The 57,671-nt window shown below is 72.0% G+C and carries 49 protein-coding genes and 1 riboswitch; of the genes, 33 read left to right on the forward strand and 16 right to left on the reverse strand.

Going from position 1 to position 57,671, the window contains the following annotated elements:
- Positions 1-141 precede the first annotated feature (141 nt).
- From ACZ49B_RS01835 to gcvT, 6 genes are all read right to left on the reverse strand, one after another.
- On the reverse strand, positions 142-642 hold the full coding sequence (locus ACZ49B_RS01835) for an AMIN-like domain-containing (lipo)protein (RefSeq protein ID WP_468299459.1): 501 nt from the start codon (positions 640-642) through the stop codon (positions 142-144).
- A gap of 116 nt (positions 643-758) precedes the next feature.
- Positions 759-1,199 carry an SsgA family sporulation/cell division regulator gene (locus tag ACZ49B_RS01840; RefSeq protein ID WP_468299461.1) on the reverse strand — a complete coding sequence of 147 codons (441 nt, stop codon included), beginning with the start codon at positions 1,197-1,199 and terminating at the stop codon, positions 759-761.
- 214 nt (positions 1,200-1,413) lie between these two features.
- Positions 1,414-2,796 (reverse strand): L-serine ammonia-lyase, encoded by a 1,383-nt coding sequence (locus ACZ49B_RS01845; RefSeq protein WP_468299463.1) that lies wholly within the window; start codon positions 2,794-2,796, stop codon positions 1,414-1,416.
- Between the two features lie 265 nt (positions 2,797-3,061).
- Entirely contained in the window at positions 3,062-4,318 is a 1,257-nt protein-coding gene (glyA, locus tag ACZ49B_RS01850; RefSeq protein ID WP_468299465.1) for a serine hydroxymethyltransferase, read from the reverse strand.
- A gap of 15 nt (positions 4,319-4,333) precedes the next feature.
- Positions 4,334-4,714, reverse strand: coding sequence for a glycine cleavage system protein GcvH (gene gcvH, locus ACZ49B_RS01855; protein WP_468299467.1), 381 nt, complete (start codon positions 4,712-4,714; stop codon positions 4,334-4,336).
- Between the two features lie 124 nt (positions 4,715-4,838).
- On the reverse strand, positions 4,839-5,954 hold the full coding sequence (gene gcvT / locus ACZ49B_RS01860; protein WP_468299469.1) for a glycine cleavage system aminomethyltransferase GcvT: 1,116 nt from the start codon (positions 5,952-5,954) through the stop codon (positions 4,839-4,841).
- A gap of 184 nt (positions 5,955-6,138) precedes the next feature.
- Positions 6,139-6,243: riboswitch (glycine riboswitch) on the reverse strand.
- A gap of 195 nt (positions 6,244-6,438) precedes the next feature.
- Here gcvT and ACZ49B_RS01865 point away from each other — a divergent pair.
- The 11 genes from ACZ49B_RS01865 (at position 6,439) to ACZ49B_RS01915 (ending at position 18,327) form a co-directional block, all read left to right on the forward strand.
- The gene (locus ACZ49B_RS01865; RefSeq protein ID WP_468299857.1) at positions 6,439-7,110 is read left to right on the forward strand and encodes an AAA family ATPase; all 672 of its coding nucleotides are present in this window, start codon (positions 6,439-6,441) and stop codon (positions 7,108-7,110) included.
- Between the two features lie 72 nt (positions 7,111-7,182).
- Positions 7,183-7,917 (forward strand): enhanced serine sensitivity protein SseB, encoded by a 735-nt coding sequence (locus ACZ49B_RS01870; RefSeq protein WP_468299471.1) that lies wholly within the window; start codon positions 7,183-7,185, stop codon positions 7,915-7,917.
- 61 nt (positions 7,918-7,978) lie between these two features.
- Positions 7,979-8,719: an enhanced serine sensitivity protein SseB C-terminal domain-containing protein gene (locus ACZ49B_RS01875; protein ID WP_266663507.1), complete on the forward strand. Its 741-nt coding sequence runs from the start codon at positions 7,979-7,981 to the stop codon at positions 8,717-8,719.
- A gap of 513 nt (positions 8,720-9,232) precedes the next feature.
- The gene (locus ACZ49B_RS01880; RefSeq protein WP_468299473.1) at positions 9,233-10,225 is read left to right on the forward strand and encodes an ABC transporter permease; all 993 of its coding nucleotides are present in this window, start codon (positions 9,233-9,235) and stop codon (positions 10,223-10,225) included.
- 41 nt (positions 10,226-10,266) lie between these two features.
- The gene (locus ACZ49B_RS01885; RefSeq protein ID WP_468299475.1) at positions 10,267-12,033 is read left to right on the forward strand and encodes an ABC transporter substrate-binding protein; all 1,767 of its coding nucleotides are present in this window, start codon (positions 10,267-10,269) and stop codon (positions 12,031-12,033) included.
- A gap of 141 nt (positions 12,034-12,174) precedes the next feature.
- The gene (locus tag ACZ49B_RS01890) at positions 12,175-13,176 is read left to right on the forward strand and encodes an ABC transporter permease (protein ID WP_030295105.1); all 1,002 of its coding nucleotides are present in this window, start codon (positions 12,175-12,177) and stop codon (positions 13,174-13,176) included.
- A 53-nt stretch (positions 13,177-13,229) separates the two neighbouring features.
- Positions 13,230-14,291 (forward strand): ABC transporter ATP-binding protein, encoded by a 1,062-nt coding sequence (locus ACZ49B_RS01895; protein WP_468299859.1) that lies wholly within the window; start codon positions 13,230-13,232, stop codon positions 14,289-14,291.
- A 5-nt stretch (positions 14,292-14,296) separates the two neighbouring features.
- Positions 14,297-15,367: an ABC transporter ATP-binding protein gene (locus tag ACZ49B_RS01900; protein ID WP_468299861.1), complete on the forward strand. Its 1,071-nt coding sequence runs from the start codon at positions 14,297-14,299 to the stop codon at positions 15,365-15,367.
- 181 nt (positions 15,368-15,548) lie between these two features.
- Positions 15,549-16,205 (forward strand): trimeric intracellular cation channel family protein, encoded by a 657-nt coding sequence (locus ACZ49B_RS01905; protein WP_053784774.1) that lies wholly within the window; start codon positions 15,549-15,551, stop codon positions 16,203-16,205.
- A gap of 58 nt (positions 16,206-16,263) precedes the next feature.
- The gene (locus ACZ49B_RS01910) at positions 16,264-17,115 is read left to right on the forward strand and encodes a thioesterase family protein (protein WP_468299478.1); all 852 of its coding nucleotides are present in this window, start codon (positions 16,264-16,266) and stop codon (positions 17,113-17,115) included.
- 48 nt (positions 17,116-17,163) lie between these two features.
- Positions 17,164-18,327, forward strand: a complete 1,164-nt coding sequence (locus ACZ49B_RS01915; protein ID WP_468299480.1) for a cysteine desulfurase family protein — start codon at positions 17,164-17,166, stop codon at positions 18,325-18,327.
- Positions 18,328-18,398: 71 nt separating this feature from the next.
- Here ACZ49B_RS01915 and ACZ49B_RS01920 read toward each other — a convergent pair whose 3' ends face one another.
- Positions 18,399-19,082 (reverse strand): N-acetylmuramoyl-L-alanine amidase, encoded by a 684-nt coding sequence (locus ACZ49B_RS01920; RefSeq protein ID WP_468299481.1) that lies wholly within the window; start codon positions 19,080-19,082, stop codon positions 18,399-18,401.
- Between the two features lie 69 nt (positions 19,083-19,151).
- Here ACZ49B_RS01920 and mnmA point away from each other — a divergent pair, with 69 nt between their 5' ends.
- Positions 19,152-20,288, forward strand: coding sequence for a tRNA 2-thiouridine(34) synthase MnmA (gene mnmA, locus ACZ49B_RS01925; RefSeq protein ID WP_468299483.1), 1,137 nt, complete (start codon positions 19,152-19,154; stop codon positions 20,286-20,288).
- A 22-nt stretch (positions 20,289-20,310) separates the two neighbouring features.
- On the opposite strand, the gene ACZ49B_RS01930 is transcribed toward mnmA, so the two are convergent.
- Complete coding sequence (locus ACZ49B_RS01930; protein ID WP_468299485.1) at positions 20,311-21,234, reverse strand: NADP-dependent oxidoreductase; 924 nt, start codon at positions 21,232-21,234, stop codon at positions 20,311-20,313.
- Positions 21,235-21,366: 132 nt separating this feature from the next.
- Between ACZ49B_RS01930 and ACZ49B_RS01935 the strand changes: the two genes are divergently transcribed.
- The 11 genes from ACZ49B_RS01935 (at position 21,367) to gatB (ending at position 34,123) form a co-directional block, all read left to right on the forward strand.
- A complete protein-coding gene (locus ACZ49B_RS01935) occupies positions 21,367-22,356 on the forward strand; it encodes a GlxA family transcriptional regulator (protein WP_468299487.1) in 990 nt (329 codons plus the stop codon).
- 88 nt (positions 22,357-22,444) lie between these two features.
- Positions 22,445-22,789, forward strand: a complete 345-nt coding sequence (locus ACZ49B_RS01940; protein WP_468299489.1) for a DUF1330 domain-containing protein — start codon at positions 22,445-22,447, stop codon at positions 22,787-22,789.
- A 1-nt stretch (position 22,790) separates the two neighbouring features.
- Positions 22,791-23,744: a hypothetical protein gene (locus ACZ49B_RS01945; RefSeq protein WP_468299491.1), complete on the forward strand. Its 954-nt coding sequence runs from the start codon at positions 22,791-22,793 to the stop codon at positions 23,742-23,744.
- 42 nt (positions 23,745-23,786) lie between these two features.
- Positions 23,787-24,476: an SDR family oxidoreductase gene (locus ACZ49B_RS01950; protein ID WP_468299493.1), complete on the forward strand. Its 690-nt coding sequence runs from the start codon at positions 23,787-23,789 to the stop codon at positions 24,474-24,476.
- Positions 24,473-25,456 carry a methionine synthase gene (locus ACZ49B_RS01955; RefSeq protein WP_468299495.1) on the forward strand — a complete coding sequence of 328 codons (984 nt, stop codon included), beginning with the start codon at positions 24,473-24,475 and terminating at the stop codon, positions 25,454-25,456. Before ACZ49B_RS01950 ends, ACZ49B_RS01955 begins: the two co-directional genes overlap by 4 nt.
- Before the next feature lie 31 nt (positions 25,457-25,487).
- Positions 25,488-27,701: an NAD-dependent DNA ligase LigA gene (ligA, locus tag ACZ49B_RS01960; protein WP_468299497.1), complete on the forward strand. Its 2,214-nt coding sequence runs from the start codon at positions 25,488-25,490 to the stop codon at positions 27,699-27,701.
- Between the two features lie 396 nt (positions 27,702-28,097).
- Positions 28,098-30,284: a putative bifunctional diguanylate cyclase/phosphodiesterase gene (locus ACZ49B_RS01965; RefSeq protein ID WP_468299499.1), complete on the forward strand. Its 2,187-nt coding sequence runs from the start codon at positions 28,098-28,100 to the stop codon at positions 30,282-30,284.
- A 277-nt stretch (positions 30,285-30,561) separates the two neighbouring features.
- On the forward strand, positions 30,562-30,858 hold the full coding sequence (gatC, locus tag ACZ49B_RS01970; protein WP_030030671.1) for an Asp-tRNA(Asn)/Glu-tRNA(Gln) amidotransferase subunit GatC: 297 nt from the start codon (positions 30,562-30,564) through the stop codon (positions 30,856-30,858).
- Positions 30,859-30,863: 5 nt separating this feature from the next.
- On the forward strand, positions 30,864-32,357 hold the full coding sequence (gene gatA, locus ACZ49B_RS01975) for an Asp-tRNA(Asn)/Glu-tRNA(Gln) amidotransferase subunit GatA (protein WP_468299502.1): 1,494 nt from the start codon (positions 30,864-30,866) through the stop codon (positions 32,355-32,357).
- A complete protein-coding gene (locus ACZ49B_RS01980; protein ID WP_468299504.1) occupies positions 32,354-32,599 on the forward strand; it encodes a hypothetical protein in 246 nt (81 codons plus the stop codon). The genes gatA and ACZ49B_RS01980 overlap by 4 nt, the downstream gene beginning before the upstream one ends.
- A 15-nt stretch (positions 32,600-32,614) precedes the next feature.
- Complete coding sequence (gene gatB / locus ACZ49B_RS01985; RefSeq protein ID WP_468299506.1) at positions 32,615-34,123, forward strand: Asp-tRNA(Asn)/Glu-tRNA(Gln) amidotransferase subunit GatB; 1,509 nt, start codon at positions 32,615-32,617, stop codon at positions 34,121-34,123.
- Positions 34,124-34,194: 71 nt separating this feature from the next.
- Here the strand turns inward: gatB and ACZ49B_RS01990 are convergent, their stop codons facing one another.
- The 3 genes from ACZ49B_RS01990 to ACZ49B_RS02000 all read right to left on the reverse strand — a co-directional run bounded on the left by ACZ49B_RS01990 (position 34,195) and on the right by ACZ49B_RS02000 (position 38,847).
- Entirely contained in the window at positions 34,195-36,021 is a 1,827-nt protein-coding gene (locus ACZ49B_RS01990) for a protein kinase domain-containing protein (RefSeq protein WP_468299508.1), read from the reverse strand.
- Positions 36,022-36,094: 73 nt separating this feature from the next.
- Positions 36,095-36,685: a GNAT family N-acetyltransferase gene (locus ACZ49B_RS01995; protein WP_468299510.1), complete on the reverse strand. Its 591-nt coding sequence runs from the start codon at positions 36,683-36,685 to the stop codon at positions 36,095-36,097.
- Positions 36,682-38,847 carry a penicillin acylase family protein gene (locus ACZ49B_RS02000; RefSeq protein WP_468299512.1) on the reverse strand — a complete coding sequence of 722 codons (2,166 nt, stop codon included), beginning with the start codon at positions 38,845-38,847 and terminating at the stop codon, positions 36,682-36,684. Before ACZ49B_RS02000 ends, ACZ49B_RS01995 begins: the two co-directional genes overlap by 4 nt.
- 60 nt (positions 38,848-38,907) lie before the next feature.
- Between ACZ49B_RS02000 and ACZ49B_RS02005 the strand changes: the two genes are divergently transcribed.
- Positions 38,908-39,642, forward strand: a complete 735-nt coding sequence (locus tag ACZ49B_RS02005; protein ID WP_468299514.1) for a siderophore-interacting protein — start codon at positions 38,908-38,910, stop codon at positions 39,640-39,642.
- Between the two features lie 82 nt (positions 39,643-39,724).
- On the opposite strand, the gene ACZ49B_RS02010 is transcribed toward ACZ49B_RS02005, so the two are convergent.
- Both ACZ49B_RS02010 and ACZ49B_RS02015 read right to left on the reverse strand, forming a co-directional pair.
- Complete coding sequence (locus ACZ49B_RS02010; protein ID WP_468299516.1) at positions 39,725-40,225, reverse strand: DinB family protein; 501 nt, start codon at positions 40,223-40,225, stop codon at positions 39,725-39,727.
- A gap of 64 nt (positions 40,226-40,289) precedes the next feature.
- Positions 40,290-41,087 (reverse strand): GNAT family N-acetyltransferase, encoded by a 798-nt coding sequence (locus ACZ49B_RS02015; protein ID WP_468299863.1) that lies wholly within the window; start codon positions 41,085-41,087, stop codon positions 40,290-40,292.
- Positions 41,088-41,147: 60 nt separating this feature from the next.
- Between ACZ49B_RS02015 and ACZ49B_RS02020 the strand changes: the two genes are divergently transcribed.
- The 6 genes from ACZ49B_RS02020 (at position 41,148) to ACZ49B_RS02045 (ending at position 48,761) form a co-directional block, all read left to right on the forward strand.
- Positions 41,148-41,537, forward strand: a complete 390-nt coding sequence (locus tag ACZ49B_RS02020; RefSeq protein WP_468299518.1) for a cupin domain-containing protein — start codon at positions 41,148-41,150, stop codon at positions 41,535-41,537.
- A gap of 201 nt (positions 41,538-41,738) precedes the next feature.
- Positions 41,739-43,988 (forward strand): MMPL family transporter, encoded by a 2,250-nt coding sequence (locus ACZ49B_RS02025; RefSeq protein ID WP_468299520.1) that lies wholly within the window; start codon positions 41,739-41,741, stop codon positions 43,986-43,988.
- A 39-nt stretch (positions 43,989-44,027) separates the two neighbouring features.
- Complete coding sequence (locus ACZ49B_RS02030; RefSeq protein WP_468299522.1) at positions 44,028-44,582, forward strand: GNAT family N-acetyltransferase; 555 nt, start codon at positions 44,028-44,030, stop codon at positions 44,580-44,582.
- A 103-nt stretch (positions 44,583-44,685) separates the two neighbouring features.
- On the forward strand, positions 44,686-45,270 hold the full coding sequence (locus ACZ49B_RS02035; protein WP_468299524.1) for a hypothetical protein: 585 nt from the start codon (positions 44,686-44,688) through the stop codon (positions 45,268-45,270).
- 168 nt (positions 45,271-45,438) lie between these two features.
- Entirely contained in the window at positions 45,439-45,627 is a 189-nt protein-coding gene (locus ACZ49B_RS02040; protein WP_468299526.1) for a hypothetical protein, read from the forward strand.
- An 80-nt stretch (positions 45,628-45,707) separates the two neighbouring features.
- Entirely contained in the window at positions 45,708-48,761 is a 3,054-nt protein-coding gene (locus tag ACZ49B_RS02045) for a helix-turn-helix transcriptional regulator (protein ID WP_468299528.1), read from the forward strand.
- On the opposite strand, the gene ACZ49B_RS02050 is transcribed toward ACZ49B_RS02045, so the two are convergent.
- The 3 genes from ACZ49B_RS02050 to ACZ49B_RS02060 all read right to left on the reverse strand — a co-directional run bounded on the left by ACZ49B_RS02050 (position 48,727) and on the right by ACZ49B_RS02060 (position 51,337).
- Positions 48,727-48,903, reverse strand: coding sequence for a DUF6191 domain-containing protein (locus ACZ49B_RS02050; RefSeq protein ID WP_468299530.1), 177 nt, complete (start codon positions 48,901-48,903; stop codon positions 48,727-48,729). The genes ACZ49B_RS02045 and ACZ49B_RS02050 overlap by 35 nt on opposite strands.
- Before the next feature lie 42 nt (positions 48,904-48,945).
- Entirely contained in the window at positions 48,946-50,172 is a 1,227-nt protein-coding gene (locus ACZ49B_RS02055) for a PQQ-dependent sugar dehydrogenase (RefSeq protein WP_468299532.1), read from the reverse strand.
- A 157-nt stretch (positions 50,173-50,329) separates the two neighbouring features.
- Positions 50,330-51,337, reverse strand: a complete 1,008-nt coding sequence (locus ACZ49B_RS02060; protein WP_468299534.1) for an aldo/keto reductase — start codon at positions 51,335-51,337, stop codon at positions 50,330-50,332.
- A gap of 79 nt (positions 51,338-51,416) precedes the next feature.
- Here ACZ49B_RS02060 and ACZ49B_RS02065 point away from each other — a divergent pair, with 79 nt between their 5' ends.
- The 3 genes from ACZ49B_RS02065 to ACZ49B_RS02075 all read left to right on the forward strand — a co-directional run bounded on the left by ACZ49B_RS02065 (position 51,417) and on the right by ACZ49B_RS02075 (position 57,662).
- Complete coding sequence (locus ACZ49B_RS02065) at positions 51,417-52,364, forward strand: 2-hydroxyacid dehydrogenase (protein WP_468299536.1); 948 nt, start codon at positions 51,417-51,419, stop codon at positions 52,362-52,364.
- 351 nt (positions 52,365-52,715) lie between these two features.
- Positions 52,716-55,571, forward strand: a complete 2,856-nt coding sequence (locus ACZ49B_RS02070) for a putative bifunctional diguanylate cyclase/phosphodiesterase (RefSeq protein ID WP_468299865.1) — start codon at positions 52,716-52,718, stop codon at positions 55,569-55,571.
- A 204-nt stretch (positions 55,572-55,775) separates the two neighbouring features.
- Positions 55,776-57,662: an acetolactate synthase large subunit gene (locus ACZ49B_RS02075; protein WP_468299538.1), complete on the forward strand. Its 1,887-nt coding sequence runs from the start codon at positions 55,776-55,778 to the stop codon at positions 57,660-57,662.
- Positions 57,663-57,671: the final 9 nt, after the last annotated feature.

Consider the following 57,671-nt stretch of genomic DNA (forward strand, 5'->3'; position numbering starts at 1 on the left):
TAAGGCCGCCCCCGGGCTGGAACGTGTGCACGGAGGACGGGTTCGCCGACGGCGGTCCGGCCCGGATGAGGCTCCCCCCGGTGACTGGCTCCGGGGGGGGGGGTGGGCGGGCCCCCCCGCCCCCCCCCCCACCCCCCGCCTTCACCGGCACACGTTGCGGTGCGCGACGTCCAGCACGAACCGCTCGGGCCCGTGCAGCTCGAAGGAGGTGAAGGAGGGCTTGCTGTGGAAGGCGGCGCCGAAGGTGACGTACCCCTCGAAGTCGCCGGTCATCGCGAGGCCCTTGAGCTGGGGCAGGTAGATCTTGACGAGCTTCGGCCCGTGGTACGTGCTGTCGCCCGCGCGGTCGTGCGCGTCGGCGGGATGCAGGCGGATCTGCAGGAAGTACTTCCCCGCCAGCGGGACGGGCTTACCGGATCCGTCCTGGACCAGCTTCGGCACGCGGGTGACGGTGACCCCGGGGACGTGCCCCCGCAGGTCGATGACGATGCGGTCGTACGTGCAGTGCCCGCCCCAGCGGGCGTTCACGACGAGCGGCGTGGGCCGGACGACGGCCGAGGCCGGCGCGGCGAGGGTGATCCCGGCGGTGAGCAGCGCACCTGTGGCAACGGCCACGAGCTGCCGGCGGCGGAGGTGGTTCATGACGTCCCCCTGATTCTTCAGAGGCGGGGACCGGTGTCACTGCTGAGGACACTCCCGGCAGGCTCATGGTTGCACCCGAACCACCTGAAAACCAAAGTAATGGGACGGATGCGTGGTTACCCGGGCAGAAGGGTGCTCAGCTGGGCGTCGAGGTCGTAGTACCGCTGCTCCTCGCCCCGCGGCACCAGCGCGACCAGCCGCCGGCACAGCGTGCGCACGTCCTTCGCCCGGGCGGACACCACGCAGCTCCGCTCGCCGTTCGTGAAGGCGAGGAACACCCGCGGCTCCCTGCCCTGCCAGAGCGGCCACACTTGGACGTCCCCCTCGCCCGTCGCGCAGGTCTCCCCGTCGAGCAGCAGGTCCCGGGAGAACACCCAGCGCGCCACGTGCATCCCGGCGCCCCGGAAGTCGAGGGCCAGCTCGTAGGGCGGTCGCAGCGGTACGTGAAGGCCCCGAGCAGCGGCAGGGGCGCGGGCGAGGCCTCCAGCCGGAGCGGGAGGACGTGGTGCTCGATACCGTCCGTGCCGTCCATGCGCTCCACCTCTCTGTCGGCTCACCGGGGGGAATCCGCCCTCTCGGGCAAGCTAGCCCACCTCCCGGCCGCCCCCGCGGGCCGAAGGTCCCGACCCGGAGGGTCGCTGGGCCCGTCTTGTCACAGGAACGCGGAGCGTCGTTGGACGAGACGCCCGCACCGGCCCCTCCTGTGGTGGGGGCCGACGCGGAGGGGCCCGGCGCATCGCGCCGGGCCCCTCACTCGTCATGCGTGCCGGATCAGCACTCGATGACGTTGACCGCCAGTCCGCCGCGGGCGGTTTCCTTGTACTTGACCTTCATGTCGGCGCCGGTCTCCTTCATGGTCTTGATGACCTTGTCGAGGGAGACCTTGTGGGTGCCGTCGCCGCGCATCGCCATCTTCGCCGCCGTGACCGCCTTGACCGCCGCCATGCCGTTGCGCTCGATGCACGGGATCTGGACGAGGCCGCCGACCGGGTCGCAGGTCAGGCCCAGGTTGTGCTCCATGCCGATCTCGGCCGCGTTCTCGACCTGCTCCGGGGTGCAGCCCAGGACCTCGGCGAGGGCGCCGGCCGCCATCGAGCAGGCCGAGCCGACCTCGCCCTGGCAGCCGACCTCGGCGCCGGAGATCGAGGCGTTCTCCTTGAAGAGCAGGCCTATCGCACCGGCCGCCAGGAGGAAGCGGACCACGCCCTCCTCGTCGGCGCCGGGCACGAAGTTCACGTAGTAGTGCAGGACCGCCGGGATGATGCCCGCGGCGCCGTTCGTCGGAGCGGTGACCACCCGGCCGCCCGCGGCGTTCTCCTCGTTCACGGCCATCGCGTAGAGGGTGATCCACTCCATCGACAGCGCCAGCGGGTCGCCCTCGGAGCGGAGCTTGCGGGCGGTGGTCGCCGCCCGGCGCCGGACCTTCAGGCCGCCCGGCAGGATGCCCTCGCGCGACATGCCGCGCGAGACGCACGCCTGCATGACGCGCCAGATCTCGAGGAGACCCTCGCGGATCTCCTCCTCCGTGCGCCAGGCCTTCTCGTTCTCCAGCATCATCGCGGAGATCGACAGCCCGCTCTCCCGGGCCATGCGCAGCATCTCGTCGCCGCTGCGGAAGGGGTACTTCAGCTCGGTGTCGTCGAGCTTGATCCGGTCCTCGCCGACCGCGTCCTCGTCCACCACGAAGCCGCCGCCGACCGAGTAGTACGTCTTCTCCAGCAGCGGGGTGCCCGCGGCGTCGTACGCGAAGAGCGTCATGCCGTTCGCGTGGTACGGCAGGGACCGGCGGCGGTGCAGGATCAGCTGGCTCGGCTCGTCGAACGCGATCTCGTGCGCGCTCCCGATCTCGGTGCCGAGAAGGCGCAGGCGGCCGCTCCGGCGGATGCGCTCCACCTCGTCGTCGGCCGTCTCCACGTTCACCGAACGGGGGGAGTGGCCCTCCAGGCCCAGGAGCACCGCCTTGGGCGTGCCGTGGCCGTGGCCGGTCGCGCCGAGCGAGCCGAACAGCTCGGCACGCACCGAGGCGGTCTCGGCGAGTACGCCGTCCTTCTTCAGCCGCGCCACGAACATGCGGGCGGCCCGCATCGGACCGACCGTGTGCGAGCTGGACGGACCGATGCCGATCGAGAAGAGATCGAAAACGGAGATGGCCACGTTGGCGGACTCCCGGATCATCCCCATGGTGGTGGGGAGCGGACCGTCCAGTCGCTCTCGCAGGGTAGCGAGGGCGGCCGACGGAGGGGCGGACTTTGCAGGGGTTGTAGGCAAAGGGCACCTCGTGGGCGCCCTTGCCCGGTTAATCAGCGTACGTCAGTTCGTGAGGGGGGTCGGTTACGGCGGCCTGTACGGCGGCTTTCGCGGTCTCGACGTACAAGGGGCCCGGCCCTGTGCGGAACAAGGCCGGGCCCCGAGCCGATGCCTAGAGCGTCGGGTACAGCGGGAACTTCGCCGCGAGCGCGGAGACGCGCGCCTTGAGGGCCTCGCTGTCGTACGCCGGCTTCAGCGCCTGCGCGATGATCTCGGCGACCTCGGTGAAGGCCTCGGCGTCGAAACCGCGGGTGGCGAGGGCCGGCGTACCGATCCGCAGACCCGAGGTGACCATCGGCGGCCGCGGGTCGTTCGGGATGGCGTTGCGGTTGACCGTGATGCCGACCTCGTGGAGGCGGTCCTCGGCCTGCTGCCCGTCCAGCTCGGAGTTGCGCAGGTCGACCAGGACCAGGTGCACGTCGGTGCCGCCGGTGAGGACGTCCACGCCCACGGCCTTGACGTCCTCCTGGACCAGGCGCTCGGCGAGGATCTTCGCGCCCTCGAGGGTGCGCTCCTGGCGCTCCTTGAACTCGGGCGAGGCCGCCACCTTGAAGGAGACCGCCTTGGCCGCGATCACGTGCTCCAGCGGGCCGCCCTGCTGACCCGGGAAGACCGCGGAGTTGATCTTCTTGGCCAGCTCCTGCGTCGACAGGATGACACCGCCGCGCGGACCGCCGAGGGTCTTGTGCGTGGTGGTGGTGACGACGTGGGCGTGCGGCACCGGGTTCGGGTGCAGGCCCGCGGCCACCAGGCCGGCGAAGTGCGCCATGTCGACCATCAGGTACGCGCCGACCTCGTCCGCGATGCGGCGGAAGGCGGCGAAGTCCAGCTGGCGGGGGTAGGCGGACCAGCCGGCGACGATCAGCTGCGGCTTGGACTCCTTGGCGAGGCGCTCGACCTCGGCCATGTCGACCTCGCCGGTCTCGTCGACGTGGTACGGGACCACGTTGTAGAGCTTGCCGGAGAAGTTGATCTTCATGCCGTGGGTCAGGTGACCGCCGTGGGCCAGGTTCAGACCCATGATCGTGTCGCCCGGCTTCAGCAGCGCGAACATCGCGGCGGCGTTCGCCTGCGCACCCGAGTGCGGCTGGACGTTCGCGGCCTCGGCGCCGAACAGCGCCTTGATGCGGTCGATCGCGATCTGCTCGACCACGTCGACGTGCTCGCAGCCGCCGTAGTAACGGCGGCCGGGGTAGCCCTCGGCGTACTTGTTGGTCAGGACCGAACCCTGGGCCTCCATGACGGCGACCGGAGCGAAGTTCTCCGACGCGATCATTTCCAGGGTGGACTGCTGGCGGGCGAGCTCGGCGTCGACGGCGGCGGCGACGTCCGGGTCGAGCTCGTGGAGGGGGGTGTTCAGAACAGACATCAGGATCCCCTGTGGTCAGTTACCGGCGGTGAGCTTGGCGTACTCCTCGGCGGAGAGCAGGTCGGCCGGCTCCTCCGCGATGCGCACCTTGAACAGCCAGCCGCCCTCGAACGGGGCGGTGTTCACGAGCGCCGGGTCGTCCACGACGTCCTGGTTGGCCTCGACGACCTCACCGGTGACGGGGGAGTAGAGGTCGCTGACGGACTTGGTCGACTCCAGCTCACCGCAGGTCTCGCCCGCGGTCACCGTCTCGCCGACCTCGGGGAGCTGGGCGTAGACGACGTCACCGAGCGCGTTGGCCGCGAACTCCGTGATGCCGACCGTCGCGACGCCGTCCTCGGCGGTCGACAGCCACTCGTGCTCCTTGCTGTAACGCAGCTGCTGGGGGTTGCTCATGACCTGATTCTCCTGGATGCGGGGGAGTGGATACGAACAGTGGTCTTGCGGACTGAGACGGCCGGTACGGCGCCCGTGCGACGCGCGTACGGCGTCCGTAGGGAGCCGGTAGGGGGTACGGGTGTTACTTCTGCCGCTTGTAGAACGGCAGGGCCACGACCTCGTACGGCTCATGCGTACCGCGAATGTCCACGCCGACGCCGGAGGTGCCGGGCGCGGCGTGCGCCGCGTCCACGTACGCCATCGCGATCGGCTTGCCCAGCGTCGGGGACGGGGCGCCCGAGGTGACCTCGCCGACGACCTGCCCGTCGGCCACGACGGGGAAGCCGGCGCGCGGGACGCGGCGGCCCTCGGCGATCAGGCCGACCAGCTTGCGCGGCGGGTTCGTGGCGGCCCGCTCGGCGGCGGCCTCCAGGGCGGCGCGGCCCACGAACTCGCCCTCCTTCTCGAACTTCACGACCCGGCCCAGCCCCGCGTCGAAGGGGGTGAGGGAGGTGGTCAGCTCGTGCCCGTACAGCGGCATGCCCGCCTCCAGGCGCAGGGTGTCGCGGCAGGACAGGCCGGCCGGGACCAGGCCGACGCCCTCGCCCGCCTTGGTCAGCGCCTGCCACAGCTCCACGGCGTGCTCGGGGGCGACGAACAGCTCGAAGCCGTCCTCGCCCGTGTAGCCCGTACGTGCGATCAGCGCGGGCACGCCCGCGACCGTGCCCGGCAGGCCGGCGTAGTACTTCAGGCCGTCCAGGTCGGCGTCGGTGAGGGAGCCGAGGATGCCGGGGGACTCCGGGCCCTGGACGGCGATCAGCGCGTACGCGTCGCGGTCGTCGCGGACCTCGGTGTCGAAGCCGGCGGCGCGCTCGGTCAGGGCGTCCAGGACGACCTGGGCGTTGGAGGCGTTCGCGACGACCATGTACTCGGTCTCGCCCAGGCGGTAGACGATCAGGTCGTCGACGATCCCGCCGTCCTCCTGGCAGATGTGCGTGTAGCGGGCGCGGCCGACGCCGACGGTGGAGATGTTGCCGACCAGCGCGTAGTCCAGGGCCTTGACGGCCTCCGGGCCGGTCAGCGTGATCTCGCCCATGTGGGACAGGTCGAACAGGCCGGCCCTGGTGCGGACGGCGTTGTGCTCGTCGCGCTCACTGGCGTACCGCAGGGGCATGTCCCAGCCCGCGAAATCGGTCATGGTGGCACCGAGCGATCGGTGCAGCGCATCGAGGGCGGTCAGGCGGGGGGCAGTGCTCATGGGTGTGGCTCCCGGGTCCCAGGGCATGACATGACGAGGACGATCCTCCCCATCTGTCATCGGAACCTGAGAGGTTCGCCGAGAGTTCCCGGTCGGACCCGGGGAACGTCGACTTGCACCTTGGGTGGAGCGCACGCGGATGCCGTCGTGAGGGACGGCGGCGCGGCTCGCTTTTCAGATCTGCCTCATCCACGCGGTACGGGGCCTGAGAGATTCAAGGGAGGAACTTGCTCCTTCGGCGCCCGGGCGCGGCCTCAACGGCCTGCCGGGACTCTCCCGCGCGGATTCAAGCGGCCGGTATGCAGTTGGTCCAGATGGCGCACATCATTGCACGCCGTCCGGGCGATCGGACGGTCGGGCCCGAAAGAACGTACGGACCGGTGAGGCGGCCGGGAAGCGCGGGCCGGAACCGGGCGGTGCCGGATTACCGTCTCTTTACACTCAGTGGGCATGAGGGGCCCGGCGGGCCCGATGGGGGGAGGCGATCACTGTGCGGAGATTCGGAGTGCTGGCGGCGACCGGGACGGGAGCCGTGGAGGGAGTGCCGGCGGCGCGGCGGGCGTGCTCCGTCGGCGGTCCCGTACGGGACCTGCGCGGCCGGGGGCCGCAGGGACCGCAGTGGCTCGGCTTCGCCGAAGGCGACATCGTCGTGGTGTCCGGCCTGCCGGGCGGCGGCAAGAGCACGCTGATCAAGCGGGCCGCGGAGGGCGGCGGCATCGACTCCCAGGACGTGCGCGAGCGCTGGGAGCGGCGGATGCCGCGGGCGCTGCCGTACGCGGTGTACCGGCCGCTGGTCCGCTGCGCGCACTACTGGGGCCTGTGGCGGACGCTGCGCTCCGGGGCCTCGGCGGTGGTCCACGACTGCGGGACGCAGAGCTGGGTGCGGAGCCTGCTGGCCGCGGCCGCCCGGCGGCGGGGCCGGGGGCTGCACCTGCTGCTGCTGGACACCACCCCCGAGGAGGCCCTGTCCGGGCAGGCGGCGCGGGGGCGCGGGGTGTCGGCGTACGCCTTCGCCCGCCATCGCGGCGCGGTGGCCCGGCTGCTGCGCGAAGCGGAATCGGGCCGCCTCCCCGCGGGCTGCACGTCGGCGGTCCTCCTGGACCGCGGCTCGGCCGCGTCCGTGACCCGCATAGCGTTCCGGCGGGAGTCGGCGTAGCCCCCGGAAGGGGGCGGGGCCCGAGCCGTTAACCTCGGGCCGACAGCGTGGGGCGAATCAGCGGAGGCGTACATGCAGGGCGGCGGCTGGCCGGACAACGAGCTGGAACAGGTGCTCGGGGCGGCGCTCGGGCAGGCGGACGCCGGGGCCCGGATCGTCGAGGTGCTCGGGCGGAGCCTGCTCTGGGTGCCCCTGCCCGGCGGCGGCGGCCCGGACGGGGCCGGCCTCACGCTGCCCACCATGGAGATCGCCGGGGCGGCGTACGTCCCCGTCTACAGCTCCGAGGCCCAGTTCCGCGCCTGCGCCGGACCCGCCATGGACTTCGCCGTCGCCCCGGCCGTCGAGTTCGCCCGCGGTCTGCCCCCGCAGCTCGGCATCGCCGTGAACCCCGAGGGGGCCGTCGGCGTCCCGCTGCCCCCGCCCGCCGTCGCGGAGCTCTGCCGCATCGGCCGCAGCCCCCTCGACGGCCCCGCCACCGGCGGCCGCGTCCGGCTCTACGAGCCCGACTGGCAGGAAGACCCGGTGGACTTCCTGACCGCCGCCGCCGAGGAGTTCCGCGCCACCGGCGTGGTCGCCGCCGCCCACCGCTGCCTCGCCAGCGTCGAGGGCGGGGAGCCGGAGCTCTACATCGGTGTCCGGCTGCTGGGATGGGAGCCCGACATGCGGAACGCCCCGATGGACGCCCTCGGCCGGGCCCTGACCCGGGTACCGCCGCCCTGGCCCGTGCAGTTGATCCTCCTGGACGCCGTGCAGGACCCGGTGGTCGACTTCATCGTTACGCGCGTACGCCCCTTCTACCTGCCATAGGGCCGCTTAAGCTGGGTGCGGATACGGGTGGGACGACGGGCAGACGAAGAAGGAGTACCGGGTGAGTGCGTCAGGCACGGCCGCGGCCGGGCAGCTCGAGCACATGATGCGCCAGGTGACTCCCGGGCGCTACGAGAGCTATGAGTCGCTTCTGCACGCCCTCGCCGAGGGCCGCCTGTGGATGCTGCTCTGGCAGGGGCAGCCGGGCTCCCCGGACGCCCAGTACGGCGGCATGGAGGTCGAGGGCCTCGGGTACGCGCCGTGCGTGACCTCCCCCCAGGAGCTGGCCGCCAGCGGCTGGAACCGGGGCTACGAGGTGGTCACCGGCCGGGACATCGCCCGCGCCCTCTACCCGGACCGCTGGGGCCTGTGGCTCAACCCGCACGCCCAGGGCGGCGGCCTCGGCATCCCCTGGGCCGACCTGCGCCGGATCGCCACCGGTCTCGACCGGATGCCGGCCGGCCCGCTGCGGCTGTCCGAGCCGGCCCTGGAGCTCCCGCAGTTCTACGGGCTGCTGACCCAGCACGCGCACCGCACCCCCGCCGTCCGCTCGCTGCGCCGCGCCTGGGTGCAGCCGTCGCTGGGCTCGCCGTACCTCGCGGTCGGGCTCGACCTGTACGACGCCTCCGCGCCCGCGCTGGAATCCGTACGGGAGATGATGCGCCAGTCGGTCGGCGCGGTCCCCGAGGGCGTGCCGGTGTGCACGGTGGCGCTGGCGGACGAGCACGATCCCGTCGCGATGTGGCTGCGGGCCCAGAGCCGGCCCTTCTACGACCGCGAGGGCCAGGCCCCCGCGTACTGACCCGGGGGCGGATCCCCCTCGTCCGGGTCTGCCCGGTCATTGAGACAGTCGTATCGAACCGTTCGAAGGCCGCAGGGAACCACCGTTCCCTGCGGCCTTCGGCTTGTCCGGATTTCACCCCTGTTGTGGAGCCAAAAGACATGCTCCTACCGTGAGTTGGGCGCCATGTCCGATTGGGTACCGAACGGACGGTCTTGATCCGCTCAGGCGAGAGCGAAGTCCGGATAACGGGAACTCGACCCTCACATCACGGTTGCGCATCCATTCATCTGCGGGTCTGGCGGCTGATCGCAGCGCCGATGAAGACTCCCCACCCAAGAGCCGGTCAGTCCTTCAAAGCCCGGTTCCGTACGTGAATTTTGCTTGTGGCTTTGCACGGCACTTCCTGCAGTTCTTGCACCTCAGCACGCGTCCTGCGTGTCACCACGCACTCCGAGCGCCACTCCGCACCAACGCCGCCACAGCGGCGGGCATGGGCCGGCAACCCGTCGGCCGAGAGGGGTCCCCACCACGATGACGGCACCACTGCATGACACGAGCGCGGAATCACCCGCACCCGTGTCCGTAGCCGACGTCCCTGCCAAGGCCATCGAAGGCCGCTCGCCCGGCCGCATCGCCTGGATGCGGCTCAAGCGCGACAAGGTCGCGCTGACCGGCGGCGTGGTCGTGATCTTCCTGATCCTGGTGGCGGTCTTCGCACCGCAGATCGTGAGCCTGCTGGGCCACCCGCCCAACGAGTTCCACGAGGACTTGATCGACCCGGACCTGGGCACACCGCTCGGATCCTTCGGCGGGATGAGCTCCGACTTCCTGCTCGGCGTCGAACCCACCAACGGCCGCGACGTGTTCAGCCGGATCGTCTACGGCGCCCGCATCTCCCTGGTCGTCGCGTTCCTGTCGGCCTTCGTGTCGGTCACCATAGGCAGCCTGCTCGGCGCGCTCGCCGGGTTCCTCGGCGGCTGGGTCGACGGCCTCATCAGCCGCCTGATGGACCTGCTGCTGGCCTTCCCGCAGCTGCTGTTCACCATCGCCCTGGTCTCCGTCGTCCCCAACTCCCTCTGGGGGTTCGAGGGTTCGGGCGTCCGGATGGGCGTACTGATCGTCGTCATCGGCTTCTTCGGCTGGCCGTACATCGGCCGTATCGTCCGGGGCCAGACGATCTCCCTGCGGGAGCGCGAGTACGTCGAGGCCGCCCGCAGCCTCGGGGCCGGCCGCGGCTACATCCTGATCAAGGAGCTGCTGCCCAACCTGGTCGCGCCGATCCTCGTCTACTCGACGCTGCTCATCCCGACCAACATCCTGACGGAGGCGGCCCTCAGCTTCCTCGGTGCCGGCGTCAAGCCGCCCACCGCCTCCTGGGGAAAGATGCTCTCCGACGCCATCCCCATCTACCAGGACGACCCCGCGTACATGGTGGTCCCGGGTATCACGATCTTCATCACCGTCCTGGCGTTCAACCTCTTCGGGGACGGGCTGCGTGACGCACTCGACCCCAAGGGCAGCTGAACCGCTTCATCGATTCACCCACCTATGGAGGTTGGACCAACGTGATCCGCAGAAAGCAGGCATTCGCGATCACCGCCGTGATCGCCGCCCTGTCCCTGACCGCCGCGTGCGGTGGCAGTGACGGCGACAAGAAGACCGAGGGCAAGGGCGGCGCTGGCGCTGCCTTCAACGCCGCGACCACCGCCATGGTGAACCCCTCGGACGCCAAGGGCGGCGAGCTCAAGCTCTGGTCGCCGCAGGACGTCGACTACCTCGACCCGGCGCGTGCCTACTACGGCTTCGTGTGGGACATCCAGCGCCTCTACGTGCGCCAGCTGCTCGCGTACGACAGCAAGCCGGGCAAGGACGGCAGCAAGATCGTCCCGGACCTCGCCGAGGCCCTGCCGGTCCTGAGCAACGAGGGCAAGACGTACACCCTCAAGATCAAGGACGGCGTGAAGTTCGAGGACGGTACGCCGATCACCTCGAAGGACTTCAAGTACGGCATCGAGCGCGTCTTCGCGCAGGACGTGCTGTCCGGCGGTCCCACGTACCTGATCGACCTGCTCGACCAGGGCCAGAAGTACCCCGGCCCGTACAAGGACACCGACCCCAACAAGATGGGTCTGAAGTCCGTCGAGACGCCGGACGACAAGACGATCGTCTTCAACCTGGCGAGCGCCAACTCCGACTTCAGCTACCTGCTGGCCATGCCGTCCTCCTCGCCGGTCCCGGCGGCCAAGGACACGGGCGCCACGTACACCAACAAGCCGGTCTCCACCGGCCCGTACAAGGTCGAGAGCTTCACCGCGAGCAAGGGCGCGACCTTCGTCCGCAACGAGAACTGGGACCCGAAGACCGACACGATCCGCAAGGGTCTGCCGGACAAGGTCTCGTTCACGGTGACCACCAACCCGGACGACATGGACGCGCGTCTGCTGTCGGGCGACATCGACCTCGCCATCGACGGCACGGGCATGCAGCAGGCCGGCAAGAACAAGGTCCTCAAGGACGAGAACCTGAAGAAGAACGCGGACAACCCGTTCACGGGCTACATCCGCTACTTCGCCTTCCCGACCACGGTCGCGCCGTTCGACAACATCGAGTGCCGCAAGGCCGTCATCTACGCGGCCGACCCGAAGTCCCTGCAGACCGCCCGCGGCGGCCCGACCAGCGGTGACCTCGGCGCGAACATGCTGCCGCCCGGCATCCCCGGCTCCGACAAGAGCTACGACCCGTACAACCTGACCAAGGGCGAGCCGCAGGAGGCCAAGGCCAAGGAGGCCCTCAAGGCCTGTGGCAAGCCGGACGGGTTCGAGACCACCATCGCGGTGCGCAACAACCGCGCTCCCGAGGTGAAGACCGCCGAGTCCCTGCAGGCGTCGCTCGCCAAGGTCGGCATCAAGGTCACCATCGACCAGTACGACGGCAAGCTCTCCTCCTCCACGATCGGTTCGCCCGAGAACGTGAAGAAGAAGAACTACGGCATCATCGTGATGGGCTGGGGCGCCGACTACAACTCCGGCTCGGGCTTCCTGCAGCCGCTGGTCGACGGCAAGTTCATCCAGCCGAACGCCAACAACAACTACACGATGATCAACGACCCGGAGATCAACGAGCTCTTCAAGACGGCTGCGGCCGCCGCGACTCCGGAAGCCGCCGCTCCGTTCTACACGGACATCAACAAGAAGGTCATGGAGAAGGCGCTCTACCTTCCCATCAACTTCGACAAGGCCTTCGTCTACCACAACCCGCGTCTGACGAACGTCTACTTCAACGACTCCATGGGCAAGATCGACCTGGCCACCGTCGGCATCGCCGCCAAGTAGTCGAGTCGTCGAGTCGTCACGTAACAACAGGCAAGTGCCTTCACCGCACATGCGCTAGTCCGAAGGGCAGGTGAAGGCCGCAGGCGGCGGCTGTCGTTCCCACGAGGGACGGCAGCCGCCCGCCCCGGGCGGCCGACTGCAGTGCTCGTCTACCTCATACGGCGGCTGTTCAACGTCGTCGCCACGCTGCTGGTGGTCTCCGTGGTCACCTTCGGCATCTTCTTCGCGGTCCCCAAGCTCACAGGCAGCGATCCGGCCCTGATGTACGCCGGCCGCGAGACCAACGAGACCGCCCTGGCGGGCATCCGCGTGAAGATGGGCTTCGACAAGCCCATCTCCGAGCAGTACCTGACCTTCGTCAAGGGCATCTTCGCCGGCCGTGACTACGACGGCGGCACGGATGTCACCCACTGCGCCGCCCCGTGCTTCGGCTACTCCTTCAAGACCGAGGCTCCCGTCTGGGAGACCATGGTCGACCGCATGCCGGTCACCCTCTCGCTCGCCCTCGGCGCGGCGGTCATCTGGGTGATCGCCGGTGTGGCGACCGGTGTCATCTCGGCGCTCAAACGCCGGACGGCCATCGACCGCACCGTGATGGTCGGCGCCCTCGCCGGCGTCTCCCTGCCGATCTTCTTCACCGGCATGGTGGCTCCCGCGATCTTCGTCTACAGCCTCGGCTGGCTGGACGTGTCCAACTACAAACCGTTCACCGAGGATCCGGTGGCCTGGCTCAACTCCCTGATCCTGCCCTGGATCACCCTGGCCTTCCTCTTCGCCGCCACCTACGCCCGCATCACCCGCGCCACGATGCTCGAGGTCCTCGGCGAGGACTACATCCGCACCGCCCGCGCCAAGGGGCTCAAGGAGGGCGTGGTCATCCGCAAGCACGCCCTGCGCTCCACCCTCACCCCGATCGTCACGATGTTCGGCCTGGACCTCGGCGGACTCCTCGGCGGCGCGGTGCTCACCGAGACGACCTTCAACTTCCAGGGTCTGGGGACGGCGGCCGTGGCCGCCATCGGCCAGGGCGACCTGCCCGTGATCATGGGCGTCACCCTGCTCGCCGCGCTCTTCGTGGTGATGGCCAACCTGATCGTGGACCTGCTGTACGCCGTCATCGACCCGCGCGTGAGGCTGACGTGACCGAGAACCCCACCACCGCCTCCGGCGAGAGCACCTCCGGCGGGCCCGCGTTCATCCCCGAGCAGGCCGGGCCCCCCAAGGACGGCGCGTTCCTCTCCGTACGCGACCTCAAGGTGCACTTCCCGACCGACGACGGCCTGGTCAAGTCCGTCGACGGGCTCTCCTTCGACCTCGAGCGCGGCAAGACGCTCGGCATCGTCGGCGAGTCCGGCTCCGGCAAGTCGGTGACCTCGCTGGCCATCATGGGCCTGCACCGCACCGGCAACGCCCGCAGCCGCCCGGACATCTCGGGCCAGGTCGTGCTCGACGGCGAGGACCTCGTACGCGCCGATGCGGACCACGTGCGCAAGCTGCGCGGCCGCAAGATGGCGATGGTCTTCCAGGACCCGCTGTCCGCGATGCACCCGTACTACTCGGTCGGCAAGCAGATCATCGAGGCGTACCGGACCCACCAGAACGTCGACAAGAAGACCGCCCGCACCCGCGCGGTCGAGATGCTCGACCGGGTCGGCATCCCGGAGCCCCACCGGCGCGTGGACGCGTACCCGCACGAGTTCTCCGGCGGTATGCGCCAGCGCGCGATGATCGCGATGGCGCTGGTCAACAACCCCGAACTGCTCATCGCGGACGAGCCGACCACCGCCCTGGACGTCACCGTCCAGGCGCAGATCCTCGACCTGATCCGCGACCTGCAGAAGGAGTTCGGCTCCGCGGTCATCATGATCACGCACGACCTCGGCGTGGTCGCCGAGATGGCCGACGAGATCCTCGTGATGTACGGCGGCCGGTGCGTCGAGCGGGGCACCGCCGAGAAGGTCTTCTACGAACCCCGCCACCCCTATACCTGGGGCCTGCTCGGCTCCATGCCGCGCATCGACCGCGAGCAGACCGAGCGCCTGATCCCGGTCAAGGGTTCGCCGCCCAGCCTCATCAACATCCCGAGCGGCTGCGCCTTCAACCCGCGCTGCCCGTACGCCGACATCCCCAAGGGCGGCATCACCCGCACCCAGCGGCCCGAGCTCACCGAGGACGACAGCCGGCACTGGTCCGCCTGCCACATGTCGCAGGAAGAGCGGACCCGGATCTGGACCGAAGAGATTGCGCCGAAGCTGTGACCGACATGAAGAAGACGGCGGACGCCTCCGAGGAACCGCTGCTGAAGGTGACCGGCCTGGTCAAGCACTTCCCCATCAACAAGGGGCTGCTGCGCCGGCAGGTCGGGGCCGTCAAGGCCGTGGACGGCATCGACTTCGACGTCCGGCGCGGTGAGACGCTCGGCGTCGTCGGCGAGTCCGGCTGCGGCAAGTCGACGATGGGCCGCCTGATCACGCGCCTGCTGGAGCCCACGGGCGGCACGGTCGAGTTCGAGGGGCGCGACATCACGCACCTCGGGGTCTCCGCGATGCGTCCGATGCGCCGCGACGTGCAGATGATCTTCCAGGACCCGTACGGTTCGCTGAACCCGCGGCACACGGTCGGCACGATCGTCAGCGCCCCCTTCAAGCTGCAGGGCGTGCAGCCGGAGGGCGGCCTGAAGGCGGAGGTGCAGCGCCTGCTGTCCCTGGTGGGCCTCAACCCGGAGCACTACAACCGCTACCCGCACGAGTTCTCGGGTGGTCAGCGCCAGCGCATCGGCATCGCCCGCGCGCTGGCCCTCAAGCCGAAGCTGGTCGTCGCGGACGAGCCGGTCTCGGCGCTGGACGTGTCGATCCAGGCCCAGGTGGTCAACCTGCTGGACGACCTCCAGGAGGAGCTCGGCCTGACGTACGTGATCATCGCGCACGACCTGTCGGTCATCCGGCACGTGTCGGACCGCATCGCGGTGATGTACCTCGGCAAGATCGTTGAGCTGACCGACCGCAAGTCGCTGTACGAGAACCCGATGCACCCGTACACCAAGGCGCTGCTGTCGGCCGTGCCGGTGCCGGACCCGCGCCGGCGCGGCGCGAAGAGCGGGCGCATCCTGCTCAAGGGCGACGTGCCCTCGCCGATCTCGCCCCCCTCCGGCTGCCGCTTCCACACGCGGTGCTGGAAGGCCACGCAGATCTGCACGACGCAGGAGCCGCCGATGCTGGCGCTGGCCACGGGCCACCAGGTCGCCTGCCACCACCCGGAGAACGCCGCCGACCAGGCCCCGGGCGACCCGGCCCTGCCGGGCGCGGCCGATGCGGTGGTGACGGTCTCGGAGTAACCGGGCCCACCTCGTCCGGTGTCCCGGGCTCCGCGTAGCGGTCGGAGCCCGGGACTTCGGCATGTCCGAGGCCGCCCGGGGGTGCCGGGGCGGCAGCCCCGGGCCGGGTTGGCAGACACCGGCCGGGGTGGCGGGCCCGGCCCGTCGAACCGCCGGCCGGGGCGAACGGCACAATGGGGCAGTGCTCCACGATCTCTTCCCGCCCGGGATCCAGCATGCCCTGGACCTCGCCGGCATCTTCGTCTTCGCCACCGCGGGCGCCCTGCTCGCCGTACGCAAGAACTTCGACGTCTTCGGCATCTGCGTCCTCGCGCTGGTCACCGCCCTCGGCGGCGGCCTCTTCCGCGACCTCGTCATCGGCGCCGTCCCGCCGGCCGCCTTCGGCGAGCTCAGCTTCTTCGTCACGCCGCTGATCGCCGCCGCGCTCGTTTTCTTCCTCCACCCCGAGGTCCAGCGGATCAACGCCGCCATCAACGTCTTCGACGCGGCCGGGCTCGGCCTGTTCTGCGTGACCGGCACCACCAAGGCCTACGAGTTCGGGCTCGGGCTCACCGCGTCCGCGGCGCTCGGCCTGGCCACGGCCGTCGGCGGCGGCGTCCTGCGCGACGTCCTGGCGGGGGAGGTGCCCCGGCTGCTGCGCGACCGCGAGATGTACGCCGTGCCGGCCACCGTCGGCGCCACGATGGTGGCTGTCTTCATCGCCTTCGACGTCCTGAACGCCGTGACGACCGCCCTCGCGATCGTCACCACCTTCGTGCTCCGGCTCCTCGCCATGCGCTACCACTGGCGGGCTCCGCTGGCCTGGAACCGCCGCTCCTCGGTGGCCGAAGAGCCGTAACCAGCATGTAGCAAAGGAAAGCTACCGCTTAGTAGCTTCGCCTTGTACTGTCGGGTCCATGGCATACGCAGCGGCCCAGGCAACCATCGGCGACAGCGAGTTCGACCGCGACACCACCGTCACCGCCCGTGCGGGCGAGCCCGGGGTGTACGACGCGGAGCTCTCCGCCGGGTGGACGATCATCACCGCCGTCAACGGCGGCTATCTGCTGGCCCTGGTCGGCCGGGCGCTGTCGGCGGCCCTGCCGCACCCGGACCCCTTCACCGTCTCCGCGCACTACCTGACCTCGTCGGTCCCCGGCCCCGCGGTGATCCGCACCGAGGTCGTCCGGGTGGGACGCACCCTCTCCACCGGCCAGGCCTCCCTCTTCCAGTACGACGAGAACGGCGCCGAGGTCGAGCGGATCCGGGTCGTCGCCTCGTACGGCGACCTCGCCTCCCTGCCGGACGACGTCCGCACCACGGCCGTCCCGCCGGTGATCCCGCCCTACGCGGACTGCCTCGGCCCGGAGGCCGGCCCGGCCCCGATCCCCGGCAGCAATGCGATCGTGGACCGGCTCCGGCTGCGGCTGGACCCGGCGACGGCGGGCTGGGCGCTCGGCGCGCCGTCGGGGAAGGGCGAGATGCGGGCCTGGTTCGAGCTGGCCGACGGTCGCGACGCGGACCCGCTCTCGATGCTGCTCGCGGTGGACGCGCTGCCGCCGACCTGCTTCGACCTCGGCCTGATGGGCTGGAGCCCGACCATCGAACTCACCACCCACATCCGCCACCGCCCGGCCCCGGGCCCGCTGCGGATCTCCATCACGACCCGGAACCTGGCCGGCGGCTTCCTGGAAGAGGACGCCGAGGTCTGGGACTCCGCGGACCGCCTGGTGGCCCAGTCCCGCCAGCTGGCCCGCGCCCCCCGCTGACCCCGCGGGGTCCGGCCCCGTGGGGCGGACTCGTAGAATCGGGGGATCATGGCCTACCTCGACCACGCCGCCACCACTCCGATGCTCCCGGAGGCCGCTGCGGCGATGACCGCGCAGTTCGCCGCCACGGGTAACGCGTCCTCCCTCCACGCCGCCGGCCGCCGCGCCCGCCGTACCGTCGAGGAGGCCCGCGAGGCCCTCGCGGAGGCACTCGGCGCCCGCCCGAGCGAGGTGGTCTTCACCGCGGGCGGCACGGAGGCCGACAACCTCGCCGTCAAGGGCCTCTACTGGGCCCGCCGGGACCAGGACCCCGCCCGGACCCGGGTGCTCGCCAGCCCCGTCGAGCACCACGCCGTCCTCGACGCCGTCCACTGGCTCGGCGAACACGAGGGCGCCCGGGTCGAGTACCTCCCCGTCGACCGCTACGGCCGCGTGCACCCCGAGGCCCTCAGGGAAGCCATCGCACGCAACCCCGACGACGTGGCCCTGGCCACCGTCATGTGGGCCAACAACGAGATCGGCACCGTCATGCCGGTCCGCGAACTGGCCGCCGTGGCCCGCGAGTTCGGGATCCCCCTGCACTCCGACGCCGTCCAGGCCTTCGGTCAGCTCGACGTCCGCTTCGGCGACAGCGGCCTCGCCGCGATGACCGTCAGCGGCCACAAGGTCGGTGGCCCGTACGGCATCGGCGCGCTGCTGCTCGGTCGCGACCAGAGCCCCGTACCCGTCCTGCACGGCGGCGGCCAGGAGCGGCACGTACGCTCCGGGACCCTCGACGTGCCCGCCGTGGCCGCCTTCGCGGTGGCCGCCGTGATCGCTGCCGAGCGGCGCGAGCGGTTCGCCGCCGAGATCGGCGCGCTGCGCGACGAACTGGTCGCCGCCGTGCTCCGGGAAGTGCCCGACGCCGTCCTCGGCGGAGACCCGGACGACCGGCTCCCGGCCAACGCGCACTTCAGCTTCCCCGGCTGCGAGGGCGACTCCCTGCTGCTCCTGCTGGACGCCCAGGGCATCGAGTGCTCCACCGGCTCCGCCTGCACCGCCGGCGTGGCCCAGCCCAGCCACGTCCTGCTCGCCACCGGAACCGACCCGCAGCTGGCCCGCGGCACCCTGCGCTTCTCCCTCGGCCACACCTCCACCAAGGAGGACGTCGCGGCCGTCGCCGCCGCCATCGGCCCGGCCGTCGAGCGCGCCCGTACGGCGGGCCTCAGCTAGGCCGTCCCTTTCGGATCACGCCGCGGGCCTGACCGGCGTGATCCGAAAGAGACGGCCGAGTCCACAGCTGGTCAGCCCGAGGCCTGGGCGGGCGCCGCCGCGAGCTCCGAGCGGACCAGGCCCAGGTACCGGTTCCAGTCCCAGTGGCGGCCCGGATCCGTGTGGTCGGTGCCCCGGACCTCGGAGTGGGCCACCAGGTGCCTACGGTCCACCGGTATGCCGTACCTGCGGCATATGTCGGCAGCCAGCCGGGCCGAGGCCACGTACATCGCCTCGGTGAAGTCCTGCGGCCGGTCCACGAAGCCCTCGTGCTCGATGCCCACGCTGCGCTCGTTCATCGAGCGGTTGCCCGAGTGGAAAGCGACGTCCATCTCGCGCACCATCTGCTCGATGCGGCCGTCCTGGCCGACTATGTAGTGCGCCGACGCTCTGTGGAACGGGTTCTTGAAGGCGTCCACCGAGGACGCGAAGCCGCCCTGCGTGACATGCACGACAATCCGGTCCACCCGGTAGTCCTCGGGCCGGTCCGCCATCCGCCAGTTCGCCGGCGAGGCCGACGTCCAGCCCGCGCCCACGTGGTCCACCTCGCCCTCCTTGCGGGGCTTGCCCACCCCCGGCAGCAGCCACCAGGCACGCCGCAGCTCGTCCTGCCCGGCGATCGCCGCCACCGTGAACACCCCGAGCCCCCCGAACAGCACCGCCCGGCGGGTCCTGCGCGGCGCCGCCTTCGGTGCAGCTTCGACCTTGCTCCCCATGTGATCCACCCCCCGCAGCTGATAACGCGCTGTGACCCCGGGCGGTTCCCCCGTACTCTGGACGGTGCTATGACTGAGAACCTGCCGCGCACCGCCCGCCCCCTTCGCGTCTTGGCCGCCATGTCCGGCGGCGTGGACTCCGCCGTCGCCGCCGCCCGCGCGGTCGAAGCCGGGCACGACGTGACCGGCGTCCACCTCGCGCTCTCCGCGAACCCGCAGTCCTTCCGGACCGGCGCCCGCGGCTGCTGCACCATCGAGGACTCCCGCGACGCCCGCCGCGCCGCCGACGTCATCGGCATCCCGTTCTACGTCTGGGACCTCGCCGAGCGCTTCCGCGAGGACGTCGTCGAGGACTTCGTCTCCGAGTACGAGGCCGGGCGCACCCCGAACCCCTGCCTGCGCTGCAACGAGAAGATCAAGTTCGCGGCGCTGCTCGACAAGGCCCTCGCCCTCGGCTTCGACGCCGTCTGCACCGGCCACTACGCCACCGTCGTGGTGCACGAGGACGGCTCCCGCGAGCTGCACCGCGCCTCCGACATGGCCAAGGACCAGTCGTACGTCCTCGGCGTCCTCGACGAGAAGCAGCTCGCCCACGCGCTCTTCCCGCTCGGCGACACCCTCACGACGAAGGACGAGATCCGGGCGGAGGCGGAGGAGCGCGGCCTGGCCGTCGCGAAGAAGCCCGACAGCCACGACATCTGCTTCATCGCCGACGGCGACACCCAGGGCTTCCTCGCGAACCGCCTCGGCAAGGCCGAGGGCGACATCGTCGACGAGGCGACGGGCGAGAAGGTCGGCACCCACGACGGCGCCTTCGGCTTCACCATCGGCCAGCGCAAGGGCCTGCGGATCGGCCACCCCGCCCCCGACGGCAAGCCGCGCTACGTCCTCGACATCTCGCCGGTGAACAACACCGTCACCGTCGGCCCCGCCGAGGCCCTCGACGTCAGCGCCCTGACCGCGATCCGCCCCCGCTGGTGCGGCTCCACGGCCGCCGCGCCGGGCACGTACACCGCGCAGCTGCGCGCCCACGGCGGCGAGACCGAGGTCTTCGCGGAGATGGTGGACGGCGAGCTGCAGGTGCGCTTCGCGGAGCCGGTCCGCGGCGTGGCCCCCGGCCAGGCGATCGTGCTCTACGACGGCACCCGCGTGGTCGGCTCCGCCACCATCGCGACGACCACCCGGGCCACGGCCGCGGCCCTGTGAGCGCCCTTGAGGTCCGGCTCGTCTAGCCGACCGTCAGGACGATCTTCCCCGTGGTCCGGCCCAGCTCGCCGATCTCGTGGGCCTTCGCGGCCTGCTCCAGCGGCAGCACCGTGTCGACCAGCGGCTTCAGCAGGCCCTGGTCGGCCAGGGCCGCGATGCCCTCCAGGCCCTTGAGGTCCGGCTCGACGAGGACCCAGGAGGCGTGGACACCCTGCGGGTCGGACGGGAGGCCGTCCGGGCCCGGCAGCGTCACCAGGTGTCCACCCGGCTTGAGCACCTTCAGCGACCGCTGCCCGTAGTCCCCGCCCACGGCGTCGATCACGACGTCCACGTCCGAGACGGCGTCCTCGAAGTCCGTGGTGCGGTAGTCGAGCACCTCGTCGGCGCCCAGCTCGCGCAGCAGCTCGTGCTTGGCCGCGCTGGCCGTGCCGATCACGTACGCGCCGCGGGCCTTGGCGATCTGCACGGCCAGGTGGCCGACGCCGCCGGCCGCCGCGTGGACGAGCACGCGCTGCCCGGCCGTGACCCCGGCCGTGTCCACCAGGGCCTGCCAGGCGGTCAGCGCCGCCAGCGGCAGGGCCGCCGCCTGCACGTGGTCCAGGGAGGCCGGCTTGCGGGCGAAGTGCCGGGTCGGGGCGACCACGTACTCGGCGTAGCCGCCCGCCTGGCGCGGGAAGTTCGGCATGCCGTACACCTCGTCGCCCTCGCGGTACAGGGTCACGCCCGGACCGACCGCCTCGACGGTGCCGGAGACGTCCCAGCCGACCATCGGGACCTCGCCCCAGCCGATGAGGGCGCCACTGGCCCGGGTCTTCCAGTCCACCGGGTTCACGCCGGCCGCGTGGACCTTTACGAGGATCTCGTTCAGGCCCGGCTCGGGCCGGTCCATCTCGACCTCGGTGAGAACCTCGGGTCCGCCCCACTGGCTGACGACGACCGCACGCATGACTGTCTCCTTGGTGATCTTCGGTGTTGCTCGGGGTGATCCGTGCCGGTTTCCCGGCCGGTGACATCAGCTTGGCCGCATCCGACCCCGTGTGGTGTTGGCCGTACGGCCACCATGTGACAGGATCTGGCCATGACCGGTTTGCATCGAATCGCCGTACTCGCCCTCGAGGGCGTCGCCCCGTTCGAGCTCGGAATGCCGTCGCGGGTGTTCGGCAACGCCCACGCGGAGGACGGCGGCGCGCTGTACGAGGTCACCGTCTGCACCGCCGACGGCCTGCCCGTGACCAGCGACGCTGGCTTCACCATCGGCGTCACGGCCGGCCCCGAGGCGCTCGCCGCGGCCGACACCGTGATCGTCCCGCCCACCCACGCCATGCCGGGGCTCCTGCGCGCCGAGCCCCTGCCGCCGGCGCTGGTCGACGCCCTGGCCGGCATCCGGCCCGGCACCCGGATCGTGTCCATCTGCACCGGCTCCGAGGTGCTCGCCGCGGCCGGGCTGCTCGACGGCCGGCGCGCCACCACGCACTGGGCGCACGCGCCGGAGTTCCAGCGGGCCTTCCCGCGCGTCCTCCTCGACGAGGACGTGCTCTTCGTCGACGACGGCGACATCCTCACCTCGGCCGGAGTGGCCGCCGGCATCGACCTCTGCCTCTACCTGATCCGCGCCGACCACGGCACCGCCGCCGCCAACCGCGCCGCGCGGCTGTGCGTCGTACCGCCGTGGCGCGACGGCGGGCAGGCGCAGTACATCGACCGGCCCGTCCCCGAACCCACCGTCGCCACCACCACCGCCACCCGCGCCTGGGCCCTGGAGCGGCTCGCCGAGCCGGTCACGCTGGCGGAGCTGGCCGCCCACGCCCGGATGAGCCTGCGCACCTTCACCCGGCGGTTCCGCGACGAGGTCGGCATGACCCCGGTGCAGTGGCTGACCGTCCAACGCCTGGAAGTCGCCCGCCAGTTGCTGGAGTCCAGCGACCTGCCGGTCGACCTGGTCGCGCACCGGGCGGGCTTCGGCTCCGCCAACTCGCTGCGCCAGCACATGAGGACCGCCCTCGGAATCTCCCCGATCGCCTACCGCCGGACCTACCGGCCCGGCAGCCCGGAGGCCGTGGCGGCATGACCTCAGAGGTAATCGCCGCCGGGCACGCGCGCTGACAGGATCGGATCAACGGCCCGGACCGAAGGGCCGGTCCACAGGGGAGCAGACCATGACTGCGTACGCCATAGCCCACCTCCGCCCCACGGCGATGAACGAGGACATCATCCGGTACATCGAGGGGATCCAGCCGACCATGGACCCCTTCGGCGGCCGCTTCCTCGTCCACGGCAAGGAGGTCGAGGTCATCGAAGGGCCGTTCCCCGGCACCGTCGTCCTGATCGCCTTCCCGGACCTCGAGAGGGCCCGCGCCTGGTACGCCTCCGACGCCTACCAGGCCATCCTGCCGCTGCGCACCGACCACATCGAGGGAGAGGCCGTCCTGGTCGAGGGCGTCCCGGCCGACTACGACGCCAGGGAGCGGGCCGCCGCCCTGCGCGCGGCCGCGGGTCTCTGAGGTGAGCGACTACGCCACGTACGTCCTCGGCGGCCCCGACGGCCACACCGGCCACGCCGACGAGTGGGGGGCCATCTGCCTGGACCTCGACCTGCTGGCCGGCCCGGAGGTCCTGCTGCCGTTGCTGGATGCCGGTACCTACACGGCCATGGACTGGTGGCCGGACGACGACGTGCAGTCGGCAGTCCTGGCCGACCCCGGAGGCAAGGTCCTGCTGTTCTTCGCAGTCGAGGGCCCGGCCGCCTCGTCGCGCACCCGCGCCGCGTACTTCGCCATGCTGCGTCAGGCCTGGCCCGGCTGGGAGGTGCGCTGGGCCGACGACGGCCAGGCCGACCTGCGCAGGTACCTCGGCGAGCCGGCGGACGACCAGCGTCCCCCGCACCACCCCCACCTTCCCCGCGTGATCTCCGCCATCGGTCCGGACGACTGGACGCTGACCGCAGCCGACCCGCCGACGACGGTCGTCACCATCGGCGGGGACCGGTGCCACGTGCTCACCAACATCGTCGACCTCGCCTTCGCCGAGGGCGCGGGCCTGCTCGGCCGGCTGGACGACGCCCCCCGTCACGACACGTACCGGAAATACGCGGACGGCGGGATCCACATCGATCCGGAGCGCCAGCTGGTCGGCTGGTGGCTCAGCGGCACCCGCGAGTACGTCCGCATCCCCGCCGCGGCCTGGGAGGGCTGGACGGTGGAGTTCTGGGAGGACCGCTGGTGGGAGCAGACCCGGGCCTCGGGCGGCCGCTTCGATCCGCCCGTGCCGGACCGGGCCGCCGCGCTGGCCGAGGTACGGGCCGAGGCCCTGGCGTACTGGACCGGACCGAGGGACGGTGATCCGTTCGGGGTCATCGCTCTCTCGGGGCTCAGCCAGGTCGCGGGCCTCACCGCCCGGCAGGCCCCGGCCGCGCGCGAAGCCATCGAGGCGGCCTACCGGGCGGCCGGGGGCCCCTGACCGGGCCCTGGGCACCCGGGCGGGGGTGCGAGCATGGGCGGTATGGCTACTCACCTGATCACCGGTGCCGGCGCAGGCATCGGCGCCGCCGTCGCCGCCCGGCTGCACGCACGCGGCGACGACCTCGTCCTGCTCGCCCGCGACGCCGCCCGCGGCAAGCAGCTCGTCGAGCGCTTCCCCGGCTCCCGCGCCCTCGTCGGGGACCTCGCCGACCCCGACCGGCTGTCGTGGGCCTTCTCCAAGCAGGCCGTTCCCGAGCGGATCGACTCCCTCCTGCACATCGCCGGGATCGTCGACCTCGGCCCCGTCGGCGAGCTGCGCCCCAAGACCTGGCACCAGCAGCTCAACGTGAACCTGATCGCCCCCGCCGAGGTCACCCGGCTGCTGCTGCCCACCCTGCGCGCCTCCCGCGCCACCGTGGTCTTCGTGAACTCCGGCGCCGGCCTCGCCGCCCACGCCGACTGGAGCGCGTACGCCGCCTCCAAGCACGGGCTCAAGGCGCTCGCCGACTCGCTGCGCGCCGAGGAGAAGGCCAACGGCATCCGGGTCACCTCCGTCTACCCCGGCCGCACCGCGACCGCGATGCAAGCCAAGGTCCACTCGCAGGAGGGCAAGGAGTACGACCCCGCCGACTGGATCGACCCCGAGTCCGTGGCCACCACGATCCTGATGGCCGTCGACCTGCCCCGCGACGCCGAGGTCAACGACCTGAGCGTCAGGCCCGGCCGATGACCGCGAGCGCCACCGGCGTCGGGTCCCTCCCCGGCGGCGACGCCCGCGAGGCCGCCAAGACCGTCACCGGGTCCTTCGAGGAGTTCCCGTACCTGGCCGAGCTGCCCGCCCGCGGGCCCGGCGCGGACATGATCGGCCGCTCCCTCGGGCTGCTCGTCGACATGTACGCCCACGTCGAGCCCAGCGGCTGGCGGATCAGCGACCGCCCGGGACGGGACTCGAAGCGGGCCCGCTCCTGGCTGGGGGAGGACCTGGACGCGCTCGAGGAGTTCACCCAGGGGTACACCGGCAGGCTCAAGGTCCAGGCCGTCGGGCCGTGGACGCTGGCCACCGCCCTGGAACTGCACGGCGGCGAGGCCGTCCTCCAGGACGCCGGCGCCTGCCGCGACCTGGCCGGATCCCTCGCGGAGGGGTTGCGCGACCACCTGGCGGACGTACGCAGGCGCATTCCCGGCGCCGAGATCGTGCTGCAGCTCGACGAGCCGTCGCTGACCGCGGTGCTGCTGGGACGCGTGCGGTCCGCCAGCAAGTACCGCACGTACCGGGCCGTGGACCGGCAGGTCGTCGAGGGCACCCTGCGCGAGCTGTTCGCCGTCCACGACGGGGAGGTCGTCGTCCACTCCTGCGCACCCGAGGTGCCCTTCGGGCTGCTCCGGCGAGCCGGCGCCAAGGGTGTGTCGTTCGATTTCTCCTTGCTCACCGAGCGCGAGGACGACGCCATCGGCGAGGCCGTCGAAGGCGGTACGAAACTCTTCGCCGGAGTGGTGCCCGGCACCGACGCCCCGTTGTCGGACCCTGCCGGTAGCGTCATGGGTGTCAGGAAGCTTTGGCGCAGGTTGGGGCTGGCCCCGGGGACTCTGGCGGAGTCCGTCGTGGTCACCCCGTCGTGCGGTCTGGCGGGCGCCTCGCCCGCCTACGCCCGCGCGGTGCAGGCGCACTGCGTCAGGGCGGCGAGGTCGCTCGCCGACAACCCTGAGTGACGTAAAGAGACGGGCCACGGGAGGAAACGGCATGGCAGCCGAACAGAAGCAGGCCGGCGACGGCACGGCCGCACCTGCGGCGGTGCGCGAGCAGCACGCGCTGCTGGCCGAGCAGGTCGAGGAGCACCGCTTCCGGTACTACGTGAACGACCAGCCGGTCGTCAGCGACGCCGAGTTCGACAAGCTGCTGCGCTCGCTGGAGGCGCTGGAGGAGCAGTACCCGGAGCTGCGCACCCCCGATTCGCCCACCCAGAAGGTGGCCGGGGCGTACCAGACGGACTTCGCGTCCGTCGAGCACCGCGAGCGCATGCTCTCCCTCGACAACGCCTTCGACGACGAGGAGTTGGCGGCCTGGGCCGAGCGGGTGGCCCGGGACGTCAACACCCCCGATTTCCACTACCTGTGCGAGCTCAAGGTGGACGGCCTCGCCGTCAACCTCACCTACGAGAAGGGCCGCCTCACCCGGGCCGCCACCCGCGGCGACGGCCGCACCGGCGAGGACATCACGCCCAACGTCCGCACCATCGCCGACATCCCGGACCGCCTCAAGGGCGACCGGATCCCGGAGCTCGTCGAGATCCGCGGCGAGGTCTTCTTCCCGATGGAGAAGTTCCAGGAGCTCAACGCGCGGCTCGTCGAAGCCGGCGACAAGCCCTTCGCCAACCCGCGCAACGCGGCGGCCGGTTCGCTGCGCCAGAAGGACCCGAAGGTCACCGCCACCCGCCCGCTGCACATGGTGGTGCACGGCATCGGCGCGCGCGCCGGCTTCGACATCGACAAGCTCAGCCACGCGTACGAGCTGCTCAGCGAGTGGGGCCTGCCCACGGCCCGGCACAACAAGGCGGTGTCCTCGCTCGCGGAGGTCCGCGATTTCATCGCGTACTTCGGTGAGAACCGGCACTCGGTGGAGCACGAGATCGACGGCGTCGTCGTCAAGCTCGACGAGATCCCGCTCCAGGGCCGCCTCGGCTCCACGGCCCGCGCCCCGCGCTGGGCGATCGCCTGGAAGTACGCCCCCGAAGAGGTCAACAGCAAGCTGATCGACATCAAGGTCGGCGTCGGCCGCACCGGCCGGGTGACCCCGTACGCGCAGGTGGAGCCGGTGACGGTGGCCGGCTCGGAGGTCGAGTTCGCCACCCTGCACAACCAGGAGGTCGTCAAGGCCAAGGGCGTGCTCATCGGGGACACCGTGGTGCTGCGCAAGGCCGGCGACGTCATCCCGGAGATCCTCGGCCCCGTGGTGGACCTGCGCGACGGCACCGAGCGGGAGTTCGTCATGCCGGCCGAGTGTCCCGAGTGCGGGACGGCGCTGCGGCCGATGAAGGAGGGCGACATCGACCTCCGCTGCCCCAACGGGCAGACGTGCCCGGCCCAGTTGCGCGAGCGGCTGTTCTACCTGGCCGGCCGCCAGTGCCTGGACATCGAGAACTTCGGCGCGGTGGCCGCGGCCGCGCTCACCAACCCGCTGGAGCCGGCCGAGGCGCCGATGCTCGACGAGGGCGACCTGTTCGGCCTCACCATCGAGCAATTGCTGCCCATCAAGGCGTACGTCCTGGACGCCGACAGCGGGCTGCCCAAGCGCGACCCGAAGACCGGCGAGGAGAAGATCGTCACGGTCTTCGCCAACCAGAAGGGCGAGCCGAAGAAGAACGCCCTGGCCATGCTGGAGAACATCGCGGCCGCCAAGGAGCGGCCGCTGGCCCGCTTCATCAACGGCCTCTCCATCCGGCACGTGGGCCCCGTCGCGGCGGAGACCCTGGCCCGCGAGTTCCGTTCCATCGAGCGGATCGAGCAGGCCACCGAGGAGGAGCTCGCCGCCACCGAGGGCGTCGGGCCGATCATCGCGGCGGCGGTCAAGGAGTGGTTCGCCGTCGACTGGCACCAGGAGATCCTGCGCAAGTGGCGCGAGGCCGGGGTCCGGATGGAGGAGGAAGGTTCCGGCGAGGAGGAGGGGCCGCGCCCACTGGCCGGCCTGACCGTCGTCGTCACCGGCACCCTGCAGAGCCACACGCGGGACGGCGCGAAGGAGGCCCTGCAGAGCCGCGGCGCCAAGGTGACCGGCTCCGTCTCGAAGAAGACCTCCTTCGTCGTGGTCGGTGAGAACCCGGGCTCCAAGTACGACAAGGCGATGCAGCTGAAGCTGGCCGTCCTCGACGACGCGGGCTTCGCGGTGCTCCTCGAACAGGGCCCCGACGCGGCACGCGAGGCGGCCCTCCCGGTGGAAGGCGCCGCCGGAGCGGAGTAACACCCCCTGACGACACGGCGGGACGCGTACGGGAAAGTGGCGCAGGCGAACGGATGCGTGGTGTGCGGCCGTACGGGCGGGCGCACGCCGGGCGCAACGCCCGGTGGTAAAAGGCTGGTACAGGGCTGTTCGCAGGGCGGTGACCTGTCGGATCATCGGACGGGTGACCCGAGGGTCCTGGTCCAAACTCACCCGTTCGGCGGATACCGTACTGATGAGGATGGCTGGGTCGCATTCGGGCAACCGCCGCCGACCGCTGCCCCTGGGAGCCTCTCGCGTCCTACTGTTGAGGGGTGCGCCTGTCGTGCACGGCTGCGGGATGCGATTCCAGCCGTGGTGGCATGACATCGGGGCCATCGCGTGGCATCGGCATTGCCGGCTGTGAGAGGGACGGGCATGAAACCCACCGAAAGCGCCGACCCGTCACCTGATGTCGGCGGGGAGATCCCGTCCATGCGGACGGGCCGGCTCGGCGTCCTGGGTTTCAGGACGCCGGACACCCACCCGCTCGACACCGGCGTGGGATCGGGCGGAGCCGGGCAGCGCACCGTGCTGCCCTTCGTCATCGTGGGCCTGTCCGCCGTGGTCCTCGCGGTCGGCATCGTCTCCGCGCTGAGTGACCGTCACGCCCTGTTCCCCGGAGGCCCGGTCGGCTGGGCGCTCGCCCTGCTGACCGGCATCATCGTCGGCCACCTGGTCGCGCTGGGCCGCGACCGCTGGTGGGGCGGCACCGGGTCGGGAGCGGCCCTCACCCTCGGCGTGCTCATCCTGTACGGGTGGGTGCCCGCGGGACTCGTCTCGCTCGCGGTGGTCTCCCTGGTCGGGGCCGCCCGCCGGCACCGCTGGCGCCAAGGGCTGCTGCACGGCGCCACCGACATCCTCGGCATCGGCGCGGGAGCCCTCGTACTCGCCGCGTTCGGCGAGGCGCCGACCGTCGAGACGCCGTGGCGGCCCACCACCTGGGGGCTTGAGGCGGCCCCCGAGGTCGTCCTGGTGGCCCTGGCCTACCTGCTGGTCACCAAGGTGCTGCTGTGGCTCGCGCTGACCCCGCGCGGCGGCGCCCTGCCCACCGTCGCCCGCACGGCCCTGCTCCGGCAGGCGTTAGTCGCCGTCGCCCTGCTCGGCATCGCCCCGCTGATCTGCGTGGTCGCCGTGACGCAGCCGGTGCTGCTGCCGCTGTTCGCCGTACCGCTGATCGCCCTCGACTCCACCCTGTGGATCGCCCGGGCGCGCGCCGAGGAACAGCTGCGCGATCCGCTGACCGGGCTGCCGAACCGCCAGTGGCTCCTGGAGCGGGCGTGGTCCGCTCTGGACGAGGCTGAACGTTTGGGCACCCGGTCAGCTCTTGTGTTGATCGACCTGGACCGGTTCCGCGCGGTCAACGACACGCTGGGCCACCTCGCCGGCGACCGGCTGCTCCTCCAGATCGCCGACCGGCTCCGCCAGGCCCTGCCCGAGGACGCCGAGGCCGCCCGCCTCGGCGGCGACGAGTTCGCCGTGCTCCTGCCCGTCGCCGACTCCACCACCAGCGCCCAGCGGGTCGCCCGCCACCTCGTCGCCGAGCTCAGCTCGCCCCTCGACCTGGACGGCCTGACCCTCGTCCTGGAGGCCAGCGCCGGCCTCGCCGTCTTCCCCGACCACGCGCTGGACGCGGAGGGGCTGCTGCGCCGCGCCGACGTCGCGATGTACCAGGCGAAGCGGGACCGTACGGGCGTGGAGGTGTACGAGTCCAAGCGGGACAGCAACACACCCGACCGCCTCGGCCTCCTCGGCGATCTGCGGCGGGCCCTCGACGCCGGTGAAGTGGAACTGCACTACCAGCCCAAGGTCCGCTTCGACGGCCAGGTGGCCGGGCTCGAAGCCCTGGTGCGCTGGGTGCACCCGGAGCGTGGCCGGGTCTCGCCGGACGAGTTCATCGCGATCGCCGAGACCTCGGGGCTCATGCCCCACCTCACCGAGTACGTCCTCGAGACGGCCCTCGCCCAGGTGGCGCGGTGGCGGGCACAGGGCCTGAAGGTCCCGGTCGCCGTCAACGTCTCGCCGCGCGACGTCCACACGCCCGGCTTCGCGGGCGCGGTCGCGGCCCGGCTGGCCCGGCACGGGGTCCCGGCCAGCGGGCTCCAGCTGGAAATAACGGAACACGTCCTGCTGGAGGACCCGCAGCGGGCGGCCGACACCATGGCGGGCCTGACCGGCCACGGCGTCAAGATGTCGCTCGACGACTTCGGCACGGGCTACTCCTCCCTGGTGCATCTGCGGCGGCTGCCCGTCAGCGAGCTGAAGATCGACCGCTCGTTCGTGGCGCGGCTCGCGGTGGACGCGCAGGACGCGGAGATCGTGCGCTGCACCGTGGACCTGGCGCACTCCCTGGGGCTGCTCGTCGTCGCCGAGGGCGTGGAGGACGACGAGACCTGGGAGCGCCTGCGCGACCTGGGCTGCGACGCCGTACAGGGCTGGCTCGTCGCGGCCGCCATGCCCCCGCAGGAGGCCACGGCCTGGCTCCTGGCCCGCGGCGAACGCGGCTGGCGCCGCCCGGCGGACATCACGGCGGAACTGGCCGCGGCCGAGGCCGACGCCGTCTAGGCCTGTCTTTTGGATCAGGCCGGATCAGCGAGCGTGCCAGGCCCCGCGAGCCCGGCATGATCCGAAAGACAGGCCCAAGCGCCGTCGCGGCGTTCGAGTGGGGTCCCCCCAGCGGCGGCTGGGGGGAGGGCCCGGGCAGAGCCCGGGAGGCACCGCGCAGCGGGCCTGCGCCCGGCCCCGTACGGGCATCAGGGCAAACCGTTTCGCAGGCCGGGGGCCGGGCCCCATAGGATTGGGTCCGAAACCAAACATCCACCCACCCCCAGAGGATCGCTGCATGCCTGGCATTACGCGCGAGGAGGTCGTCCACCTCGCTCGGCTGGCGCGCCTTGAGCTGTCCAGCAACGAGCTGGATCACTTCGCCGGACAGCTCGACGACATCATCGGCGCGGTCGCCCGCGTTTCCGAGGTCGCCGACCAAGACGTCCCGCCGACCTCCCACCCGCTGCCGCTGACGAACGTCATGCGCGCGGACGAGGTCCGTCCGTCGCTCACCCCCGAGCAGGCGCTCTCCGGTGCTCCCGCCCAGGAGCAGCAGCGTTTCAAGGTGCCGCAGATCCTGGGGGAGGACTAACAACCATGGTCGACATCATCAAGCTCACGGCCGCCCAGACCGCCGAGAAGATCGCCTCCGGCGAGCTCACGGCCGTCCAGGTCACCGAGGCCCACCTGGCCCGCATCGACGCGACCGACGAGAAGGTCCACGCCTTCCTCCACGTCGACCGCGAGGGCGCCCTCGCCCAGGCGCGCGCCGTCGACGCCAAGCGCGAGCGCGGCGAGAAGCTCGGCCCGCTGGCCGGCGTCCCGCTCGCCCTCAAGGACATCTTCACCACCGTCGGGGTCCCGACCACCGTCGGTTCGAAGATCCTCGAAGGCTGGATCCCGCCGTACGACGCCACCCTGACGCGCAAGCTCAAGGAAGCCGACGTCGTCATCCTCGGCAAGACCAACATGGACGAGTTCGCCATGGGGTCCTCCACCGAGAACAGCGCGTACGGGCCCACCGGCAACCCCTGGGACCTCACCCGCATCCCCGGCGGCTCCGGCGGCGGCTCCGCGGCCGCGCTGGCCGCCTTCCAGGCCCCCCTCGCGATCGGCACGGACACCGGCGGCTCCATCCGCCAGCCCGCCTCCGTCACGGGCACGGTCGGCGTGAAGCCCACGTACGGCGGTGTCTCCCGCTACGGCATGGTCGCCTTCTCCTCCTCCCTCGACCAGGGCGGGCCCTGCGCCCGCACGGTCCTGGACGCGGCGCTCCTGCACGAGGTCATCGCCGGCCACGACCCGCTGGACTCCACCTCCATCGACGCCCCGGTCCCGCCGGTCGTCGAGGCGGCCCGCAACGGCTCCGTCGCCGGCATGCGCATCGGTGTCGTCAAGCAGTTCGCCGGCGAGGGCTACCAGGCCGGCGTCGTCCAGCGCTTCAACGAGTCCGTCGAGCTCCTCAAGGAGCTGGGCGCCGAGATCGTCGAGCTGGACTGCCCCTCCTTCGACCTCGCGATGGCCGCGTACTACCTGATCGCGCCGTCCGAGTGCTCCTCGAACCTGGCCCGCTTCGACGCCATGCGCTACGGCCTGCGCGTCGGCGACGACGGCACCAAGTCCGCCGAGGACGTCACCGCGCTCACCCGCGAAGCCGGCTTCGGCGACGAGGTCAAGCGCCGCGTCATCCTCGGCACGTACGCGCTCAGCTCCGGCTACTACGACGCGTACTACGGCTCCGCCCAGAAGGTCCGCACGCTCATCACCAAGGACTTCGAGAAGTCCTTCGAGCAGGTCGACGTGATCGTCTCCCCGACGACCCCGACCACCGCCTTCGCCATCGGTGAGCGCACCGACGACCCGCTGGCGATGTACCTCGCGGACCTGTGCACCATCCCGACCAACCTGGCCGGCAACTCCGCCATGTCGCTCCCGTGCGGCCTGGCACCGGAGGACGGCCTGCCGGTCGGGCTGCAGATCATCGCCCCGGCGATGAAGGACGACCGGCTGTACAAGGTCGGCGCCGCCGTAGAGGCAGCCTTCGTCGAGCGCTGGGGTCACCCGCTGCTTGAGGAGGCTCCGTCGCTGTGAGTTCGAGTGCGCTGTCCAAGGCCAAGGGCTTCAAGAAGTCCAAGTCCGGTACGTACCTGTCGATCGGCACCACCGCGTTCGGTGCCGTCAGCGTGATCAAGCAGGCCCGCAAGGCCCGCACCGAGAACGACATGCTGAAGCTGGTCGACGCCGTTGTGTCCGCCGCCGCCATCGTCACCGGCCTCGCGATCCTGTACCGCGAGCTGAAGCGCCTCGGCGACGACGACGTTCTGCTGGGCTGAGAGGGAAGTTTCACTGTGACCGTCACCGAACTGCTGTCGTACGAGGACGCCCTCGCGTCGTACGACCCCGTCATGGGCCTCGAGGTCCATGTCGAGCTCGGCACCAAGACCAAGATGTTCTGCGGCTGCTCGACCGAGCTGGGCGCCGAGCCCAACTCGCAGACCTGCCCCACCTGCCTCGGTCTGCCCGGCTCGCTGCCCGTCGTCAACGCGATCGGCGTCGAGTCGGCCATCAAGATCGGCCTCGCGCTCAACTGCGAGATCGCCGAATGGTGCCGCTTCGCCCGGAAGAACTACTTCTATCCGGACATGCCGAAGAACTTCCAGACCTCCCAGTACGACGAGCCGATCGCCTTCAACGGCTACCTCGACGTCCAGCTGGAGGACGGCGAGATCTTCCGCGTGGAGATCGAGCGCGCCCACATGGAGGAGGACACCGGCAAGTCGCTGCACGTCGGCGGCGCCACCGGCCGTATCCACGGCGCGTCCCACTCCCTGCTGGACTACAACCGCGCCGGCATCCCGCTCATCGAGATCGTCACCAAGCCGATCGAGGGCGCCGGCGAGCGGGCCCCCGAGGTCGCCAAGGCGTACGTCGCCGAGCTGCGCGAGGTCATCAAGGCACTCGGCGTGTCCGAGGCCCGGATGGACAAGGGCCAGATGCGCTGTGACGTGAACCTGTCGCTGCGCCCGACCCCCGAGTCCGAGTTCGGCACCCGCAGCGAGACGAAGAACGTCAACTCGCTGCGCTCCGTCGAGCGCGCGGCCCGCTTCGAGATCCAGCGCCACGCGGCGGTGCTCTCGTCCGGCGGCACGATCGTGCAGGAGACCCGGCACTTCCACGAGGAGGACGGCTCCACCACCGCCGGCCGCATCAAGGACAACGCCGAGGACTACCGGTACTTCCCGGAGCCCGACCTGGTCCCCGTCGCCCCGGCCCGCGACTGGGTCGAGGAGCTGCGCGGCGGCCTGCCCGAGATGCCGCGCGTGCGCCGCAACCGGCTCCGCGAGGAGTGGGGCGTGAACGAGCACGACATGCAGTCGATCCTCAACGCGGGCGCGGTGGACTCCATCGTCGCCACGATCGAGGCGGGCGCCGACTCGACCGCCGCGCGCAAGTGGTGGATGGGCGAGCTGGCCCGCAACGCCAACGAGCAGGGCGTCGTCGTCGACGAGCTGCCGATCACGCCGGCCCAGGTCGCGCGCGTCGCGGCGCTGGTCGCGGCCGGTGAGCTGAACGACAAGCTGGCCCGCCAGGTCCTCGAGGGCGTCCTCGCCGGCGAGGGCACCCCGGACGAGGTCGTCGAGAAGCGCGGCCTGAAGGTCGTCTCGGACGAAGGCGCGCTCGGCGCGGCCGTCGACGAGGCCATCGCGGGCAACGCGGCCATCGCCGACAAGATCCGCGGCGGCAAGATCGCCGCGGTCGGCGCCCTGGTCGGCGCGGTCATGAAGACCACCCGCGGCCAGGCCGACGCGGCTCGCGTCAAGGAGCTCATCCTGGAGCGCCTGGGCGTCTCCGAGTAGCAGCACCCTGCGTACGGCGGCCCCGCACCGGTATCCGGTGCGGGGCCGCCGTACGTCCTGAGCCGTTCGGGTCAGCGGGTGAGCTGCGGGGCGGCGATGACGACGGTGCCGTTGTCGCAGCCCATGTCCACCTTGACGCGCAGCCGCAGGGCGTCGGTCACGTCCACCGACTTCGTCGCCGGCTTGCCGAGCTCGACGAGCTCGGAGAAGGCCGCGGGCTTCCCGTCGAGGGAGATGCTGACGCGTCCCTTCTCGTGCGTGGAGCCGTCGTCGATCCCGGCGGTGAACTCCAGGTGCTTCCACTCGCGGTTGAGGTCGAACTCGGTGATCGCCTCGTCGTTGCAGTCGGGGTTCGCGAGGAAGGCCGCCCCGTACTGCTTGGTGTTGATCTTCGCGGCTCCGACGGTGAAGTTGCCCAGTCCCGCGATGGGCGTCAGCTGCGTCAGGTCGGCGGCCTTGATGTCCGCCGCGACGCCGCCCGGCTGGGTACCGCTGGCGCTGGGGTCGGGTGTCGCCCCGGCGTCCGAACTGCCGCTCTCGCTCTCACTCGGTGAGGGAGTGGGGGTCGGGGATTCCTCCTCCGATACGGCCGCGTCGGAGGCGGAGCTGCCGCCCTTGTCGCCCGAGGCCTGGTCGCCGGCCTTGTCCTTGTCCAGCAGCCGTACGCCGAGCACGGCGAGCGCCGCGATGACCAGGACGGCGGCCACCGAGCCCAGGACGAGCCCGGCCCGCCGCTTCTTCGGCGCGGCGGGCCCCGGAGGCGGGGACTCGTGCAGCGGGTAGGTCGGTCCGTACCCGGCGGGCACGTGCTCCGGCTGGGGCTGCAACGGGGGTTGTGGCTGCGGCTGCGGCCGGGTGTCCTGGGCCGGCGGGGGCGGTGAGTGGACGGCAGCGGCGACCGGCGTGTGCGCCGGCGGCGGGCTCGCGGGCTGTGGAGGCACCACCGGCTTCGCCGGAACCGGCGCCGGGACAGCGTCCTGCACCGCCCGCTGCGAGGTCGAGGAGGTGGTGGACACGACCGCGTGCCGTACGTCCTTCATCCAGCCGGCCAGGCTGACGGGCCGCTGCACCGGATCGCCCGCGTAGACGGCGGTGATCCGGGCGCGCCGCTCGGCGTCCAGTGCCGCGATCTGCGGCAGCGCCGCCATCGCCCGGGCCAGCTGCTCCGGGGAGTTGGGCGGGGACTCGCCGCTCAGCAGGAAGTACGCGATCGCCCCGAAGGCGTAGCGGTCAGCCGCCGGGGTGCGCTTGCCGTCGAAGACCTCGGGAGCCGCGTACCCCGGGGTGAACCACACCTCCGCCGTCTGGTGGTCCGCTGTCAGCTTGCTGAGCCCGAAGTCCACCAGGGTGGCCTGCCCGTGACCGTCCACCATCACGTTGCCCGGTGACAGGTCACCGTGGATCACCTGGCGCCCGGACGGGGTGGCCTTCCCGGAGTGCAGCCAGTCCAGGACGTCGGCCAGCTGCTCCAGCGTCCGCATCACCTCGCGCCGCTCGGCGGCGGTGGCGAGGTTCCGCTCGGCGCGCCAGTCGCGCAGGTCGAGCCCGTCGACGTGGTTCATCACGAGGACGAGGGCCCGCCCGGTCAGCGTCCCGGCCTCCCCCGACCGGTGGATCGGCGGCCCCTCGAAGTGCTCCCGGACGCCGACGACGCCCGGGCGGTGCACGAAGCGCAGGAGCTCGGCCTGCTCGTTCCACTTGCGGCTGATCCGGTCGAACTCGTCGGGCGTGATGGTCGTCTTGGAGTCGAGCACCTTGACGACCACCGGTTCGCCGCCGCCCGCGAGTTCGATCTCCGCGAGATAGAGCACGGCCTCCCCGCCGCGCCCGATCGACCGCAGCAGCCGGTAGCGGTCTGCTGCCGCATCCGGCCCGATGTGCAGATTCTGGCTGGTCAATTTCCCCCCAGCGCCGATGCTTTGATTGGGCATCAGTCTGGCGTGGCCGGAATCACACGGTCAATCGGAACGGTCAGTTTGCCTCGCGGTGGAGGAAGGCGAGACGGGCCCGCTTGGCCGGCAGGTAGACCTCGGGCAGGTCGATCTCCGGGAGCTCGATCTCCGGGCCGATGACGAAGCCGGTGCGCTCGAGGCGGGCGATGGCCTTCTCGTTGCGGGCGTCCGGCTCGGCGACCACGCGGCGGGTGCGGCCGTCGGACCAGACGAACCCCATGAAGGCGGTCATCAGGGCCGCGCTGAAGCCGTGCTGGCCCGCCCCCTGGGCGGGGCCGATCAGCAGGTGCACGCCGGTGTCGCCCGGCCGGACCTCGTAGCACTCGCTGACGCGGTCCTCGGCGCAGTCGTACGTCTGGAAGAGCCCGACCGGCTCGCCGTCGCGGCTGACGATGAACGCGTGGTGCGTGGTGCGTCTGTCGACGTCCTCGTAGATCTCCTGGACCAGTTCGCGGCTGGCCCCGCGCATGCCCCAGAAGCCGGCGCGCTCTTCGGTGACCCAGCCGTGGATCAGGGCCGCGTCCCCGGCGGGGTCGACGGGGGTGATGGTGACGGTGCCGAAGCCCTCGACGAGCTGGGTGTGGACGGGCCGACGGGTGGAGCTGGTCATCTGGAGGCTTCCTTCGTGAGGCGGGTCCAGTCGGTGACGACGGGGACGAGTTCGCACTGCGCCCAGAACGGCAGCTGGTCGCGGTGGTGGGGTGAGCCGGTGACGCCGTCCGCGCCGAGCGGGACCGCCCAGAGGCTGTCCTCGCGGCGGGCCAGGTCCCAGACGTAACGGGCGGACGATGCACGGGCGGTGAGATCGGTGAACCCGGGGACGGTGGAGGTGGCGTTGACGCAGTCGTGGTCGCCGCCGAGGCCGGGCCACTCGGCCTCCGGGTCGGGGAGCGCCGACCAGGGGGCCAGCCGGTGGACCTGCGACCAGGGGGCGTCGGGGCGGGCCGCGGCGGCCGTCTCCTCCAGGGCGGCGCGGACGTGGGCCGCGCGGTCGAGGCCGGGGAGGAGGGTGGGGGTCAGCAGGCCTTCGAGGGCGTAGCCGATCTTCGGGACCAGGTACAGCCAGGGGTGGAACACCTCCGGGCCGCAGGGGGCGTCGGCCAGTGCGGCGAAGACGGGGTCGGCGGCGAAGCTGCGTACGGTCGCGGTCCGGAAGGCCGAGAAGACGGTCGCGTCGGTGCTCTCGGCCGCCATGTGGCGGTCCCAGGCGAGCAGCCGGGTGCGCAGCGCGGCGGCCTCGGGGGAGAGGCCGCCGAGCCCGGGCAGCAGGGCCAACAGCGGCTCGGCGGAGGCCAGGTGCGTGTCCCGGTGTACGTCGGCCATCGCCTTCGGGGTCCAGTCCGCGGAGCCGGAGAGCAGCTCGCGGATGCGGTTGGCGCGGTGCGGGGGCGCGAACTCCACGCCGAGCGGCGAGGCGATGCCGCGCGCGTTGGCCATGACGGCGAAGCCCTGCACGGGCTCGGCGGGGGTCTCGGCCCAGCCCTGCCAGGCGTACTGCGGATCCCAGGCGGGCACCGGGCGCAGCCGGTTGGCCCGGTGGCGCAGCGGGACCGCGCCGGCGACGCGGTGCAGCAGGCCGCCCTCGGCGTCGGCGGCGTGGACGACGTTGACGGGTTCGGCCCAGCCGTCGAAGGCGCGGTCGATGTCGGCGACGGTACGGGCGCGCAGCAGGGCGGGGAGGACGGCGAAGCCGAGGTCGCGGCGGACGCGGGGCGGGTAGCGCAGGGCGAGGGTCTGGCCGCCGCCGTCCGTCTCGTCCCGGATGATGACGGGGCCGCGGGCGGTCTCCAGGACCTCGACCTCGACCGGGTCGGCGCCGGCGACGATGATCGTCTCGGTGTGCCGGGCGACGGGCTCCCACGCGCCGTCGGGGCCGAGGGCCTCGATCACGTCGGGGGCCGCGGGGGCGGTGCGGAGCTGCTCGGCGTACAGGTCCTGGTAGTCGGACATGGCGTTGGTGATCGCCCAGGCGGCGCTGCCGGTGTGCCCGAAGTGGCCGAGGCCGGGGATGCCGGGGACGGCCAGGCCGAGGACGTCGTACTCGGGGCAGGACAGCCGTATCTGCTGGTAGACGCCCGGGTCCTCGATGAACCGGTGCGGGTCGCCCGCGATGATCGCCGAGCCGCTGGCGGTCCGGTCGCCGGGGACCAGCCAGCCGTTGCTGCCGGCGGTGCCGGGGCCGTCGGTGGCGAAGAGGGTGACGGCCTCGTCGCCGAGGGCGCGGGCCACGCGCTCGCGCCACAGCTTGGTGGCGAAGCCGGCGAACAGGATGTGGGTGGCGATCCAGATGGCGAGGGGGACCCAGGGCTCCCACGGGGTGGGGGTGTGGCCGGTGCGGGCGAACCGCTCGTCGCGGGCGGCGCCTTCGGCGAGGCCGTCGTTGACGCCGTCCACGTACGCCCGGACCCAGGCGGCGGTGTCGGCGTCGAGGGCCTCGTGGCAGCGGCGGGCGGTGTCGGCGAGCCGGGACCGGCGGGCGAAGCCGTCCCAGGCGACGGACTCCGGGCCGAGGAAGGCGGCGCTGGAGCCCTGGGCGCGGTGGCGCTCGACCTCCAGCTGCCAGGCGCGGTCGAGGGCGGTGGTGCGGCCCTGGGCGTAGGCGAGCCGGTTCGCGTCGGCGGCGCGGAGATGGGGGATGCCCCAGTCGTCGCGGTAGAGCTCGAAGGCTTCGGCTCCCTCGACTTGGGCTGCGGTGGGGTCGGCTGCGGTGGCGTCCGCTCCGGTGGCGTTTGCGTCGGCGTCGTCCGCGTTGGTCACAAGGCTCACACTCATCCCCCAGTGCATTAGGTTAGGCTGCCCTAACTATAGGGCTCAAGGGAGGGGTGGTCGCACATGGGAGGCGTCGGCAAGGGCTGGGAGGGCGTGGTCCTGCGGCTTCTGCGGGGCAAGGACTTCACGTTCACGGTCACGGGCGCGCAGGACGTCACGGAGCACTACCGTCGCGTGCACGTGACGGACGGCGGACTGCTCGCGGCGGCCGGCGAGTCGCTCCACCCGACGATGTGGGTGCGGCTGTGGTTCGAGAGCGCGGGCAAGCCGCACACACGGGCGTTCACCCTGGTCGACCCGGACCCGGAGGCGGGCACGTTCAGCCTGGAGTTCGCGCTCCACGAAGGCGCCGCAAGTGCCTGGGCGCGGGACGCCAAGCCCGGCGACACCATCGAGGCCACCGTCCAGGGGACCGGTTTCACCGCCCCGGCGCCCGAGCCCGAGCGGCTGCTGGTGATCGGCGACCCGGCCTCGGTCCCGGCGATCAACTCCCTGCTGGACGCCTACCCGCAGACCCCGGCGACGATCTGGCTGGAGACGCAGCACGCGTCGGACGCCGACCTGCCGGTACGGCTGGACCCGGCCCGGCACGAGATCAGGCGGGTCGAGCGCACGGGCTCGGCACTGGTGGAGCAGGTGAAGGCGGAGCTCCCGGAGCTCGTCGCGGACCCGGTGTCGGCGTACGTCTGGCTGGCCTGCGACACGGTGACGACGCGGACGCTGACGGCGTACCTGCGCAAGGAACTGGCCCTGCCGAAGCAGCGCGTGAACGGTCTGGGCTACTGGCGGGCCGCCTGACGGGCCTGCGGGCCTGATGGTCTGCGGGCCTGATGGCCGGGCGGGCCGATGGGCGGGCGGCCCGACGCGGCTCGCCGGCGCGTCAGGCTCCGGTGGCGCCGTCGATGGCCTCGCGCAGGAAGTCGGCGTGGCCGTTGTGGCGGGCGTACTCGTGGATCAGGTGGAGCATGACGAGGCGCAGCGAGGCCTCCTGCTTCCAGCCGGCCACGTACGCCGTCACGTCGAGGGACTCGGCGGCCGCCTCGATGCGGCGGGCGTGCGCGACCTCCGCCTCCCATGCGGTGAACGCCTCCTCGCGGGTGGCGCCGGAGGCGTCGTAGGCGGCCTGGAAGTCGTGGGTGCCGGACCAGAGGTGGGGGAGCTCCTCGCCGTTCAGGGTGCGGCGGAACCAGTGCCGCTCGACCTCGCCCATGTGCCGGACCAGGCCCAGCAGGGAGAGGGTGGACGGCGGCGACGAGGGGCGCCGCAGCTCCTCGTCGGTGAGGCCCTCGCACTTCCAGGCGAGGGTGGCCCGGTGGTAGTCGAGGTACGCGCGCAGGGTCGCGCGCTCGTCGCCGGTCAGCGGCGGTCCGATGCGTTCCATGGGGTGATCCTGCCCGGAAGGACCCGGGGGCGGAAGGCCTGTGGGCGGGCTCCGGGCGGGGCGGCTACGCGGGCCCGTTCCAGACGTACGGCACCGTCGTGCCCAGGCGTGTGAAGCCGAGGCGTTCCAGGATCGGGCGGCTGTCGTCCGACGCGTCCACCTGGAGGTGGCGGATGCCGCGCTCCGCTGCGACACGGGCCCGGTGGGCGACCAGAAGGCGGTAGATGCCCCGGCCCCGCCACTCCGGGAGGGTGCCGCCGCCCCAGAGGCCCGCGAAGGAGGAGCCCGGGCGCATCTCCATGCGGGCCGCGCTGACCGGGGTGTCCCCGGCCATCGCCACCACCGCCGCGATGGTCTCCGGCTCCTCCTCCAGCAGGGTGAGCAGCAGGTGCCGGATCCTGGGGCGCTCCGTTCCGAAGGCCTTCGCGTGGACGTCCATCATCAGGTCGACGCCCGCCTCGTCCGTCACCACCCGCAGGGTGATCCCCTCCGGCGGCTGCACCGGCAGTGCGGCGAGCTCGTCGACCCGCCCCACCAGCAGGGTCTCGGCCGGCTCCGGCACGAAGCCCGCCGCGCGCAGCCGCTCCCCGAGATCGGCCGGGCGGTCGTGGTCGTACAGCTTCCACTCGAAGTCGCCGGCCCCGCGCCCCGCGAAGTACGCCACCTGCGCCGCGATCTCCGCGTCCGCCGTCTCCTCGTCGAGGTCCGACCAGAGCACGCCGTTCCACCCCGGCCCGGGCGCGGTCTGCCGTACCACCGCCCCGGCCCGTTCCACCCTGGCCTCCGCGGCGTCCGGCAGTGCATCGCGGCGCATCTCCCGGTCGTACCGGGCCCGTACCTTCAGCAGTTCGTCAGAATCCATCGTCATCGGCCCAGCTCACCAGCCGTCCGCCCGCCCGCACAACTGCATTAGCCTCACCCCGTGAACGACGACTCCATCTACACCGGCAAGGCCACCCCGGACGCCGCCACCGACCGCGGCTGGCTCCTCGGCCACTTCAAGGACCCCGCCGATCCCCGCCACAGCAAGGACGTGGAGATCAAGTGGGGAGTCCACCCGAAGGGCGACGAGCGGGCCCAGTGGGTGCGGGGCGAGGAGCGCACCGCGCTGCTGGTGCTGATCAGCGGGTGCTTCCGGCTGGAGTTCCCCGGCCGGACCGTCGTCCTCGCCGAGCAGGGGGACTACGTCGTCTGGGGCCGCGGAGTCGACCACTCCTGGTACGCGGAGGAGGACGCGGTGGTCCTCACCGTGCGGTGGCCCTCGGTCCCGGGCTACCGGGCCGACGAGCCGGACGGCCCGTCGAGCGGATGACCTTGGTCCCGCACCGCCCCACGCCCCTGTGACGATGCACACGAAAGGGGCCAACGATCACGAAACGCTGAGATCGTGGCGGTGTATATCTTCTCGGCCGATTCCCGGGGCGATCCCCCGGGCCGCCGGCCGTCACGAGTTCCAGTGTCTTTGCGTCGGGCAGCTCCCGGTGAAGATCTGAACCACCAGGGAGCACGTCCGTTGGCAGCGATCGCACGGTGGTGCCTGCGGCACCGGCTTTTGGCCGTTCTCCTGTGGCTGCTGGCGCTCGGCGGCACCGCCGCCGCCGCAGGCACCGCCGGATCGGCGTTCTCCAACGACTACGAGGTCCCCGGCACCGAGTCCAGTCGCGCCCATGCCCTCCTCCGGGCCGGCTTCCACGGCCACGGCGGTGACACCGACACCATCGTGTGGCGGGCCCCGGAGCATCAGAGCGTCCGTACGCCCGACGTCGAGCAGCGCATGACCGAGGCCCTCGACGCCATCGCCGCACTCCCCGGGGTCGGTTCGGTCGCCGGCCCCTACGGCGCCGGGCCCGAGAACGCCGCGCAGATCAGCCCCGACGGACGCACCGCCTATGCCGTGGTGACGTTCGACCAGCAGGCCGACTCCGTACCCAAGGCACAGGCCGAGGCCGTCGTCGACGCCGCGAAGAACCCCGCCACCGAAGCGGACGGCCTCCAGGTCGAGCTCGGCGGTCGGGCGATCGCCCTGACCGAGGCGCCCACCGCGCACGTCGCCGAGGTGATCGGCGTGGCCGTCGCGGCCCTGGTCCTCTTCCTCGCCTTCGGCTCGCTCGCCGCGAGCCTGCTGCCCATCGCGACCGCCCTGGTCAGCGTCGGCACCGCATACTTCGGCATCACGCTCCTCGGGCACGCCATGCCCGTCGCCGACTTCGCCCCGATGCTCGGCACCCTCGTCGGACTCGGCGTGGGCATCGACTACGCGCTGTTCATCGTGACCCGGCACCGCAAGGGCCTCATGCGCGGCCTGCCCGTCGAGGAGGCGGCCGGGCGGGCCGTCGCCACCACCGGCCGGGCCGTCGTCTTCGCCGGGGCCACCGTCTGCATCGCACTGCTCGGCATGCTGGTGCTGCGGTTGAACTTCCTGAACGGCGTCGCGATAGCCGCCTCCCTCACGGTGGTGCTGACGGTCGGCGCCTCGGTCACGCTGCTGCCCGCCCTCCTCTCGTACATCGGCATGCGCGCCCTCTCGCGCCGCGAGCGCCGCAGGCTCGCGGCCGAGGGTCCGCGGCCCGAGACGCCCACCGGGTTCGCCGCCCGCTGGTCGGCCTTCGTGGAACGGCACCCCAAGCTGCTCGGCGGCGTCGCCGCGCTGGTCATGGTGGTGCTGGCGCTGCCCACCTTCTCCCTCCACCTGGGCACCTCCGACCAGGGCAACAACCCGGCCGGCTCCACCACCCGGCAGGCCTACGACCTGCTCGCCGACGGTTTCGGGCCAGGAATGAACGGCCCGCTCACCGTCGTCTCCCGCCTCGAGGGCGCCGGGGACCGGCTCGCCGTCGACCACCTGGCCGAGGCGCTGCGGACGACCGAGGGCGTCGCCGCCGCCGGCCCGGCCGTCTTCAACCGGAGCGGGGACACGGCCGTCGTGACCGTCGTACCGGACTCCGCCCCGCAGTCCCGGGCCACGAGCGAGCTGGTCACGAAGCTGCGCGAGGACGTCATCCCGGGCGCCGGGCACGGCAACACCATGGACGTCCACGTCGGCGGTGTGACCGCGGGCTACGACGACTTCGCCGACGTCATCGTCGGGAAACTGCCGCTGTTCGTCGGGGTGGTGATCGCCCTCGGCTGCCTCCTGCTCTTGCTGGCCTTCCGCTCCCTCGGCATTCCGCTCAAGGCGGCCGCCATGAACGTCGCGGCCGTCGCCTCCTCCTTCGGCGTCGTCGTCGCGATCTTCCAGTGGGGCTGGGGCAGCGAGCTGCTGGGCCTGGGCAGCGCCGGCCCGATCGAGCCTTTCCTGCCGGTGATCATGGTGTCCGTCCTCTTCGGACTGTCCATGGACTACCAGGTGTTCCTGGTCAGCCGGATGTACGAGGAGTGGCTGGAGACGGGCGACAACCGGCGGGCCGTGCGCGTCGGCCTCGCCGAGACCAGCCGGGTGATCAACTCTGCGGCGGTCATCATGATCTCCGTCTTCCTGGCCTTCGTGCTCAGCGGCGACCGGATCATCGCGATGTTCGGCATCGCGCTCGCCGCGGCCGTCGCACTCGACGCCTTCGTGCTGCGCACCCTCCTCGTCCCGGCGCTGATGCACCTGCTCGGCGGCGCCAACTGGTGGCTGCCCGCCTGGCTGGACCGCCGACTGCCCAAGATCAGCATCGAGCCCCCCGAGCGCCGTTCGCATGCGACACTTCCCGCGCAGCGCCCCGGTGCCGACCCCGCCACGAGCGAGGACGGGGCCGAGCCCGCCACAGCATCCCGGTGATCCGGCAACCCGCCGTATGAGACCCAAGGAAGAAGCCGCATGTTCTCGATAGACCTCGCCGACGACGCCCAGCTGATTCCGCTGGAGGTGTGGCACGCCGAGGAGTTCCTGGCGCACATGGACCGCGGCCGGGAGTTCATCGGCGAGCACATCGTCCTGGCCGACTACGTCACCGACCTCGACTCGGCGCGCGGCTTCCTCTCCACGTACGGCCAGAAGACGGCCGCCGACGGAGGGCGGATCTACGGCATCCGGGTCGGCGGCACCCTCGTCGGCGGGGTCCTGTTCCGGACCTTCGACGCCGGGTCGGGCAACTGCGAGGTCGGCTGCTGGCTGGAGCCGACGGCGGCCGGCCGGGGCCTGGTGACCAAGGCCTGCCGCGTCCTGATCGACTGGGCCTTCCACGAGCGCGGCATGCACCGCGCCGAATGGCACGCCTCCTCCGCCAACAAGAAGAGCCTCGCCGTCGCGGAGCGGCTCGGGATGACCCGCGAAGGCGTCCTGCGCGAGGCCTACCCGTACCGCGGCGTCCGCCAGAACACCGAGATCTGGGCCGTCCTCGCCCACGAGTGGCCGCCGGCCCCCACGGCCTGACACCACCCGCCGCGGCCCCGGTGCGGGGCCCGCGGCCGGCCCTGCCCGACCGCGTCGGCGCATTCTCAGAAACCTCTCAGACAAGCCGCCTACGGTGCCCCGCATGGACACCACGAAGACCGCCGACCCGACCGCTCCCGACGCGGACACCGCCGAGCCCCAGGTCGCCGAGGCCGCCGAGGCCAAGGCCGACCTCAAGGACGCCCCCGCCGCCGAGGCCACCGAGCCCGCCCTCTCCGACGAGGAGTTCGAGGACGCGCTCGACGGCGAGCTCGACGACACCGAGAAGGCGTCCGACGGCGTCGGCGCCGCGGCCTCCGCCGTCGTCGCGGCCGGTCTCGGGCTCGTCGCCCTCAGCGGCAGCTGGGTCTCGCGCGTCATAGCCGAGCGCCAGACCCTCGTGGGCCAGATCGAGTCGGTCAACGCCGCCACCACCGAGGCGAAGATCCAGGCCCTGTACGGCGACGCCTGGCACATGACCGCCCTCGTCAACGGCGTCCTGTCCACCCTCGCCCTCCTCCTCGCCGTCTTCGTGCTGGCCCGCCCCGCCTTCGGCGCCCCCGGCCGCACCCTCCCGACCTGGGTCCGCGCCGTCTCCTGGGCCGCCGTCGCGCTCGGCGCCCTGGGCGTCCTGCTCTTCGGCCTCATGTACTTCGACATCCTGGCTCCCCTCCCGAAGGCCGCCTAGGACCTCCGCGCGCTCGCCTAGGACCCCCTCCTAGGCACTCCCGGTCCGCCCCGGGGTCCTTCGGCCGAGGCCTAAGGACCCCCGCCCCGTACAGATGCGGCATGCGCCCGATGTGCGGACACCACCTGGGGCGCGAATCTTGGATCACACCGAACGAGGTGCCGAGAAATGCAGACCAGGGAGCACGAGATGTTCGAGTACGAGATCGCCACCGCCCGCCGCGCCGACCTCATCCGCGAGGCCGACGCGTACCGCCGGGTCCAGGAGGCCAAGGAGGCGCACCGCGCCTCTTCTCGCAGCCAGGAACCCGAAGGGCCGGTGAGCGGGCAGCGCAGCCGCTTCACCCGCGCCGCGTAGCCCGCGCCGCGAAACGCGTGGACCGGCACGTGATGAGGAGCGCACCGATAACGAGTGCCGTCGGGTCGGGATCCTGTGCGATGCTCGGCGACGTGGAGACCAGATCTGTCAGCCCGGTGTTCGTCGGCCGAGCCGACGAACTGGCCGTACTCACCGACGCATTGGCGCGCGCCGCCGGCCAGGAGCCGCAGGCGATGCTCATCGGGGGCGAGGCCGGAGTCGGAAAGACCCGCCTCACCGAGGAGTTCCTCTCCGAAGCGGCCCGCCGTGGTGCGGTCGTGGCCGTCGGAGGCTGTGTGGAGATCGGGGCGGAGGGCCTTCCCTTCGCCCCGTTTTCGACGGCCCTGCGCACCCTGCACCGCCAGCTCCCGGGGGAGTTGGCGGCCGCGGCCGCCGGGCAGGAGGACGAACTCGCCCGGATCCTTCCCGAACTCGGCGACACCCCCCGCGGCCCGCACGACGAGGAGAGCACCGCCCGGCTCTTCGAACTGACGGCCCGGATGCTGGAGCGGCTCGCCGCCGACCGCACCGTCGTCCTCGTCCTGGAGGACCTGCACTGGGCGGACACCTCCACCCGGCACCTGCTCTCCTACCTCTTCCGCACCCTCGGCGCCGGCCGGCTCGTCGTCGTCGCCACCTACCGGGCCGACGACGTGCACCGCCGCCACCCGCTGCGCCCGCTGCTCGCCGAACTGGACCGGCTCCGCACCGTCCAGCGCATCGAACTGCCCCGCTTCAACCGGGCCGAAGTGCGCCGCCAGCTCGCCGGCATCCTCGCCGCGCAGCCCGACGAGGCCTTCGTCGACTCCGTCTTCGACCGCTCCGACGGCAACGCCTTCTTCGTCGAGGAACTCGCCGCCTGCAGGGAGAGCGGCTGCCGCACCGGACTCACCGAGTCCCTGCGCGACCTGCTGCTCGTCCGCGTCGAGGTGCTGCCGGACGCCGCCCAGCGGGTGGTGCGCATCGTCGCCGAGGGCGGCTCCACCGTGGAGTACCCGCTGCTGCGCGCCGTCGCCGGACTGACGGAGGACGAGCTGATCGAGGCCCTGCGCGCCGCCGTCGGCGCCAACATCCTCCTCGCCACCCCCGACGGGGACGGCTACCGCTTCCGGCACTCGCTGGTCCGCGAGGCCGTCAGCGACGACCTGCTGCCCGGCGAGCGCGCCCGCGTCAACCGCCGCTACGCCGAGGCCATGGAGGCCGACGGCTCGCTGATCCGCGCCGAGGAGCGGGTCATCCGGCTGGCCAGCTACTGGTACTGCGCCAACGACCCGGCCAAGGCGCTGCCCGCCGTACTCGCCGCCTCGGTCGCCGCCCGCCGCCGGCACGCGTACTCCGAACAGCTGCGGCTGCTGGAGCGGGCGCTGGACCTGTGGGAGAGCGCGCCGGAAGAGGTGCGCGAGACGCTGCGCCCGGTGGACTACACCGATGTGTACCCGCCGTGCGGCTGCGACCCGGCCACCACCCCGCTGCAGCGGCTCGACCTGCTGGCCGAGGCGACCGTCGCCGCCCGCTTCGGCGGCGAGCGCGAACACGCCCTGAAGATCACCAAGACGGCGCTGCGGCTGCTGGAGGAGGACCAGGACCCGCTGCGCGCCGCCTGGTTCTGGACCGAGCGCTCCCGGCTCGTCGCCAGCCTGGCCCGCGGCGACGGCTGGGAGGAGCTCGCCAAGGCCCAGGAGCTCGTCAAGGGGCTGCCCCCGTCCCAGGTGCACGCCGAGGTCCTGGTCAGGGCCGCGGGCTGGGGCATGCTCCACAACCCCGGACCGGGCAACATCGAGGCCGCGGAACGAGCCGTCGCCTACGCACGGATGCTCGGGGCCGAGGAGATCGAGCTCAACGCCCGTATCACCGTGGGCTGCCTGCTCACCGACTCCGGCGAAGCCGAGCGCGGCCTCGCCGAGATGCAGGCGGTCCGGGAGCGGGCCACGGAACTGGGGCTCGTCATGCTGGCAGGACGTGCGCATATCAACCTCACCTCTCAGCTGGAAAGCAGGGGCCGGTCCCACGAAGCCGTGGAAGTGGCCGAACAAGGGGTCGAACTCGTCAAGAAGTCACGGCTGCTGGACACCGAGGCCTGGCTCAGCGGAAACATGGCGGAGAGCCTGTACAACCTCGGCCGCTGGGACGAGGCCGCCGAAGCCGCCCGGCGCGCCCTGAGCGTCGGCCAGAGCGCGGCCCCGCGCGGCTCCGCCTCCGCACGGCTGTCCTACCTGGCCCTGGCGCGCGGCGAAATGACCGAGGCGACCGGCCGGCTCGCCGCCGCCCACGCCCACTTCGGCACCCACGACAGCCAGCCCCAGCACCGCATACCGCTCTACCGCCTCGCGGTCGGCGTGGCCGCGGGGGAGGGCCGGATAGCCGACGTCCGCGCGGAGATCGCCGAAGCGGTCGCCCACGGCTTCCCCCTCGGCCACCACCGCTACGCCTGGCCGCTGTTGCTCGCCGCCGCCTCCGCCGAGGCGGACGCCCGGGGCCTCCCGGTCGCCGATGCCGGCCGCGAAGCCGCCCTGGACGTGCTCGGCCGCGCCGCCCGCGCCCTGGCCACCCCCGTGCCGGTGTGGGCCGCCCACGCCGAGTTCTTCCGCGCCGAGCTGCTGCGCGCCGAGGACCGGGACACCGCCGCAGACTGGACCGCCGTCGAGCAGGCCGTCCGCCCGCTGGAGCGCCCGTACCTGCTGGCCCGTGCCCGCCACCGGCTCGCCGAGGCCCTGCTGGCCTCCGGCGGCTGCCGCGAGACCGCCGCCGTCCTGCTCCGCGAGGCCTACGCCACCGCGGACCGGCTCGGCTCCCGCAGACTCCGCGAGGACCTGGCCCTGCTCGCCCAGCGCGCCCGGCTCCCGCTCACCGAAGCCGACACACCCCCGGCCCTGCCCGCACCGGACACCGACCCCGTCGAGGCCCTGGGCCTGACCAGCCGCGAGCGCGACGTACTGCGCCTGGTCGCGGCGGGCAACAGCAACCGTCAGATCGCCGAGGAGCTCTTCATCTCCCCGAAGACGGCCAGCGTGCACGTCTCGAACATCCTGGCCAAGCTGGGCGTCGCCGGCCGCGGCGAAGCGGCCGCCCTCGCCCACCGGTTGCGGCTGTTCGCGCCGCTCACTCCTGTGGGGGCTTCTCAGCCGGGCGTATGAGCACCTTGCCGGAGTCGAGGTCTATCGGGCCGCGTCCCGGATCGCCGTCGTTCACGTCGGTCCGGGACAGCTCCAGCCGTTTCTTCTCCTCGTCCGTGTGCTTGCGCCCCGGGTTGAACAGCTCCTCGATCATGTTGAACACCGCGCCCACCGTGCCTTTCGCCCCCCGCCGGGGAGCCGTCGGTTACCGCACCGTCAGTGTCAGGATCCTGTCGTCGCCCGCCTCCGGCGATCCGCGCCCGTCCGTCTCGCTCGTGACCAGCAGCAATCTGTCCCCGCCGAGAGCGATCACCGTGCGCAGCCGGCCGTACTTCCCCGTCAGGAAGGCCTCCGGCTCGGCCACCGGAGCGGCCCCGGCCAGCGGGATCCGCCACAGCCGCTCGCCCTTCAGCCCGGCCATCCACACCGAGCCCTCGGCCCAGGCGATCCCGCTCGGCGAGGCCTCGTCGGTCTTCCACACGGCCACCGGATCACGCAGGCCGGGCTTGCCCGCCTTCCCCTCGGCCTCCGGCCAGCCGTAGTTCGCGCCGGGCTCGATCAGGTTCAGCTCGTCCCAGGTGTTCTGGCCGAACTCGGCCGCCCACAGCCGCTTGTCCTTGTCCCAGGCCAGGCCCTGCACATTGCGGTGCCCGTAGGAATAGACGACGGAGTCGGCCTCCGGATTCCCGTGCACCGGCTGCCCGTCCGGCGTCATCCGCAGGATCTTGCCGCCCAGCGACTTCTTGTCCTGCGCGAGCCCGGTGTCACCGGTCTCGCCCGTCCCCGCGTAGAGCATCTTGTCCGGGCCGAAGGCGATCCGGCCGCCGTTGTGGACCAGGCCCTTCGGGATGCCCCGGAACACCGTGTCCGGTGCGCCCAGTTGCTGGCCGGCGTCCCTCTGCTCGTCGTAGCGCATCCGGGCGATGCGGTTGTCGGACTCCGTCGTGAAGTACGCGTACACCATGCGGTCCGAGGCGAACGCGGGCGACAGTGCGAGCCCCAGCAGCCCGCCCTCCCCGCCCGGGGCCACCCCGGGCACCTTGCCGATCGGGGTCACCTTGCCCGTGGCCGCCGCGACCCTGCTGATCGTCCCCTTGTCCCGCGAGGCGACCAGCAGGTCCCCGCCGGGCAGCGGGGCCACACCCCACGGCGACTCCAGGTCCTTGGCGATCTCGCCCGCCACCGTCACGGAGCCCTTGGCCGGCGGCGGGGCGGCCTCCGAGGGGCCGGACGGGGAGCCTGCGGCGCCGGACCCCGATGCGGCGGGTGCCGCGCCGGGTGGTGACGTGCCCGGCTTGGCGGCGGGGGCGCCCGCCGGTGCGCAGCCCGCCGCCAGCAGAGCCCCGCACCCCGCCAGGGCGAAGGCCGCCAGCACTCCACGGGTCCGGGGCCGCGGGCCCTCGTACAGCTTGTGCGCCTGTCCGTATCGCATCGTCCTGCTCCCCTCCGGTCCTGCGATCGTGCCTTTCATCTGTCTCAACAGCTGCGGCAGTTCCCGAAGTTCCACCACTCGTACACCCGATCGAGTGGTTGTCCCGGAGCCGGCCACGGCCCCGGAACCGGCCACGGCCCCGGACCCGGGCCCTCGCTCAGTCCCAGGCTCCCACCGCCGCCGGCAGGGCCGCGATCTCGGCCAGGTCCCCGGCCGTCAGCCGCACCTGCGCCGCCCCCGCGTTCTCCGCCGCCCAGTGCGCCCGGTCGGCCCCCGGCACCGGCACCACCTGCGGCCCCTGCGCCAGCACCCACGCCAGCGCCACCTGCGCCGCCGTCACCTGCGGCCCGTGCCGCCGGGCCACCCGCCGCAGCCCCGCCACCAGCACCTGGTTCGCCGCCATCGACTCCGCCGTGAACCGTGGATGCCGCGCCCGTACGTCCTCCCACTCGAAGCCCTCGCCCGGCCTGAGCGTCCCGGTCAGGAACCCGCTGCCCAGAGGCATCGCCGCCAAGAACCCCACCCCGCGCGCCGCACACCACGGCAGCAGCTGCCGCGCCGCCTCCGGGGACCACACCGACAGCTCCGCCTGCACCGCGCTCACCGGGAACACCTGCTGGACCCGCTCCAGGTGCCCCAACGTCACCCGGTACGCCCGGTCCCCGCGCCGCCCCGCCCCCGGCCCTGCACCCGCGCCCAGCGCGCAGAACCCGAGCGCGCGCACCTTCCCCGCAGCCACCAGCTCCGCCATCGCCCCCCAGGTCTCCTCCACGGGGACGTCCGGATCCACCCGGTGCAGCTGGTAGAGGTCTATGACGTCCGTGCGCAGCCGCCGCAGCGAGGCGTCGCAGGCCCGCCGCATGTAACCGGGCCGCCCGTCCGCCACCACGTGCTGCTCGCCCGCCCGCAGCCCCACTTTGGCGGACACGAACGCCTCCGCCCGGCGCTCCCGCAGCACCCGCCCCAGCAGCAGCTCATTGGTGAACGGCCCGTACAGGTCGGCGGTGTCCAGCAGGTTCGCCCCCAGGTCCAGCGCGGTGTGCACCGTGGCCAGCGACTCCTCGCCGCGGCGCCGCGCGGGCGCGTACGCCCAACTCATCGGCATGCACCCGAGCCCGACGGCGCCCACCGCCAGCGCCCCCGCCCCGATCGACCTGCGCTCCACCCGTGCGTCCCCCTCCCGGTCCGGCAAACAAACTAACGGCTTGATCAGGATCCTTTGGCCTTGGCATAGCCTCGTGATCATGACTGCAAAGACAGCGGACGTCTGGCTCCCGTTCCCCGCCGAGGAGATCGAGGGCCTCCCCGACGCCTTCAGCTACCGCCACTGGGACGGTGAGGACACCTTCCCGGCCGACCCCGCCGCCTGCGTCTTCTACGTCACCCCGTACATGAAGTCCGCCGAGGTCACCCTGCGCCCGCTGGCCGGCATGCCGGACCTCGAGGTCGTACAGACGCTGACCGCGGGCATCGACCACGTCCTGGGCGGCCTCGACCTCCTGCATCCCGGCGTAAGGCTGTGCAACGCGCGCGGCGTCCACGAGGCGAGCACCGCCGAGCTGGCGCTCACCCTCACCCTCGCCTCCCTGCGCGGCATCCCCGGCATGGTCCGCGGCCAGGACCGCGAGGAGTGGCGCGGCGGCTTCTACGACGCCCTCGCCGACAAGTCCGTGCTGATCGTCGGGTACGGATCGATCGGCGCGGCCATCGAGGACCGGCTCGCGCCCTTCGAGTGCGCGCGGGTCACACGCGTCGCACGCTCGGCGCGCACCACCCCGCGCGGGCCGGTGCACGCGCACGCCGACCTGCCCCGGCTGCTCCCCGAGGCCGACGTGGTCATCCTCTCCACGCCGCTGACCGACGCGACGCGGGGCCTGGCCGACGCCGCCTTCCTCGCCCGGATGCAGGACGGCGCCCTGCTGGTGAACGTGGCGCGCGGCCCCGTCGCCGACACCGGCGCCCTGCTGGCGGAGCTGGAGTCGGGCCGGCTGCGCGCGGCCCTCGACGTCACCGACCCGGAACCGCTGCCCGCCGGCCACGCGCTCTGGCATGCTCCGAATGTCCTGATCACGCCTCACGTCGGCGGCAGCAGCACGGCGTTCGCGCCACGGGCCAAGCGTCTGGTGGCCCGCCAGCTGCACCGGTTCGCCGCCGGGGAGCCCGTCGAGAACACGGTCCTGATCACCGGGTGACGCGCTGTGCGCACACTCCGCATCCGTCCGGACGCGCACAGTGGCCACAACTCCCCGCGTGGTAACGGAGAGTAGACCATCTATGTCCCTGAGTGACGAAAGTGGTGTATCGTCCGGAACAAGGGGCTGCAGCGCGTTCGTCTGGCGCTGGGGAGTGATCGGACACTTTGGGGGGCGACGGGCGATGTACGGCCAATGGACGAAAGATCCGATGCGGCACAGCCGCCGGAGGCGACGCGGCCGAGACTGGGCTGCGCCGGAACCAGCCGGCGAGGGGGCCCGGTGAGTGCCCCGGGGGCGGCGCTGCTGACCAGGCAGCCCGTCCCGGGCGGCGGTGGCAGGAGCCTGGCGATGCAGCTGCTCCTCGCCGTGATCAGCGGCGGGTACGCCGTCGGTGCCGCCCTCGGCTGGGGCTCCGAGGAACTCGCCGAGATCATGGGCGACTTCGGGCTCAGCGCCGCCGCGTTACTCGCCGCCGTCTCCTGCTACACGTACGCACGGGTGATCGACAGCCGCGAGCGCCCGGCCTGGCTGCTCTTCGCGTTCTCCTCCCTCATGGGTGCCTGCGGCAACGCCGTCTGGGGCTGGTACGAGGTGGTCCTCGGCGAGGCCGTTCCGAAGCCCTCGGTCGCCGACTTCGCCTTCCTCTGCTTCGCACCGCCCGCCATCGTGGGCCTGCTCGTCCTCGCCAAACGCCCGGTCACCCGCGCCGGCTGGGTCTGCCTCGGGCTCGACTCCTGGCTCATCGGCGGCTCCCTGCTCACCCTCTCCTGGAGCCTGGCCCTCGCGCACGCGGCGCGCACCGCCCAGACCGGGGCTCCCGGCAGCGTCCCGCGCGCCGCGCTCTCGCTCGCCTACCCGCTGCTGGACATCGCGCTCGTCTCCATGGTGCTGGTCCTGCACTTCCGGCGCTCCGAGGTCAACCGCTCGGCCGTCAACACCGCCATCGCGGCCCTGGCCCTGACCGTGCTCAGCGACGCCCTGTTCACCTCGCCGCTGCTGAGCGCCGAATACCAGTCCGGCCAGCTGCTCGACGCCGGATGGTTCGCCGGCTCGCTGCTGCTCGCGTACGCACCCTGGGGGGCCCGGCGCGTCCACCCGGAGCCGGGGACGCCGGGGCTCCCGCGCGCCGACCGCCCGGTCAGCCGCCCCATCACCGGATCGCTGCCCGCCCTCACGCCGTACCTCGCGGCGGCCGTCTGCACGCTGGGCATCCTGTACAACGTCGTCGACGGCCGGAAGGTCGACCGGGTGGTCGTCTTCACGGGCTGCACGGTCGTGCTCGCCCTCGTCATCCGGCAGGGCATCATGCTCATCGACAACATCGCGCTGACGCAGGAACTGGCCCAGAAGGAGAACCACTTCCGCTCCCTGGTCCAGGGCTCCAGCGACGTCATCATGATCGCCGCGCCCACCGGGACCCTGCGCTACGTCAGCCCCGCGGCGGCCGGGGTCTACGGGCGCGAGGCCGAGGAGCTCGTCGGCACCGAGCTCGCGACCCTGATCCACCCGCACGACCTGGGCCGGGTGGTCCACGAGGTGCGCCGCTTTCTCGCCGCACCGCCCACCGAGGAGCCGACCACCCGCATCGAATGCCGCTTCAAGTCGGGCAGCGGCGAATGGCTCAACGTGGAGTCGACGGTCAACCGCCACCAGGGCGGCCTCATCCTCAACAGCCGGGACGTCACCGAGCGGGTCCGCCTCCAGGCGCAGCTCCAGCACAGCGCCGAGCACGATCCGCTGACCGACCTGCCCAACCGGGCGCTGTTCACCCGCCGGGTCCGCCAGGCCCTGACCGGACGGCGCGCGGGGGACCACAGCACCGCCGTGCTGTTCATCGACCTCGACGGCTTCAAGGCGGTCAACGACACCATCGGCCACCAGGCCGGGGACGAGCTGCTCATCGAGGCCGCGCGCCGACTCCAGGACTCGGTGCGCGCCGGCGACACCGCGGCCCGGCTCGGCGGCGACGAGTTCGCGGCGCTGATCCTGGGCGACGGCAGCCGCGACCGCAGTGCCCGCGAGTACCAGGTGCACGAGATCGCGGACCGGCTGCGCACCACCCTGTCCCAGCCGTACCGGATCGCCGGCAGCGAGGTCCGGGTCGCCGCCAGCATCGGCGTGGCCTTCGCCGACCCCGGCATCACCCCTTCGGACCTGATGCGCAATGCGGATCTCGCGATGTACCGCGCCAAGGCGGGCGGCAAGGACCGGGTCGAGCTCTACGCGCCCCAGATGCAGGCCGAGATCGTACGGAAGGCGGAGCTCGCCGGGCGGCTGCGCACCGCGCTGCACGACGGGGACTTCGCCCTGCTGCACCAGCCCGTGGTCTCGCTGGCGACCGGCGAGGTCACGGCCGTGGCGGCGCAGGCCCGCTGGCGCTCGGCCCAGGGGATCCTGTTCACCCCGGCGGAATTCCTCCGGGTGGCCGAGTACAGCGAGGGCGCGGCGGCAGGGCCGGACGGTCGCGGCGGGCTGCCCGGGGGCACGCCCGTCCGGGCCGCCGAGCTGGGGCGCTGGCTGCTGGAGGAGGCCGTGGGACAGGCCGCCGAGCGGCACCGGATCGGGCACGACGTACCGGTGGCCGTCCGGATGAGCGCGCAGCGGCTGCTGGACCTGGGACCGGCGGCAGCCGGGGGAGCCGTGCCGCTCGGCTCCGTGGAGGCCCTGCTGAACCGGCACGGGCTGCCGTCCGGGGCCCTGGTGATCGAACTGGCCGACAGCGACCCCAGGGTCCCCTTCGACGAGCTGGAGCGGCGCCTGGCGGCCCTGCGCCGGCTCGGGGTCCTGATCGCCCTGGACGGCTTCGGCAGCGGCTACGCGGCCATCAGCGCCCTGCGCCGGCTCCCCGTGGACATCTTGAAGCTGGACAGAGGGCTGGTCGAGGGGGTGGTCGAGTCCGCCCGACTCCACAAGATCACCGCTGGTTTGTTGCGCATTGCAAATGATTTGGGCATGCAGTCGGTGGCCGACGGGGTGGACCTCCCCGAGCAGGTCATGGCACTGCGCGCGATGGGCTGCACACACGGCCAGGGAGCGGCCTTTTCCGGCCCGCTCGACGAGTACAGGCTGCGCCGCGCGCTCGTGCGCGGTACGTTCCCAGTACCGGGCGGGGCAGCCCAGCCCGCCCTGGCCGGTGGTTCGTCCGGGGGCTCGATGGCCATCCGCAGAGGCTCACATAATGAGACGCCCGTCCCACCCGCTTGACATCCCCCTCCCGCCGGAGGGAGGGTCAGTGCCATGCGCACCCGAATTCTCGTACTTGGAAAGCGCGTCGGCTGAAGCTGGGACCTGCATGTCCCCGCTCCGTACTCCCGACGCGCTCCCCTCGCTTGCCTCCTGGCACGAGGGGTTTTTTGTTGCACTGGCACGCCTTCGAATCCTCGTAAAACCCTCAGCCTCGAGAAGAGAATGCCGATGACCGAGCAGGCCACCGGGGCCCACCATCCGCAGCCGCGGCCCCGTTCCGGCGGACACCAGCCCGCCGCAGTTGAGCACGTCACGGGTGCGCAGTCCCTCATCCGCTCTCTCGAAGAGGTGGGGTGCGACACCGTCTTCGGTATCCCGGGCGGGGCCATCCTCCCGGCGTACGACCCGATGATGGACAGCACCAAGGTGCGCCACATCCTGGTCCGCCACGAGCAGGGCGCCGGCCACGCTGCGACCGGCTATGCGCAGGCCACCGGCAAGGTGGGTGTCTGCATGGCCACCTCCGGCCCGGGTGCCACCAACCTGGTCACCCCGATCGCCGACGCGCACATGGACTCCGTGCCGCTCGTCGCGATCACCGGCCAGGTCTCCTCCAAGGCGATCGGCACCGACGCCTTCCAGGAGGCGGACATCGTCGGCATCACGATGCCGATCACCAAGCACAACTTCCTGGTCACCAAGGCCGAGGACATCCCGCGGACGATCGCCGAGGCCTTCCACATCGCCTCCACCGGCCGTCCCGGCCCGGTCCTGGTCGACATCGCCAAGGACGCCCTGCAGGCGAAGACCACCTTCACGTGGCCGCCCTCGCAGGACCTCCCGGGCTACCGGCCGGTCACCAAGCCGCACGCCAAGCAGATCCGCGAGGCCGCCAAGCTCATCTGCCAGGCCAAGCGCCCCGTCCTGTACGTCGGCGGCGGCATCATGAAGTCCGGCGCGACCGCCGAACTGAAGGTCCTGGCCGAGCTGACCGGCGTCCCCGTCACCACCACGCTGATGGCGCTGGGCTCCTTCCCCGACAGCCACCCGCTGCACGTGGGCATGCCGGGCATGCACGGTGCGGTCACCGCCGTCACCGCCCTGCAGAAGTCGGACCTGCTGATCGCGCTCGGCACCCGCTTCGACGACCGCGTCACCGGCAAGCTGGACAGCTTCGCCCCGTTCGCCAAGGTCATCCACGCGGACATCGACCCGGCCGAGATCGGTAAGAACCGCGAGGTCGACGTCCCGATCGTCGGTGACGCCCGCGAGGTCATCGCCGACCTGATCCAGGCGGTCCAGGCCGAGCACACCGAGGGCAACGCCGGGGACTACTCCGCTTGGTGGAAGGACCTCAGCCGCTGGCGCGAGACCTACCCGCTGGGCTACGAGACCCCCGCGGACGGCATGCTCTCGCCGCAGCAGGTCATCCAGCGCATCGGCGAACTCGCGCCCGAGCACACCATCTACGCGGCCGGCGTCGGCCAGCACCAGATGTGGGCCTCGCACTTCGTCAACTACGAGGAGCCCCGCACCTGGCTGAACTCCGGCGGCGCCGGAACCATGGGCTACGCGGTCCCGGCCGCGATGGGCGCCAAGGTCGGCATGCCGGACCGCACGGTCTGGGCGATCGACGGTGACGGCTGCTTCCAGATGACCAATCAGGAACTGGTCACCTGCGCGCTGAACAACATCCCGATCAAGGTCGCGATCATCAACAACGGTGCGCTGGGCATGGTCCGCCAGTGGCAGACCCTGTTCTACAACCAGCGGTACTCCAACACCGTCCTGCACGCGGACGAGACGGGCCACGGCACCGTCGGCTCCCAGCTCGGCGAGTCCACCGCCCCCCGCAAGGGCACCCGCGTCCCGGACTTCGTCAAGCTGTCCGAGGCCATGGGCTGCGTGGCGCTGCGCTGCGAGGACCCGGCCGACCTGGACAAGGTCATCGCCGAGGCCAACGCGATCAACGACCGTACCGTCGTGATCGACTTCATCGTCCACGAGGACGCCATGGTGTGGCCGATGGTCGCCGCCGGCACCTCCAACGACGAGGTCATGGCAGCCCGGGGCGTCCGTCCCGACTTCGGCGACAACGAAGACGACTGAGCCGAGAGA

The organism is Streptomyces sp. NPDC031132 (genome assembly GCF_055570595.1).

Bases quoted from the DNA above. Each gene is read 5' to 3' on its own strand.
- ACZ49B_RS01835 (WP_468299459.1), bottom strand. From the start codon at position 642: ATGAACCACCTCCGCCGCCGGCAGCTCGTGGCCGTTGCCACAGGTGCG.
- glyA (WP_468299465.1), bottom strand. From the start codon at position 4,318: ATGTCTGTTCTGAACACCCCCCTCCACGAGCTCGACCCGGACGTCGCC.
- gcvH (WP_468299467.1), bottom strand. From the start codon at position 4,714: ATGAGCAACCCCCAGCAGCTGCGTTACAGCAAGGAGCACGAGTGGCTG.
- gcvT (WP_468299469.1), bottom strand. From the start codon at position 5,954: ATGAGCACTGCCCCCCGCCTGACCGCCCTCGATGCGCTGCACCGATCG.
- ACZ49B_RS01870 (WP_468299471.1), top strand. From the start codon at position 7,183: ATGCAGGGCGGCGGCTGGCCGGACAACGAGCTGGAACAGGTGCTCGGG.
- ACZ49B_RS01880 (WP_468299473.1), top strand. From the start codon at position 9,233: ATGACGGCACCACTGCATGACACGAGCGCGGAATCACCCGCACCCGTG.
- ACZ49B_RS01900 (WP_468299861.1), top strand. From the start codon at position 14,297: ATGAAGAAGACGGCGGACGCCTCCGAGGAACCGCTGCTGAAGGTGACC.
- ACZ49B_RS01910 (WP_468299478.1), top strand. From the start codon at position 16,264: ATGGCATACGCAGCGGCCCAGGCAACCATCGGCGACAGCGAGTTCGAC.
- ACZ49B_RS01915 (WP_468299480.1), top strand. From the start codon at position 17,164: ATGGCCTACCTCGACCACGCCGCCACCACTCCGATGCTCCCGGAGGCC.
- ACZ49B_RS01920 (WP_468299481.1), bottom strand. From the start codon at position 19,082: ATGGGGAGCAAGGTCGAAGCTGCACCGAAGGCGGCGCCGCGCAGGACC.
- mnmA (WP_468299483.1), top strand. From the start codon at position 19,152: ATGACTGAGAACCTGCCGCGCACCGCCCGCCCCCTTCGCGTCTTGGCC.
- ACZ49B_RS01930 (WP_468299485.1), bottom strand. From the start codon at position 21,234: ATGCGTGCGGTCGTCGTCAGCCAGTGGGGCGGACCCGAGGTTCTCACC.
- ACZ49B_RS01935 (WP_468299487.1), top strand. From the start codon at position 21,367: ATGACCGGTTTGCATCGAATCGCCGTACTCGCCCTCGAGGGCGTCGCC.
- ACZ49B_RS01940 (WP_468299489.1), top strand. From the start codon at position 22,445: ATGACTGCGTACGCCATAGCCCACCTCCGCCCCACGGCGATGAACGAG.
- ACZ49B_RS01950 (WP_468299493.1), top strand. From the start codon at position 23,787: ATGGCTACTCACCTGATCACCGGTGCCGGCGCAGGCATCGGCGCCGCC.
- ACZ49B_RS01955 (WP_468299495.1), top strand. From the start codon at position 24,473: ATGACCGCGAGCGCCACCGGCGTCGGGTCCCTCCCCGGCGGCGACGCC.
- ligA (WP_468299497.1), top strand. From the start codon at position 25,488: ATGGCAGCCGAACAGAAGCAGGCCGGCGACGGCACGGCCGCACCTGCG.
- ACZ49B_RS01965 (WP_468299499.1), top strand. From the start codon at position 28,098: ATGAAACCCACCGAAAGCGCCGACCCGTCACCTGATGTCGGCGGGGAG.
- gatC (WP_030030671.1), top strand. From the start codon at position 30,562: ATGCCTGGCATTACGCGCGAGGAGGTCGTCCACCTCGCTCGGCTGGCG.
- gatA (WP_468299502.1), top strand. From the start codon at position 30,864: ATGGTCGACATCATCAAGCTCACGGCCGCCCAGACCGCCGAGAAGATC.
- ACZ49B_RS01995 (WP_468299510.1), bottom strand. From the start codon at position 36,685: ATGACCAGCTCCACCCGTCGGCCCGTCCACACCCAGCTCGTCGAGGGC.
- ACZ49B_RS02000 (WP_468299512.1), bottom strand. From the start codon at position 38,847: ATGAGTGTGAGCCTTGTGACCAACGCGGACGACGCCGACGCAAACGCC.
- ACZ49B_RS02005 (WP_468299514.1), top strand. From the start codon at position 38,908: ATGGGAGGCGTCGGCAAGGGCTGGGAGGGCGTGGTCCTGCGGCTTCTG.
- ACZ49B_RS02010 (WP_468299516.1), bottom strand. From the start codon at position 40,225: ATGGAACGCATCGGACCGCCGCTGACCGGCGACGAGCGCGCGACCCTG.
- ACZ49B_RS02015 (WP_468299863.1), bottom strand. From the start codon at position 41,087: ATGGATTCTGACGAACTGCTGAAGGTACGGGCCCGGTACGACCGGGAG.
- ACZ49B_RS02030 (WP_468299522.1), top strand. From the start codon at position 44,028: ATGTTCTCGATAGACCTCGCCGACGACGCCCAGCTGATTCCGCTGGAG.
- ACZ49B_RS02035 (WP_468299524.1), top strand. From the start codon at position 44,686: ATGGACACCACGAAGACCGCCGACCCGACCGCTCCCGACGCGGACACC.
- ACZ49B_RS02040 (WP_468299526.1), top strand. From the start codon at position 45,439: ATGCAGACCAGGGAGCACGAGATGTTCGAGTACGAGATCGCCACCGCC.
- ACZ49B_RS02045 (WP_468299528.1), top strand. From the start codon at position 45,708: ATGCTCGGCGACGTGGAGACCAGATCTGTCAGCCCGGTGTTCGTCGGC.
- ACZ49B_RS02055 (WP_468299532.1), bottom strand. From the start codon at position 50,172: ATGCGATACGGACAGGCGCACAAGCTGTACGAGGGCCCGCGGCCCCGG.
- ACZ49B_RS02065 (WP_468299536.1), top strand. From the start codon at position 51,417: ATGACTGCAAAGACAGCGGACGTCTGGCTCCCGTTCCCCGCCGAGGAG.
- ACZ49B_RS02070 (WP_468299865.1), top strand. From the start codon at position 52,716: ATGCAGCTGCTCCTCGCCGTGATCAGCGGCGGGTACGCCGTCGGTGCC.
- ACZ49B_RS02075 (WP_468299538.1), top strand. From the start codon at position 55,776: ATGCCGATGACCGAGCAGGCCACCGGGGCCCACCATCCGCAGCCGCGG.